This is a genomic window from Sporosarcina cyprini (assembly GCF_022048975.1).
GTDB classification, from domain to species: domain Bacteria; phylum Bacillota; class Bacilli; order Bacillales_A; family Planococcaceae; genus Sporosarcina; species Sporosarcina cyprini.
Map to the genome: position 1 here is coordinate 344,842 of NZ_JAKMHX010000030.1, position 56,718 is coordinate 401,559.

A 56,718-nucleotide genomic window follows, 5' to 3' on the forward strand; every position below is an offset into this window, starting at 1 on the left:
GCGGTCCGTGCCATCATAGTAAGCAGACTGAGCTGTCCCCGTCTTCCCTGCCACTGTGTAGTCCGCACCCGCAAATAAATTAGGCGCAGTTCCCCGAGGGCTATACGTATATTGCATTCCTTTTTTCACTTGTTCAATCTCTGCGTCTGTATTCGGAATTCTGTTGAGGACAGTTGTTCCGGATTCTTGAATTAATGGACCAAAAGTTTCTCCATCTGGAGACGGCTCACGTACCTCTTTCAACACTTTTGGTGCAACGCGGTATCCCCCATTGGCGACCGTGGATACATATTGGGCTAATTGCAAAGGCGTATATGTATCGAACTGGCCGATTGCAAAGTCGAGCAATTTACCCGAAATGGTCTCTGTGCCTGTAAAACCTGCATATTCACCTGGCAAGTCGACGCCTGTTTTCACGCCAAGCCCGAACGAAGCATACGACTGGCGAAGCCGATCGAATCCTTCTATGTTAATCGGAAGCCCTTTATGCGGACGGTAGACCGCATCCCCAAGAGCCATGGCAATTTTAAACATGTACACGTTGGAAGACTTTCCGAGTGCTTCGATGTCATTGATGGCCACTCTGCCGTTTTGGTTGAACAGGGAGCGTTTTACCTGAGAGCCAATATAGATAGGTTCGTCTATTTTGACTTCGCCAATTTTAAGTACGTTATGGCTATATCCTGTCAGAACGGTAGCCAGCTTGACAGTGGAACCGACCTCGTAAGCAGATGTGAATGTTCCAAATGCATAGTCCCGGACTTCCCATTTACCGGTTTGTTCATCTTGCACTAATTGCTTGCCAACAAGCGCAAGCACTTCCCCGTTATTCGGATCCATCATGACGACGAACGCACGATCCAGCAAGCCAGATGAACTCATTTTTTTCAAATTCAACAATTTGTCGGAGACAAGCTGTTCGAGTGCTTCTTGTAATTCACTGTCCATGGCAAGGACAAGATCTTTGCCGGGCTCTCCTTCTCGTACTGTCTTCGTTTCAACCACACGGCCTGTCCGGTCCTTGACGTTTTTTACAATCGTCTTTTGGCCTTTCAGCAGCTCTTCGTAATACTGCTCTAAATAACTGACTCCAACCCGATCATTCCGTGAGTAATCCCTCGCCAGGAAATAGTCCAGGCGGTTTCGAGGAATCCCCCGGATCGGTGTAGTGGTCGACCCAATAATCGTATTATCGGATAGTCGCACACGCTCCCAATCGGTCGTCGTATTGACGCCAGGCAGTTCACTAAGCCTTTCAGAAACCGATGCAAATTCTCGTTCCGTCACGTTGCCGCTTTTGATGATTTGTGGTGAGTATGCGTAACCCGACATCATTTCTCGATAGATAGCCAGCACTTCCAGTTCCTCTTTCGAGAAGGAATCCAATTCGTCATCGGTAATTCGATCGCGTGTCAATTGGTTAACGATTTTCTGAATCTCTTTATCCGTCATTTGTTCATTCTTTTTACGAATTTTAGCTATTTCTTTGGCGGGCACTTTCGCAGCCGCTTCTTCGGGATGGAGCAGAATCCAATAATCCCGCTTATCCCCGATGGTGACTCGCTTCGTATCCTGCTCAATCAGCTCGGCAAGTTTTTTGGCGATCTCAAGTATTTCTGCCGAAGTGGTGGACGTCGTCTTCGTATATGTAATGGCATTTTTCGGTTCATTATCAACGAGCACCTTGCCTGTCCTATCGTAAATCCGGCCACGCGGCACACTTGTATTGACCGCAATATCTTCCGTCCGTTCGAGCAACCGTTTATAATCCTCGCCTTTGACAATTTGTAAATATCCGAGACGGAGAATGAGTAAAGAAAACAGAATGAAAATAGAAAAAAACAAGAAGTTCATTCTGAACGCGATATGCTTGCGCTGCCGTATTTTCGCCTGATCCGTTTTGCGCATCGGCTTTTTCACCAGTCTCCCCCCAATCGTTCTTTTCATTAAAACCTATTGCATTATATCATTCAAAAAGAAAAAAGCATACATCTTGACGAACAAGATGTATGCCAGGTTGCTATAATCTATTACTTTTCGAAACGCTTCGCAACTTCATCCCAGTTGACAACGTTCCAGAACGCCGAGATATAGTCCGGACGTCTGTTTTGGTAGTTTAGGTAGTATGCATGCTCCCAAACGTCCAAGCCTAGTAGAGGCGTCTTGCCTTCCATTAATGGATTGTCTTGGTTTGGAGTCGAAACGACTTCAAGCTCGCCATTGTTAAGTACAAGCCATGCCCATCCTGAACCAAAGCGTGTAGTAGCTGCTTTTGCAAATTCTTCTTTGAACGCGTCAAAGCTGCCGAATTTCTTATCGATTGCTTCTGCTAGCGCTCCAGTTGGTTGACCGCCGCCGTTTGGCGAAAGGATTTGCCAGAAAAGAGAATGGTTTGCATGACCGCCGCCATTGTTGCGGACTGCAGTGCGAATATCCTCAGGAATTGCATCCATATCGGAAATTAGCTCTTCAACTGATTTGGAAGCCAAATCGTCATGTCCTTCCAATGCCTTATTCACATTCGTAATGTACGTATTATGGTGTTTTGTGTGGTGGATGTTCATCGTTTCTTTGTCGATGTGTGGTTCCAACGCATCGTATGCGTATGGCAGTTCTGGTAATTGGTAAGCCATTTGTCCATTCCTCCTCAATAGATTCAATAATTATCCTACGTATTTAACAGTATCAAAATTAAGAAATCCAATCAATTGAAATGAACTATTTGGCAACGAATAGAATAAATATGGCAATCATCACAATCATGATACCACCTTTTGCTAGAACAGAAGTCAAGAAACCGACAAGTGAACCGATACCCGTCATAAGCGATTGCTTTAATCCGGAACGCGATACTATTAACTCCGCTAGGACAGCTCCGATAAACGGACCGAGCAAGATCCCTGCAACCGGAATGACAAACGGACCGGCAAGCAGCCCGATTGTACTTCCCCACATACCAGCTTTGGATCCTCCAAACCTCTTGACACCGACCAGATTGGCCAATGTGTCCGCAGAGAAAAGAAGGACAACAAAGAGGATTTGGATGACCCAGAACAGCCAATTCATTTCTTCAAAGGAAACAATCCAGCCATACAGCAGAAATCCACCCACTATGAAGACAACAGACGGAATGATCGGATAGATCAATCCGGCGAACGCCACTAGAAAAAAGATGATCGCGACAATCCAGCCGATCCATTCCATACAAATCGCTCCTTTTTTATGCCCGCTTGCCTAGTACAGCTTCCGCTATATTCACCGCATGATCGCCAATCCGCTCCAAGTTGGATACGATATCAACAAAAACGATACCTGCCTGTGCAGAGCAATGACCCCCGTTCAAACGGACGATATGGTTTTTGCGGAACTTTCTTTCCATCTTATCGATCAAATCCTCTTGCTCTGCCACTGCCCGAGCAAGCTCCGTGTCATTCAAGTCGAGTGACTTTACGGCTTTGCCTACTGTTTCAATTGTCAAAGTGAACATCTCTGTCAAATCCTCCAAAGCATCCTCTGTCAGTTTGACGCGATTCATTTCCCTGAAATCGATCAGTTCAATAATATTTTCGAAGTGGTCTCCGATCCGTTCAATATCACGTACCGTATCCATCAGCATGACATGCCGTGCAGACTCAATAGGTGAAATATTAACCGCTGAAATCTCCACTAGATAGTCAGTGATCTTTCTGTCCAGATTGTTGATCGCATCTTCAATCTGATATGCGGTTTCGGCGTGCTTTTTATTGCTTGTCTTCAAATATTCAAACGTCTCTCCCAAGCCCTGTACTGCAAAATCGCCCATGCGAATAATTTCTTCCTTCGCTTGTCCGATTGCGACAGCGGGAGATTGCGTAATGAAATTCGGATCCAAGTGTTTCGGCTTATATTCGATCGTAACATCTTTTCCTGGGATAAGCTTTGTGACGAAATAAGCCCAAGCGCCGATCAAAGGAAACTGGAGAACCGTATTGGCAACGTTAAAAGAACCATGTGCAAATGCGATTTGCATTTTGCTTTCCAAATTCAATACACCGCTAATCCACTCGACATACATCGTGAATGGATACAGTAAAATCATGAAAACAATCGTTCCGACGACATTGAAAAGGACATGAGTGGCCGCTGCGCGCCGTGCCGCAACAGACGCACCAAGGGCTGCAAGAATGGCTGTAATGGTTGTACCGATGTTATCACCGAATAAAATAGGCAACGCCCCTCTTAAATCAACCAAATTCTCCGCATATAATCCTTGAAGAATACCGACAGTCGCACTTGAACTTTGGACGACGAGTGTAAAAACTGTTCCAGCAACGACACCTAGCAATGGATGATCACTCATGGATAACGTAATATCCGTAAATGCCTCCAATGAGCGGAGCGGCTTCATACCATTACTCATTAGTTCCAAGCCTAAAAAGAGTCCGCCAAAACCGAAGATGACTTCCCCTAAGCTTTTAACCGAACTTTTCTTAATGAAGAAAATGAGAAATGCACCGAATGCCATAATCGGAAGCGCATATGCCCCAACATCCAGACCGATGATGAATGCCGTCACGGTCGTTCCGATGTTGGCACCCATAATGACACCGATCGCCTGTCTCAGCGTCATGAATCCGGCGCTGACAAGCCCAACCGTAATAACGGTTGTTCCCGAGCTTGATTGGATTAGAACGGTGACGATAATTCCGCTCAGCACACCCATGAAAGGATTGGTCGTAAAGCGATCCAGAATGGAACGAAGCCTGTCCCCTGCGGCTTTTTGAAGCCCATCCCCCATATATTTAATAGCAAAAAGGAATATCCCCAGTCCACCAACGAATTGGAAGATCATTTCTTGCCAATTTACCTCCATTAACACGTCAACCTCCATCATCCTGAATATGTATCGACTCCATTATGTTGATAGTATTAACGAATTGTAAATAGAACGAGCATAATCTTTACATAGCCTTTACAATTCGTTCGACAAAAGACATCAATCTGTCGAATTTACTATCCATCATTTGACCCGCTTGCTTATGGTAGACTATCTATAGATAAAGGAGGAGCACAATTGAAATTCCATCAACTGTTTCTAGCCGCTTTAAAAGAACCAAAAAAACTTGCGGCTTTCAGGCTTTTGCCGATTGGCAAGGTCATTCAATATGTTTTTCTGTTCATTGGCATTTACACTGTAATTTCATTTACTAGATTCATTTTCGGTGATGCAAGTCTTTTCGAGGCTTCACCTGAACTGATGGAATACAGCCGAACGATCGGTTGGCTTCTTTATCCGATTGCATTTGTCCTCCAATTTGTCATTACGACATTTTATATTTTCGTCAGAATAAGCCTTTTCGGATTAGCCGGGCTGTTAATTGCCATGCTTATGCAGCGCAAAGCGGAGTATCGCCATATTTGGAGGACTGCGGCAATTTCTGTTACTGTTCCGCTTCTTGTGACACTGGTGCTGGATTCATTTCCGGCATGGCAGCTTAACGAACTTTACCTGGCTTCAATCGTCCACTTGTTATATATTGCGCTTGCCGTGAAATACTATCCAAAAGTAAGGAAGTGAATATTCTCTGGCTGCCGCGCATATATTTCCCGCAGGGGGGATATATGATGAGAACTTTATTTGCGGCCATTATCCTATTTCTTATTTTTCACATTCTTAAAGAGGACCTGACGGACGGCACGATTCCGCTTGCTTCTTTCTTTGCAGATGAAATACCTTGTGAAGAGGACAAGCAGGCTGTCATCCAGGTCAAGACGATTGATGGGGATACAATTGAATCACTGTTCGCCTTATATCCAGATCCAAACCTTTCATTTGTAGAGCGTTTATCCGTGTTCTATTCCCTCAATCCTTACTTGCAAAACCAGGAATTGATTGGCGGACTGTCCGTTAAGTTGCCGGTGTCGACGAATTCCGTCAATCTATGTGAATAAGGCAATCCCAAGTACTGTTCCTTTCTTTTTATCAGGTTGATTGATAAAATGGGTAGGTAGATACGAGTTTTTAAGGAGAGAACATAAATGAGTGAAATGATACACAGATCGAAAACACGTCCCGTCAAAGTCGGCAATCTGACAATCGGCGGAAGCAACGAGCTATTCATTCAAAGTATGGCGACAACAAAAACACATGATGTGGATGCAACAGTCGCGGAAATCCTGCGCCTCGAGGAAGCCGGATGCCAAGTTGTGCGGGTCGCTTGTCCTGATGAACGGGCTGCTTATGCAATCGGAGAAATTAAGAAACGTATCAACATCCCGTTAGTAGTAGATATCCATTTTGATTATAAATTAGCTTTGATTGCGATTGAACAAGGGGCAGATAAAATCCGGATCAATCCAGGAAATATCGGCCGCCAGGAAAAAGTGGAAGCAGTCGTTAAAGCTGCCAAAGAAAAAGGGATTCCGATCCGAATTGGAGTCAATGCTGGTTCCCTGGAAAAACACATTTTGAAAAAGTACGGCTATCCCACTGCCGATGGTATGGTGGAAAGCGCTCTGCACCATATCAAGATTTTAGAAGACCTTGATTTCCATGATATTATCGTTTCCCTGAAAGCGTCAGATGTCAATTTGGCGGTGGAAGCATATAAAAAAGCCGCTGCCGCTTTTGATTATCCATTGCATTTAGGCATCACGGAATCTGGAACTTTGTTCGCAGGTTCCATTAAGAGTGCTGCCGGTCTTGGAACATTGCTTTCAGCCGGTATCGGGAATACACTGCGCGTATCGCTTAGTGCGGATCCAGTACAAGAAGTAAAAGTGGCGCGGGAATTGCTGAAAGTGTTCGGCCTTTCATCCAACGCGGCAACTTTAATTTCCTGCCCGACATGCGGCCGTATTGAAATCGACTTGATTTCCATTGCCAATGAAGTGGAAGAATACATCTCAACAATTAAAGCCCCAATTAAAGTAGCAGTGCTTGGCTGCGCCGTTAACGGACCGGGTGAAGCTCGTGAGGCAGACATCGGCATAGCAGGCGCACGCGGCGAAGGACTCTTGTTCATGAAAGGGAAAACAGTCCGTAAAGTACCGGAAGAGACAATGGTCGAAGAATTGAAAATCGAAATTGATAAAATCGCAGCGGAATACTTTGAAAAGAAACGCCAAGAGGAATTACAGCTTCAAGGTGGATCCGTTGAATGAGGCGATTCCGTCTAGGCATCGACATCGATGGAACGGTCACCTGCCCGACATCGCTGCTGCCTCATATTAATGAACGGTTTGGGTGCAATCTGGAGCTCGATCAAATTAAAGAGTACGACCTGACAAAAGCGTTCGATGTCGAGGAAGCCGAGTTCTACGAGTGGTACCGGCAGGCGGAGGAACATATTTACCGAACCTCCCCTGCTCAACAATATGCAAAAGAAATCTTATCCGATTGGCAGGAGTCATTCGAACTGTTCTATATTTCTGCGCGCGGCGAAAATGTCATGGATTGTACAGTAGAATGGTTTCAGCGTGAAGAAATTCCGTATGACCATATCGAGCTGATTGGCAGCCATCATAAGATTGAGGCCGCCAAACAATTCGGCGTCCATTGTTTTTTTGAAGATAAGCATGATAACGCGGTCGCTCTTCATGAAGAGCTGAACATCCCTGTGTTTTTATTTGACACACCATATAACCGCTCCCCAATACCCGAAGGCGTCATTCGGGTCACCAACTGGAACGAAGCGGATCAATGGCTGAAACGCCTCTTTCCGATTGAACAAACAATATAAGAAAAAGGGCATGAATCCTCCAAAGTTAGGAGGGTTCATGCCCTTTATTCATTATGAAATGCAAATCGGACATTTGCCGTAGATTTCAAATTTATGACCTTCCACTTCATAGCCTGACAACTCGTCAGTTACGATTTCCATGGGACAATGAGATATGCTTCTCGTTTTTCCGCATTCCGTGCAAATGAAATGATGATGATGGTTCTTTGCATCACATTGCATTCTAAAATGCCGTTCTCCATTCAGTTCGGTCTCTTCCAAAATCTTAAGCTCGGAAAACGTCGCCAAATTACGGTAGATTGTATCATAACTGATTCCGGGATTGTCCTGAGCCATAAAATTTCGAACTTCCATGGCTGACATGTATTTATCATGTGCTGCAAAATATTCAAGCAGCGTCTCCCTGTTTTTTGTTCGTTTAAATTGATGTTCGGATAAGATTCTCCACGCTTCATCAAGTGTCATACCACATCCGCCTCCCCTTTTGTTCCGACCATTTTCCGCCACGTCTTTTTAAAGAATAACACGAGCAATAAAATGATGACTGATGTAATAACGATTGTACCCCCAGGCGCGATATCCAAATAATATGCGGCAACCAACCCAATCAGGACAGACAATTCACCTATGCCGATTGAATAGAGCATAGCCCCTTTAAAGCTCTTAGCCAATTGAATTGCTGCTGCAACCGGCAATGTCATCAAGGAGGATACGAGCAAGATTCCGACAATCCTCATGGACGCCCCAATGACAAGCGCCACGATAATCATAAAGACCGTTTGGATCAATTTCCCTTGAACCCCTGAAACTTTTGCATATTCTCGGTCGAACGACAGAGCAAACAATTCCTTGTAAAAGAAATAGACAAAGCCGATGACACAAAGCGCAATTATCGCGACAATCCCTAAGTCTTGCCGGCTTACTGCAGAGACTGAACCGAACAAATAGCCGACAAGATCCGTCCCAAACCCTTTCGCTAGGGAAATAAAGATTGCACCAAATCCGATACCTGCTGACAGGATGATCGGGATGGCCAGTTCCTCGAAATGACGATAAGCCCCCCGCAGACGCTCTATTAATAAGGAGCCGCCCACTGCTGCCGCCATTCCAAGATAAATAGGATTCAGCGCCGACAAGAACAACACCTGCTGGCTCAAATACAGGCTTCCCGCTATCCCGGCGAGGGCCACGTGGCTCAATGCATCCGCAATAAGCGCCAGGCGTCTGACGACAATAAACAAGCCGAGCAAAGGTGCGATGATACCAATGATAATGCCCGATAAAAATGCATTTTGAAGAAATTCATAATTAAAAATAGCCTCGATCATCTTTCTGCCTCCCGATCACTTTGATGGACTCTGCGCACCGGATGTCCATACCAGTTGGAGATGTCTCTATCGTCCATCTTCTGATAATCAGACTGTACTCCATGGAAATGGAACGTCCGATTCAGGCATGCGACATGCGAGGCCAGATCGGTGACAATATCAATCTCATGTGTCACGAGAAGGATGGCGATTCCATGTTCACGGTTGAGCGTTTGAAGCATAGAATAGAAAGACGCGATATTTTGCTGGTCGATCCCTACCGTCGGTTCATCCATAATAAGAAGATCTGGTTTACCGACGAGCGCTCTGGCAATGAAGACCCGTTGCTGCTGGCCGCCGGAAAGCTCACCGATCGGGCGGGAATGATAAGGATCCATCTTGACAATTTTCAGAGCTTCCATTACCTGTTGATCTTCCCTTTTTGTAAAACGTTTGAATAAGCCGGTCTTTCGAGTCAAACCGCTACGGACCACTTCTAAAACTGTGGCCGGAAAGCCCGAATTAAAAGCGTTCGACTTTTGGGAAACATATCCGATCCGCTCTCGCTGACGAAAGGATGACATATCTTCGCCGAACAGTTTGATCGAACCGCTGCTTGGTTTTATCAAACCTAAAATCAGCTTGATCAACGTCGACTTTCCCGAGCCATTCGGTCCAATTAAGGCCCAAAATTCCCCTTCCTTGACTTCCAATGATATATGTTCAAGGACTTCCGTATGGTCGTATGTAAAACTGACATCCTTGCATTCAATAATTGTATTCTTCATAGACAAATCCCTCTCTATCAAAACAGGCGGTATCGCGTGAACCAGCCATGAAACGATTCACAAATGAATAGTAACCGTTACGATTTGTTGCCTATGTAGTATAGCGGAATTTCGGTCTTCTGACAACATATTGAGAAGGAATGGTGTAATTTGGAGTTACTTCAGTTTATCAATCAATTGAAAACGTGCAGCGTGGAAGAAGCGCAACAATTAGCCAGTACGCACGGCATTGCACTGAATGCAGAGGAAATCCAAGCGTTGCGGCCCTTGTTGGATGAAATTTCGTTTCACTGGCTGTTTTCCGGCGTACCGGAAAGCTTCATCACGAAAGTAAAGCAAGCCGTCGGAGAGAAAAAAGGAGAAGAATTATTTAGAAGTTATTTGGATTTGATGTAACCGGCTTAGAGGAGTAGAGCAGAATCTTTTTTCGGATTCTCCTCTACTTCTTTCTAATGAATAATAACCGGTCATTTAGTTATGTTCGAGAGTTGCTTCAAACTGTTTGCAATTCACTTTGGAATGTTTTTGTACGGAGCATTTCAATCTCTTTTTCATATGGAGCCTTTTTGTTTTTGGCATCTGTCCCAATGAATGGAGTTTCCAATATCTTTGGAACCGATTGAAACTCCGGATGATGGACGATATAGCATAATGGCTCAAACCCGATATGGCCGAAGCCAATGTTCTCGTGGCGATCCTTCATAGCGCCGCACTCGTTTTTACTATCATTGACATGGATAACCGAGATCCGGTCCTTACCAATGATCCTGTCGAATTCATCCAGAACTCCATCGAAATCATGGACGATATCGTATCCCGCGTCGTGCACATGGCATGTGTCGAAGCAGACAGACAGACGCTCATTGTTTGAGACGCCGTCGATAATCCGGGCGAGCTCCTCAAAATTCCTGCCGCACTCGCTTCCTTTTCCAGCCATCGTTTCCAAGGCGATTCGCACCGTTGAATCATCGGACAATACTTCATTCAATCCCTCAATGATCTTGGCAATTCCAGCATCTGCTCCCGCCCCTACATGGGCACCTGGATGAAGTACAATCTGATCGACTCCAAGAGCCGCTGTCCGCTCAATTTCCATCTGAAGGAAATCGACTCCCAGACGAAAAGTTTCCGGCTTGGTCGTATTTCCAATATTGATAATATACGGCGCGTGGACGACGATATTCGACATTCCGTTTTCTTGCATATGGAGCTGACCCGCCTCAATATTTAATTCCTCAATCGGTTTTCTTCTCGTATTTTGCGGAGCACCTGTATATATCATAAACGTGCTCGCTCCATAACTTGCAGCTTCCTTGCTTGAACCGAGCAGCATCTCTTTGCCGCTCATCGATACGTGGGATCCTAACAGGATTGGTTGCTGTGTCATTTTTTACGTTTCAATCTCCTTTCCCTCTTTTTGAAGCTCTCCATCTCTCTAGCCATTTTCTTTTTATAGCCGGGCTTCACTTTATCCGGCTTTCTGACATAGGAAGCAGCTTTCCGATCAAGGTCGTCCGTTTCTTTGACACGTCGTTTTCTTGCATGGCGCTCCTTCACTTCTTGCCATTCGCCGTTCTTTATATCTTCATGGACAAATGGAATGCCCAATTTTTCAATTTGCACAATTTTATCATCTTCAGAAGGCTCGTATAACGTAATGGCGATCCCTTCCAATCCAGCACGCGCCGTCCGGCCTACCCGGTGAATGAAAAACTCCAGATCCTCCGGCAATTCATAGTTAATGACATGGCTGACGCCTGGAATATCAATTCCTCTGGCCGCCAAATCGGTCGCTACTATATACTGGAATTCCAAATCGCGCACTTGCTTCATCATGCGCGTTCTTTCACGCGGCGTAAGATCTCCATGGATACGGCCAGCTTTGATGCCATGTCCTGAGAGGTAATCAGCTATCTCATCTGCATGCTGCTTTGTATTCGTAAAAACAATAGCTAAATACGGATTGATCCCGTTCAAAACTTGCAGCAGCTTTTTCTTCCGGTCCATCGAACGAACCGGAACGAGCGAATAATGCATGCCTTCGGTTAATGGTTTCCGTTTGCCGATTTGAATATGGACAGGTGAATCCATATATTTCGCAAGGAATGGCTTTAGCTTTTCAGGAATTGTAGCTGAAAATACGTACATTTCCAGATTCGCTGGCATCCGTGCAGCAAACTGATCGATATCTTCAATGAAGCCCATGTCAAATGCCAAATCGGCTTCATCGATTACGAGAATGGAAGCCGTGTGGACTCCTAGTGCTCCGTTTTCAGCCATATCCCGAATCCGTCCTGGCGTTCCAACGATAACATGTGGAGCTGACTTCAATTTCCCAATTGTTCTTTGCTTGTCAGTTCCACCGATCAACAAGGCACTCCGTATTTCCGTTCCTTCTGTCAGTTTGTTCAACTCTGTGAACAACTGCGTCGCCAGCTCACGTGTAGGTGCCGTAATGACAGCTTGGAGCTGATCAGTATCTATCTCCATTCTCTCGACAATCGGAATGAGGAAGCTATGCGATTTTCCTGTTCCGGTATGTGCTTGGCCAATTGCCTTCGACCCTTTGAGAATGAGTGGTATCATCTCTTTTTGTATTGGTGTCGGTTCGGTAAAACCGAGACGGGAAATGGCATCCCGTAAAAATGGTTTAAATTGATAATCTGTATATTTAGACATTGTATGCCTCCTAACATACTCTTATTGTAGCATGATTCCGTTCCGCCGTAAGTGAATTTCGCATACTATATAGCGTGAAGGTCAAAACCAATGAAAAGAAAGGGGTTCATAATGAGATATCAATCCTTCTATCCATTCATGCGGCAACAGCAGTCATCCCCAATTGCCATGAGACCATCCGGGTTTGGCCCACAATTCCAGCCCGGAAACCAGCCAATGCCTCGACAGCCTTTCCCAGGCCCAGGCATGGGGAATCAATTTGGCGCTGCAGGTCAAGGAGCACCTGGTCAAAACTCATCAAAAATGGAGATGTACATGCAGACTGCAAATCGTTTCATGAATACGGCTCAACAATACGCTCCGCTGATCCAGCAATTTGCTCCCATGATTCAGAATTTGCCGGCGATGTGGAAATTATATAAAGGGTTCCAATCAATTCCATCAGCCGGCACTGCCGCGCAAGGCGCAGCAAACGCAGCAGCTGCAGCGGCACCAAGGGCAGCGGCCCGAGCTGCTGCCGGGGTTTCCACACCTCGTATTTTCCAGCCTCCAACGATATAAGTTTGAAACTCCGTTCAACTCCAACTATAATGGACATAGAGCCCATTAGAGGAGTGAGTTTCAATGAAAGTATTAAAGATTTCCCCGAGGGGCTATTGCTACGGGGTTGTCGATGCAATGGTAATTGCAAGAAATGCAGCGCTCGACAAAACATTACCAAGGCCCATTTATATCTTGGGCATGATTGTTCATAATAAACACGTTACTGATGCCTTCGAAGAGGATGGAATTATCACACTCGACGGCAAAGACCGCCTTGATATCCTGAACAAAGTGGAAACGGGCACCGTTATTTTCACTGCACACGGTGTCTCTCCCGAAGTTCGTGAACTGGCGCGCAGGAAAGGTCTTGTCTCGATTGATGCCACTTGTCCGGATGTCTCTGTCACTCATCATTTGATAGAAGAAAAAGTAGCAGAAGGATACGAGATCATTTATATCGGGAAAAAATATCATCCTGAACCAGAAGGTGCAATCGGAATTGCTCCGCATGCCGTTCATTTAATTGAAACGGTAGAAGATGTTGAGAAGATGACGATTGACAACAAGAAGCTGCTCGTGACAAATCAAACGACTATGAGTCAGTGGGACGTTGCCCATATTATGGAGGCTTTGAAGGAAAAGTATCCGCACATTGAAGTTCATAAAGAAATTTGCCTTGCGACTCAAGTAAGGCAAGAAGCTGTCGCTGAGCAAGCAGGAGAAGCAGATCTTCTAATTGTTGTGGGTGATCCAAAAAGCAATAACTCAAACCGCTTGACACAAGTGTCTGTAGAAATCGCCAACACACCGGCTTATCGTGTTTCTGATGTATCCGAAATCAATATTGATTGGTTACAGGGTGTCGAAACGGTGGCCGTTACTGCCGGGGCTTCCACCCCGACCATTGTAGTCCGCGAAGTGATCGCGTTTCTAGAGCAGTTCAATCCAGAAGATCCTTCGACACACAATCCGGAACGCAAATTCCAACTGGAAAAGATACTTCCGAAAATCAAAAATCCGTCTCCTGTGAATCGAATCGAGCCTTACGCAAAACTGTAATGCCGAACATTTGGAGAAGTTGAAAGCTGCCTTTCCTCATAAGAGGAGGCAGCTTTTTTTGCATTTCCATACTAACTTTTAAACGAATCGAAAAGGTTCCGTATCGATATCGGAAGGGATGAACGAGACATCAAAATTTTTCTCCGCACATACTTTTTGCATATAGTCTGCTACCCCGGTAATCATGACTTTTTCTACGTGATGACCTGGATCGACGATTGCCAAATCTATATTCTCTGCATCTTGGGCAGTATGGAAATCCATATCACCTGTTACGAAAACATCTGCGCCTCTCCGCTTCGCAGAATGGATATATTTTGGTCCGCTGCCGCCAAGAATGGCGACTTTCCGAATCGGCTTGTCCATATCCCCGACAATACGGACGGACGGGACATCGAGCGTCCGCTTCACATGGTCAGCGAATTGAGCGAGTGACATACTTTCCTGCAGTTCGCCCACTCTTCCTAATCCCAATTCATTTGTCCGTTGATCGAGCACAAAAAAGTCATATGCCGGTTCTTCATAAGGATGGACGGCCAGCATTGCCTTCAACACTTTTGTACGCAGAGTTCCGGGCATCACAACTTCTATCCGTTCTTCTGCCACTTCCTCCAGTTTTCCGATTTCCCCGATAAACGGATTCGCTCCTTCGGCAGGAATAAATCGTCCAGTTCCTGTCGTCGTGAAACTACATCCAGCATAATCGCCAATCGCCCCTGCGCCAGCCTTTGCGAATGCATCCCGGAGAAGATCCGCATGATCAACCGGACAAAACACAGCAAGCTTGTACAAAGGGTCGTGAATCGTTGGCTCCATAACAATCGTGTTTAACAATTCTAAGCGCTCCGCCAGCAAATCATTTACTCCGCCAGGCGCGACGTCCAAATTAGTGTGCGCCGCATACACAGCAATGTCGTTCTTTATGCATTTTTCTATCAACCGTCCCTGCGGCGTATCCGTCCACAAAAACTTCATCGGTTTGAAAATAGGTGGATGGTGGGCGATGATTAAATTAGCCCCCTTCTCAATTGCCTCTGACACGACTGCTTCATTTACATCCAGCGTCACTAAGACTTTTTCGACTGGCCTGTTCAACTGCCCGATATGCAAACCGACTGGATCCCAATCTTCCGCATACCGTTTTGGTGCCCATTGTTCAAAAAGGGTGATGATCTCATGACCGTTCGCTTTCTTCAATTCGACAACACCTTCCCTACCATTTCAATTTTCGCTTGTAATTGGGCCTTCTTATTTAAAGCTTCTTCCGAATGTCCTGCATTTTCGATTGCATGAAGAACCCGCTTCCACTCCTCCAGCTCCCTCGTCCACTTTTCAATAAACACCGGCGATTTTTCAGCCAGTAAAAATGGACCGACAAGCAGTTCCAGCTCAGAAAACGTCCCCTTTCCTCGTTCCAGCACAAGGATTTCATAGATCTTGTCGTCTTCTTTTAAAATGCGTTCATCTACGAGGGTCCAACCGTTATCCATACACCAAGAACGGATGGCAATGGCATGGATATTCGGCTGCGCGATAATGCGTTTGACGCCTTCTAGCCTTGCTTTTCCTTCCTCCAGAATTCCGGCAATCAACGTACCGCCCATTCCGGCTATAGTAATTGTCTCTACGGTGTCTTCAGTTCGCAAAGCAGCCAGGCCATTCGCAAGCCTAACTGTAATGGCATTCGAAAGCCCTTCCTTCGCTACATTCGCCACTGCTGATTCATACGGCCCTTTGGCCACTTCTCCTGCAACAGCACGCTCAATGGCACCCGTCTTAACAAGGTGGCACGGTAAATACGCATGATCGCTTCCAATATCAGCTAATACGCTTCCTTTTTCAATAAATGAAGCGACTGTTGCAAGTCGTTCCGATAATTTTAATGGATTCAAAGTACCTCCACCTTTCCTTTTCCATTGTATATGATGTCCTTTTCCGTTGCATCTCCTGCAATTAAAAAGAGCCACCGGATATGCTGCTGCACATCAGGTGACTCCTTTTCTCATTTAAGTGTTAAGATGTAGTCTGCCAACTGGTCAATTTGCTCATCGGAAATTTGTCCACCGAAAGCAGGCATGCCGCCTTGACCGTTCTTAATGATTTCGTGAATCTTTTCCTTTGATTCGGATAGACCATGAAGGCTAGGTCCCGCTCCGCCAGTCAAGTCTCCACCGTGGCAAGCGATACATTTTTGTTGAGTGAATCCTTCTGGATCAAACTCCTCAGCATTAGAAGCTGTTTCTTCCGTTTTTCCTTCTTCATCCGCCCCAGCGATTTCCTTCTTCTGATCGACCCCGTAAAGAGACATGAAGAAAATGAGTCCTAATCCAAGCGCGAATATCAGGATAAATGGTACTACAGGATTGTTTTTCAATGAATTACCCTCCTTCACCAGGATCTATTCTGTAAATTATACAGTGCACAACTATTATTGTACTGTATCCGGTGAAAAACTGAAAGAGTTATCCACGCAGAATTCGCTCTTTGTGACAATTTCGACAAACTTTCGACTGTTTTCTGGCCCGTCAGGAAATGACACCGATTTGGCGTGCTATGACCATCCGCTGAATTTCAGAAGTTCCTTCCCCGATTTCCAGAAGCTTGGCGTCCCTCATGTAACGCTCCACCTCATATTCCTTCATATAGCCGTAGCCGCCATGAATCTGTATTGCTTCGTCTGCCACTTCCATTGCAATCTCCGAAGCATACAGTTTGCACATGGCCGCTTCCTTTGTGAATGGCCTTCCTTGGTCCTTCAACCAGGCCGCTTTGTAGACCATATTGCGGGCAAGTTCAATTTTAAGCGCCATATCGGCAAGCTTGAATTGCGTCACCTGGAATTCCGCCAGCGCTTTGCCAAATTGCTTCCGCTCTTTCGCATATTTCAAGGCTTTGTCATAGGCAGCTTGCGCAATTCCTACTGCCATCGCACCAATGCCAATCCGGCCTCCATCCAACGTCACTAAAAATTGACGGAATCCCTCGCCTCTCTTGCCGAGAAGATTCTCCTTCGGCACCCGAACGTTTTCCAGTACAAGTTCCGTTGTATTTGAGGCATGAAGCCCCATCTTTTCATAGTTATCAATCACTTTAAATCCTTCTGCGTCGGTCGGGACGATAATAGCGCTAATCTCTTTCTTCCCATTTTCCATTCCGGTCACCGCCGTCAGCGCCAAATGCTTAGCATGACTTGCGTTTGTAATATACACTTTGGATCCATTAATAACGAAATCGTCCCCATCTTCCACTGCAGCCGTTTGCGTTCCCCCCGCATCCGATCCTGCATTGGGTTCGGTTAATCCGAATGCGCCGAATGACTCCCCAGTACAGATCGGCGTCAAGTATTTCTCTTTTTGTTCTTCCGTTCCGAATAAATGAAGCGGAGCCCCTCCAAGTGAAATATGGGCCGAGTATGTAATCCCCGTTGACGCACACGCCCGGCTTAATTCCTCTGTCACGATAGCAAAACTGATTGTATCCGCTCCCGCACCCCCATAGTCTTCTGGAAACGGCAATCCCATCATTCCCATTTCCCCCAGCTGCTTAAAAATTGCTAATGGAAACGCTTTCGTACGATCCCTTTCGATCGCACCAGGTGCGACCACTTCGTCTGCGAATTCCTTCATCGTCCGACGAATCATCAATTGCTCATCAGTCAAATCAAAATTCATCTGTTCCATCCCCCTTGTTGTGAACGCTTACATTCATAGTATAACGAATAGAATAACAACTTCACAACTAATCTGGCATTTTTTCATAGCCGCCAAACGAGAATGGGATCGATATGTTTAGATCGTTGTGGGTTTTTCTAGCGAGAAAGGAATAAAGCGATCGTCATCATATGTCAAATCGGACTGAAGACAAAATCGAGAAATCACAGAGTTTGCCAAAAAGCTTTTTTCTTTTACAATGGAAGTCGTAATTGAGAATGTTGATTTCTGCTATGGCTGGACGCTTTCTTATCTGAAGTCAAATTCTTTTCTAAAAAAACTTCAATACTTAAGGGGTGAATAAGCTGTTGCTTTCCGTTCCGGCTCTCGCTTTCCGCGGGCATGGCTTGAGCCTCCTCGTCCGCTTCGCTCCCTGCGGGGTCTCAAGGCTCATGCGATTCCCGCAGGAGTCGAGCGCCTCCACTCCAAGCAACAGGTGCGTAGAAAAAAGCCAGATGTGTGCACCAAACAGGCCAAACGAATAGATGTTTCGATTTCATTTTCTTAAACATGATCTAGGACTCAACATATTAAACTGATTCTAATGAGAGTGTGAAGTTAGTCGGTTTCCTTATATGGATACAAAGATCCCAGCGTCCAGCCGACTTGCCTTCACTTTTACTTATTGTAGTATGTTTCCGCAAGCACGGCTTCAGTCAATCGAGAATTGAAGGGTACGATTTTCCACATTTTTGGGCTTAACAGAAATTAAGGCTCCACTTATGATCCAAACGCTTTGCTTTTTGTGAGCTAAAGCGAATGCGTAGCGGGCAATGGATGAAGCCAAGCCCCTGGAAAGCGGGGTTGCTCTCCTTGCCGGCTTGATTATTCATTTCCATTCATATTGGAGTGACTATGTATAAAGTATAAATCGACAACATAATTCAAAGAGTTTAGTGAAAATCTACACCTTGGAACCAACGTGGGTTAGAAAGACAGAGGACAATATTTGGTATAAATCGTTAGCAGAAGAGTGAAACAGTGCAGTAACCATGCAGGGACAGGATCTTTTACAAATAGATATCTTGCAAGAGACATTTGAGGTTTTATCAGCTAACTCTTATGTCAACAAGGCATGCCGGCATCAGGAGAATCAACTGACGTATGAAATAATCGGCTTCCCACATATAACTACATGGAAAAGAACAGGAAGCCGATAATAAGGAGCAGCCCGACTGAACCGGAAATTGTGAAATAAAGTAGTTTCAACAATCTGCCGGCAAATAGCCAAAGCATGCAATTCAAAACTAGCAATCCAAGCAACAATAATGTTTCATCCTCAAAAAACAGCAGCCAAACTTTTAAAGACAAGCCGAGCAGCAAAAATGCAGAAAGTATGTATAAGAGCGATGACAGCCCTGTATTGGCGCCTGTTTTTGCAATTGAAAGGATTAAAAAAATAGATGCCAGTATCGCTGCTGCGGAGATAGAGACAATAGGAAAATCCCGGAGAATAAACATTCCACCGAAAGCTAGAACTGCCAAAAAGCACAGCGCCACTAATCTAATCCACTTCGTATTCTTTTCACGCTCCAAGATGCCTTTTGAGCTCTTTGTGTCTTCCTGTTCCTCGCCTTCTCCGCGCGCGTATAAGGTGATGAGAAAATCACAATAATGTTCGGGCAGCAATTTATTTTGCTTCCAATATTGTATTTCTGTTATGATAATACGCTTACGCTGAGCGTTCATTTCCAAATCCCCCTTCTATTACATTCCAAACAGGAACTTGCTTTCTATCTCTCTATAATATAATAAAAGACAAAAATCGCCAGAAAGGCCAAATGCGGCAGTCGTTTCCTGAGCATTTGACCGACAGGAGGGATCATTCCCTCCTTTCCTTCTCATGGTGCCGGCTAAAGCTGCCACTGCAAGCATGTCGCCTATTCTAGCGATTTTCATAATTCCGGGTTATGGAGAACCTTTACAAGCTCATCCTGCCGTCAAAGAACAATGTCCGGACAAGCCGTCATTATTCGAGGAAGTCTTTCAAGCGTTTGCTTCTGGAAGGATGGCGAAGCTTGCGCAACGCTTTCGCCTCAATTTGACGAATCCGTTCACGCGTTACTCCAAAGACTTTACCAACCTCTTCTAAAGTGCGGGTCCGTCCGTCATCTAATCCAAAACGCAGACGAAGTACATTTTCCTCTCTGTCTGTCAATGTATCCAGGACATCTTCCAACTGTTCCTTTAACAGCTCATATGCAGCGTGATCAGACGGAGATTGTGCTTCCGAATCTTCAATGAAGTCACCGAGGTGGGAATCATCCTCTTCCCCGATTGGTGTTTCAAGCGAAACAGGTTCTTGAGCGATTTTCAAGATTTCACGAACTTTGTCAGCAGATAAATCCATCTCTTCACCGATTTCCTCTGGAGATGGCTCCCGACCTAGGTCTTGCAACAGTTGACGCTGGACACGGATCAACTTGTTGATCGTTTCCACCATGTGAACAGGAATACGGATTGTACGCGCCTGATCGGCAATTGCCCGAGTAATCGCCTGACGAATCCACCATGTCGCATACGTACTGAATTTAAAGCCTTTTGTATGGTCAAATTTCTCAACAGCTTTAATAAGACCCATATTTCCTTCCTGAATCAAATCAAGGAACAGCATGCCGCGTCCAACATACCGTTTTGCAATACTGACGACGAGCCGCAAGTTGGCTTCCGCCAGTTTCTTTTTAGCGTTCTCACCTTTTTCAACGATTTCAAGGAGTTCTGCATCCGGCTGGTCCATGGAAGCAAGCTTTTCTTCAGCTTCAACACCTTCCTGAATAGCGACGGCCAATTTGACCTCTTCGTTTCCAGTTAGTAGATCGACACGGCCGATTTCTTTTAAATACATGCGGACCGGGTCATTAATTTTAACGCCAGGCGGCACACTTAGATCGTTCAGATCGAATTGTTCATCGTCCGCGACACCTTTTTCCACTTCTTCTTCCTCATCGTCTTTACGGTCCATTTCGATGCCTTGCGCTTCGATTTGATCAAGAAATTCTTCGAACTGATCTGGCTCCATTTCAAAGACGGATAATTTATCCGTCACTTCCTCCAACGTCAATTCACCATTCTTCTTACCTGTTTCCAATAAACTTGCTTTCACTTCATCCAACGTCATATCGTTTTCCATCTCTCCAGCTCGCTCTTTTTTTTCCATAATACCCGTTCCTCCTTAATACACCGGAATCTGGCCTACAATGCCGATAATGATTTCCGGAGCTGTATAATATCCCTGGCCAGCTCCAGCGCCCGGGTATGATCATTCATTTTTTCCGCTTCTTTTGATTGATGCAGCATTTCATCTATTTTTCGGATGACCCGTTGTTTTTCCAGATGTTGAATGCAATCTGTGACTTCCTGATCTGCATGGTCGGGATCGCGTTCCATCATTGCTGCTTCCATCACAATTTTACGCATTTCCCTGTCTTCCAATGATTCAGCGAACCGATTAAAATCCGGAGTGCTATATTGTTCATAAAAACCGGCCAGCCTCACGAATACGGCATTGTATTCATCACGGATGAATAGCTCGCTGCCTTCCGCTCGCAGCCGATCAAATATGACTCCGTCGTTTAGCAGGTGTGCTAGCAAAATCCGTTCTGCCCGATCAGCGCCTGACACTTTTTTGGACTTCAACATCGGCATCTGCTGCATACCGCCGGTAGATTGCTCCTGTTTTTCTTCCTTCGCCATTTTGCCGACTTTTTTCATCAGCTGCTCGTTCAATGCCTGTTCAGAAACACCCGTTTCTGTTGCCATTTGCCGGACGAGGAGATCTCTCTCGATCGGTGATACCTTGGCAGCCAGTTCGTCCAAAACTTCGTGGATATATTGCAAGACGTCATTTTCATGTGTCAGGTTCTTTCCACGTTTGGCATACGCTAAAATAAACGACATATACGTATGGGGACTTCCAAGGATCTTTTCACGGAACGCTTCGCCACCGTGTGTTGAAATATATTCATCCGGATCCATCTTCCCAGGAAGCAGTGCTATTTGGACGGAAAGCCCCTTCTGCGCAGCCAGGTTGGCAAACCGCTTGGCTGCCTCCCATCCTGCATTGTCTCCATCACAGCAAATCATCAGCTGGTTGGCAATGCGTTTCAGTTTCAGAAGATGCATTTCCGACAGAGACGTACCCATGACCGCGACACTGTTCATCACGCCGGCCCGTTCTGCAGCTATAGTATCCATGAAACCTTCAAATAGTATTACTTTACCCGTTTTCCGAACATTAAGACGAGCTCGATGAAAATTATATAGTAATTTGCTCTTTTCAAAGATAGGAGTTTCCGGACTGTTCAAGTATTTGGCCTCATCTTTTGAATTAGAGAGGATCCTGCCGGAAAAACCGACGACATTCCCATTATCGTCATGTAACGGGAACATAATACGTCCTCGAAACCTGTCAAAATAGCCTGTCCCATCATTTTTCATAATACAGAGGCCGGCTTGCTCCATTTCCTTCATATCAAATTTCTTACGGATGAGAAGATTCGTCAAAGTCTCCCTGTCTTCCAGCGACCACCCGATTCCATACTGTTCGATATGCTCCCGTGAAAATCCTCTTTCCTGCAAATATTGTAATGCTTTTTCCCCCTCTACAGTATTAAGTAGTATATGACTATAGAAGTTTGCTGCAAGTGCGAGGGCTTCCTTCATCGAATGATGCTCATTTTTTGAAGAGCTTGCAGCATGTACTGACGGGACATCTACTTCAATGCCTGCCCGGTCAGCCAGCTTGGATACTGCTTCGGTGAAAGAAGTGTTTTCAATGTCCATGACGAATGTGATTGCATTTCCGCTCGCTCCGCAGCCGAAACAATGAAACAGATTCTTGTCTTCGGAAACTGAGAATGAAGGGGTGCTCTCACCATGGAATGGACAAAGCCCGAACCAATTTCTCCCTCTCTTCGTCAGTTGGACGTACTCGCCGATCAAATCAACGATATCAGTCTTTGAGCGTACTTCCTCGATCGTTTCCTCTGGTATTTTAGTCATTTCCATCACCGTTTCCCTCTATCTACTTGATTTCGAGATAGATTTCAAAAATCCTGCTTATTCGACAAAAAAATATTATGTTTTCCATAGGTTTAGCCAAGTTTCTAAAAATCAAGTCCATCACAAACGGCTAATTTGCCGCCATGTTAAATGAGACCGGGGAAAACCGGCCTTCAGATGGATAACTATATCATTTTTGAAAGCTAGCCGCAAAACAATATTGTACACAATCCACAAAAGAAGAACCAACCATTTTGCCTAGGCGGTCCTTCTTTTTAGTATTCATTCAATTTACTCGACTTTATTCGCACAATCGTGCAAAATAACATTCGCTGTTTCTTCCACTGCACGGTTTGTTACATCAATGACCTTACAGCCGATTTTGGCTACTACTTTATTGAAATGATCGATTTCTCGTTTAATCCGTTCAATTTGTGCATAATTTGCATCATCTTTCAAACCAAGAGTAATCAGGCGTTCTTTTCGGATCGAATTCAATTTTTCCGGTGAAATGACGAGTCCGTAGCATTTAGATGGGTCGATCCGGTATAATTCTTCAGGCGGATCCACTTCAGGCACCAAAGGGACATTTGCCACTTTGAACGTCCTATGAGCCAAATATTGAGAGAGAGGGGTTTTGGATGTTCGCGATACGCCAACTAAAACGATATCCGCTTTCAAGATGCCCCGCGGATCTCTTCCATCGTCATATTTCACAGCAAATTCGATCGCCTCTATTTTTTTGAAGTAGTCCTCATCCAATTGACGGACGAGTCCAGGTTCTTCAAATGGCCTTTCGCTAAGCTCCTCCTCGATCTTGTCGACAATTGGACCAAGCAAGTCAATGCACTTCAAGCCATTTTCCCTGCACTCCTGCTTAAGCCGCTGCCTCATGCAGCTTTTCACCAATGTGTAAATGATAATGGCATTTTGTTTTTTGGCCAAATAGGCAATTTCGCGTAACTGCGATTCATCTTCCACGTGTGAAAACCGCTTCATCGATACCGTTTCAAGATCATGCCTGAACTGGCTTGCTGCCGCCTTGGCGACAAGATCTGCCGTCTCGCCGACCGAATCGGAAACGATGAACAAAGTTAGTTTACTCATTGGATCACTCCTAGTTCCCCATCATTATAAATCATGGTCGTCGGCCAAGGACAAGAAGGCGGCGGTAATATTTGTCTTCGTGATCCTTCCCACCACTTCAAGGCCCCGCTCTCTCTCCACAATGACAGGCAATGAATCTATTTGTTGTTCAATCATCTTTTTCGCCGCATAGAGCAGCGTGTCCTGCTTTTTGCAGTATGTAATGTTCGGCATTCTTGTCATAATGACATGCACCGGAATCTTATCTAATTCTTTATTTCCTAAGCTTGTGCGCAGCAAATCTTTCCGCGATAGAACACCAGATAAATGGGAATCTTTATCAATTACGAATAGCGTCCCGACATCCTCTAAAAACATTTGGCAGATGGCATCGTATACGGAAATGTTTTCGGCCACAACGACAGGCATTGATTGGAAATCGCCTACTTTCATGCCAATCATCCCATCGCCGACAGATTGGGCAGGCTTTTTGCCAGAATAGAAATAACCGACTCTCGGCCTTGCGTCCAAATATCCTGCCATTGTCAATATGGCAAGGTCCGGACGGATGGTTGCCCGTGCCAAGTTCAGTCTTTCTGCAATCTGCTCCCCGGTGATCGGTCCATCCGATTGGACGATCTCTAGTATCTCGTTCTGGCGCTTATTCAGTTCCAATATGAATCACCGCCCTACGCGTTCATTTGTATATACCTGACTAGTATAGCATTTCCCCAACAGAATTCCTATCACTCCGAGTGAAAACGGAGTGCGTGAAAGAAAAACGATGAAACGATTGCCTGTCTGCACAAACCGTGCTACACTTGTACTCATAATCCATAGGTGAAGAAAGGTCAATAAGTAATGCCACACGAAGCGAACGGGGATGGTGAAAGCCCGTAATCGGCATGAAACGGCAGCCTGGAGCCAAGAACGTGAACGAAAGAGGGCTTTTTTGAGCCAATCGGGGTGGAACCGCGGGTCTACGCACTCGTCCCCGGACAATTACTGTCCGGGGATGGGTGCGTTTTTTGCGTTTTACCAAACATCCCAATGGCATGAATACTTTTTTGTTCACAGGCTCCTGCCAGCCAGCCTTCCCATTCATAATCGCTGAATGGATTGAAGCGGGACGATGTAAGATGCACCGCAGGAGGTTGAAAGGCATAAATAAGAATTGGAGGGATTTGCAATGTTATCAATGGATCAAATTGTCAACTTAGCAAAACAGAGAGGATTCGTCTTCCCAGGGTCTGAAATTTATGGCGGTCTGGCGAATACATGGGATTACGGCCCGCTTGGGATTGAACTGAAAAACAATGTCAAGAAGGCATGGTGGCAAAAGTTTGTCCAAGAATCCAAATACAATGTTGGATTGGACGCGGCCATCCTGATGAATCCTAAAGTGTGGGAAGCGTCCGGCCATATCGGGAATTTCAATGACCCGATGATTGACTGCAAGAAATGTAAAACACGCCACCGTGCGGATAAGTTAATTGAAGACGCACTTGATGCAAAAGGCATTGAGATGGTTGTCGATGGCCTTCCATTTGAAAAGATGGAGGAGTTGATTGCGGAACATCATATCGTCTGCCCGACATGCGGTGAGATGGATTATACAGGCATCCGCCAATTCAACTTAATGTTCAAAACATCTCAAGGCGTGACGGATTCGTCTGCTAATGAAATCTTCCTCCGCCCGGAAACGGCGCAAGGGATTTTCGTCAACTTCAAAAACGTACAGCGGTCTATGCGTAAGAAAATGCCGTTCGGGATTGCCCAGATCGGTAAAAGTTTCCGTAATGAAATCACACCAGGCAACTTCACGTTCCGTACTCGTGAATTCGAACAAATGGAACTGGAATTCTTCTGCAAGCCTGGCGAAGATATGAACTGGTATGAATACTGGCGTGAATTCTGTAAGAATTGGCTGCTTGACCTCGGGCTAAGCGACGAAAACGTCAGACTGCGCGAGCATAGCGAAGATGAACTCTCCCACTACTCGAAAGGAACGGTAGATATTGAATTCAAGTTTCCGTTCGGCTGGGGTGAGCTATGGGGTATTGCGAACCGGACAGACTTCGATTTGAAGCGCCATATGGAGCATTCAGGCGAGGATTTCCATTATCAGGATCCCGTCACAAACGAAAAATTCGTGCCATATTGCATCGAACCTTCTGTTGGTGCAGATCGTGTGACACTTGCATTCCTTTGCAACGCTTACGATGAAGAACAGCTTGAGGGCGACGATGTGCGGACAGTGCTACGCTTCCATCCGGCTCTGGCACCTGTCAAAGCGGCAGTTCTCCCATTATCCAAAAAGCTCGCGGAAAGTGCGGAAGAAGTTTACGCAGAACTCAGCAAACATTTTGCAGTTCAATACGATGACTCCCAATCCATCGGAAGACGGTACCGCCGCCAAGATGAAATCGGTACACCATTCTGCATCACATACGATTTTGATTCGGAAGAAGATCGCCAAGTAACAGTGCGTCATCGTGATTCCATGGAACAAGTGCGTATGCCGATCAGCGATGTGAAGGATTATATCGAGGAACGCTTGAAATTCTAATCAAATACAATCAGCCTATGCGGTGATCGGTATTCATTAGAATCCAATCGCCGCTAGAAACTCTTAACAAAAACAACCGGAAACGGAAGGTTACTCACCCTCCGTCTCCGGTTGTTCTTTTTTTTCAGGCAGGACGCCCGGCATCCGCTCCAGCTGGTCCAAAAAATATCTCGACTTCAACCGGATGCCGACCTGCTCGTCATAGATCGTTCGTACAATCTTTTTCATAAACTGCTTCGTCGGCTTTTTCAATTTCAACGATCCGACCTGCTCAATCGGGACCGTGTAAAATGTGCGGATCAGACGCAGTTGCGTCGGAGAAAGCCGTACGATATACGGATCGATATGAAAACAGCGGTGGCAGAGAAATCCGATTTCCTGAAAGGAAAAAGCAAATTCCCCTTCCGTCGCCCCGCAATTGGCGCATTGATGTACGGTTGGATAGACACCTGCAACGGGCAGCATTTTCCACTCCACAAAAAGTGAAATCGCTTCTGGGTCATATTCCTCATTGATCGCATGCAGCGCTTCATACAGCAGGCCGTAGACATTACGCGTGGCCTCGCGGTCCTCTGTCAATTTATCGATAAGCTCCACGATATAACTGGCGTATGCAGTCGCTTCCAGATCCTCTCGGATGAACCGCATCGAATCGATCGTTTCCCCTTGCTCCAGCGAACCCATCCCTTTTCCGGTCCTAATTAGAAAAGAGCCATGCGTGAAATTCTGGGTAATGGCGGACAAACGGCTGGCAGGCTTTTTCGCACCGCGGGCCATGGCAGTCAATTTCCCCGCTTCCTTCGTAAAAATAGTCACGATTTTATTGGCCTCGCCATATGGAATGCTTTTCAGAATGATTCCTTCCCACTTGTTCAGCAAGGCCATCACTCCTTTATGGTTTAATACTCATCTTCCCGGAAACCGAATTCACGCAGTTGTCCCGGCTTATTCCGCCAATCCTTCTGCACTTTGACCCAAAGCTCCAAAAAGACTTTCGAGCCGAGCAGCATTTCAATGTCATGCCGCGCTTTCGTGCCAATTTCTTTAAGCAAAGCACCCTTTTTCCCGATGACGATCCCTTTTTGAGAATCCCGGTCGACGACAATGGTCGCCATTACATTGACCATGCCCTTGGCTTCGTCCCGTTCAATCTTTTCAATCGCAACCGCTACGGAATGAGGCACTTCCTCACGGGTCAGATGAAGCACTTTCTCGCGAATCAATTCAGAAATGATGAACCGCTCAGGGTGATCCGTCACTTGATCATCCGGATAATATTTCGGACCTTCTGGCAAATATTTTTCAAGTGTTTCCATAAGCCGTTCCACATTGTTTCCGTTTAACGCGGATAAAGGGACTATTTCTGCAAATTCGTATTCCGATGTGTACGTTGTAATAATTGTTAACAGTTCATCGGGATGAACTAAATCAATCTTATTGATAACGAGAAAAACCGGTGTTTTTGTTGTACGAAGCAGTTCAATGATAAACCGGTCTCCAGATCCAATCGGCTCATCCGCATTCACCATAAACATGATGATGTCGACTTCTTTCAGTGTGTTGCGAGCAGATTTCACCATGAAATCGCCTAGCTTGTGCTTCGGCTTATGGATTCCTGGCGTATCGATGAAAATCATTTGAGACGTATCCATCGTGACGACCCCTTGCACTTTGTTACGGGTCGTCTGTGGTTTATCGCTCATAATGGCAATCTTTTGTCCGACCACACGATTTAGAAAAGTGGATTTCCCGACATTTGGACGGCCGATGATTGAAATGAAACCGGACTTGAACGCTTTATCGGCTTGCGGCATATTCGAGATCCCCTTTCGAAAAAGCACCAGGCAATAGCTCGGCCACTGTTGTTTCAAGAACGTCACCGTTCATATTTGTCAAATAGACCGGCATATCAGGACCACAAAACTCCGCAATGACTTGGCGGCAAGCACCGCAAGGCGATACCGGGCCTTCTGTATCTCCGACCACAGCTAACGCCTTAAACGATTTGACTCCTTCTGAAACAGCCTTGAAAAATGCGGTCCGTTCCGCACAATTGGTCATGCTGTATGCCGAATTCTCAATATTGCAGCCATGATATACAGTGCCGTCTTCCGCCAGCAAAGCAGCCCCTACCGGGAATTTCGAATAAGGCACATACGCTTTGTCCCTCGCTCTTTTCGATTCTGCCATTAATTGTTCCTTGTCCATATTCCAACACCTCTGTCCTAATTATGAAAACCATTTCGGGATAAAAAGAATGCAACCTATAATGGCACTGGCCACAGCATAAACTAATACCGCGCCAGCCGCCAAGTCCTTCGCTTGTTTTGCCAGGGGATGGTACTCTTTCGTCACGAGATCGACGGTGCGCTCGATGGCAGTATTCATCAATTCAAGCGCCAGCATTCCGCCAATCAGCATAACGACAAGGATCCATTCTGTGCGTGATAATCCAGTAAAGAGACCGCAAATGACTACAGCCAAACCGGCCGCGACATGGAACTTCAAGTTGCGTTCTTTCCTAACACCTGTTATGACGCCTGTCCACGCATATTGGAACGACTTAACGATAGTTCCGAGCATGTCTGCTCACCGCTCTAAGCCGAAAGATGATAAAATCTCTTTTTGCCGGCCGAACATCACTTTTTCCTCTGCCTCATTCAGATGATCATACCCAAGCAGATGCAGGAATCCATGAAGCGCTAGAAATCCAATTTCACGTGTCTCGTCATGTCCGTACTCGGCCGCCTGCCTTTTAGCCGTTTCCACAGAAATGACAATATCACCTAATACAACTGGCATATCGTCTTGTGCGACAATCGCCACTTCTCCTTCGCCCATTTCCTCCAAAGCGAATGAAATCACATCTGTAGGCGTATCTTTGCCTCGGTATTCCGCATTCACCTCACGAATGCTCTCATCATCCATGAATGTGACCGATACTTCAGGATGACCTGACAGCTGTTCCATTTCCGCAGCATGATTCAATAAGTTTCGGATCAAGTCCTCAATATGTTGTCCAACGGTTCCTGTTTCATCTTCAAAATAAAATTCAAGCATAGTTTCGCCTTCCTTTATAATCATTCCGGATATTCGATCCGGCTATGAAAAATGCCATTCAACGTTTCACATATAACCGTTTCCACTTTCTTCAATTCCTTCACGGATAAGTCACATTCATCGAATTGGCCATCATTCAATTTGTCATTAATTATTGCTTTGACGAGTGCCGCTATCTTCTGCGGCGTCGGCTCTTTCATGGAACGAACGGCCGCTTCCACACTGTCAGCAATCGAGATGATCGCAATTTCCTTCGTCTGCGGTTTCGGTCCGGGATACCGGAATTCATCTTCCGAAGCCGTCTCATCCATCTCTTTTGCTTTGACATAAAAATATTTCAAGAAGCTCGTCCCATGGTGCTGGCGTGCAATATCCACAATCTCCTGCGGCATTTTATTCTTCTCTAAAATCTTCGCCCCGTCAACTGCATGGGAAATAATGATATCACGACTTTTTTCAGGGGGCAATGAATCATGCGGATTTTGGCCGCCATGCTGATTTTCGATGAAAAAACCAGGTCGAACCGTTTTCCCAATATCGTGATAGTAACTCCCAACCCTGGCTAGCAATCCATGAGCCCCTACTGACTCACAGGCAGCATCCGCAAGATTAGCGACCATGACACTGTGATGGTACGTTCCCGGCGTTTCGGTCAGTACCTTTTTAAGCAGCGGGTGGTTCGGATTGGAGAGTTCAATTAGCCGCATATCAGACAGCAGACCGAACGCAGTTTCAAAGAACGGCATTAACCCGATCGTCAATGCGCCGGAAAGAATTCCCGATGCCACCGCTGCAATGAAATAGAAAAGCCACTCGGATAGATTATAGGTGGACTGGGTCATCATTAGATAAAAGCCGATAAAGGCCATATTGGTTATAGAAACCCCTAGACTTGTCCGTAAAATGCTAGACCTTCTTCCGTCCTTGCCGAGGAAATAAAGGCTGATCAAGCCGCTCAGAAGTATGTAGAGCGCTATTTCCATCTGCATGATGGCAGCGAATCCTTCTTGGAGCATAATCCCTGCTGTCGCTGCTGTAATAACCGTGACCATTAAAGCAAGCCGCTCATTGGTCAGCAGCTTCACGAGCATTGGAGCAAGCGCTGTTGGGAATAGAAAGGCGATTTGTACATCAAATTCCTTGTCGATCATCCCGATTAACTTCATCAAGAGCACGAGAAAAAGATAAATGGAGTAAATGATCAAAAGCGACTTCTTCTTTACATTGTTTTTCCCATTCCACGTATAAAAATGCAAATAGATGATCGAGGAAACAAAGATGACAAATAAAGCTAAGCCGATTAATGGCTTAGTCGAAGATTGATTGGTCAGTAGACCCGTCAATTCCAGCTGGCGATAAATTTCCTGATCGATGAATTGGCCTTCCCTGACGATAACTTGTCCCTGCAGAATCCGGGTCGGCTCGACTGCACTCATTTCCTGTTCCCGCCGTTTTTCCGTCAGCTCTTCATTCACTTTCTCCGTCTCTGTCACGAGAGAACGAGCTAATGTAATCATCGTTTGCAGCTCTCCGGGCGGAATGGCGTCTGATAGCCTGATTTTTCTCTCCACTTCATATCTGATTGTGGCGAGGTCAGTCGTGCGGATTGGTTTCTCCAATTCTCCACCGATAATGCCAACGATCGCCTTCTGCATGCTGCGAAGTGTGCTGACGTCCTGCTTCAGCAAGCTGAGTAGCGCTTCATCTGTTAAACGCAGGCTCGGTTCCTCTTCTTCCAGCTTCTGCAATTTGCTTCGGATTTCTTTTAGCCTGTCCTTTTGGCTGATGATCGGCTTGTCCTCATGATCGACCGATAAATTTTCGGCTTCCTTCACTTGGATGAGAAAATCAAACAATTGACCGGCGATTGCCTGCCTTGTTTTTGCCACTTCATCAGAAAATTGATAGACAGGTGTCACTTCTTTTGCAATCCGTTGTCTCTCCTGCTCCGTCTTTTCCGCGTCCTCCACAGTCTTCAGCGATCGAAGGGTCTTCGGAGAAACCTGGAAGGCGGATAACTCGTACGTTTCCTGCTTCACTTCCCCAAACATGAAAGCGAAAAGAAGTAGCGCAGATAACGATACGACAAGGATAGAAAAATATTTAAATTTCAGAGAGTTGAACATCTTCCCGATTGACCGGAACACAGAATCCTCTCCTCCCTTCTCTCTATCTATCAATTGATTTGGTTAGATAAAAAGCAGTCATCTGGATGACTGCTCTCATAACGGAGATATACTTTTTCATTTACAGCGCAGCCGGCAAGCGGCCGGTACCTGACTAGAAGTTTGATAATAAAACCTGTTGTATAGGCAAGTACAGGCCGCCAATCCAGACTGTGCTGATTATTCGTTTTCGTATGCTTCGATAATCTTCGCGACAATCGGATGCCGCACAATGTCGCCTTGTTCTAAGAACTGAAAATGAATTTCAGGTACCTTTTTCAAAATGGTTTCCGCAGCGATCAAGCCTGATTCAGCGCCTCTTGGCAAGTCGATCTGCGTTTTGTCGCCTGTAATTACCATTTTAGACCCAAATCCGAGCCGAGTCAAAAACATTTTCATTTGAGCTTTCGTCGTATTCTGAGCTTCGTCTAAGATGACAAACGCATCGTCTAACGTTCGGCCCCTCATGTAAGCCAGCGGTGCGACTTCGATAACGCCGCGTTCAATGAACCGTTCCGTCTGCTCTGCACCTAATACATCGTGCAGGGCATCGTATAGAGGGCGGAGATAAGGATCTACTTTTTCCTTTAAGTCACCCGGAAGGAACCCGAGGCTCTCGCCCGCCTCGACAGCAGGACGCGTTAATATGATCCTTTTTACAGAACCGTTTTTTAATGCCTGCACTGCAAGGACCACCGCCAGATAGGTTTTACCTGTACCAGCCGGCCCGATGCAAAAGACGAGGTCCCTCTTGCGGATCGCCTGTACATATTCACGTTGGCCGATCGTTTTAACCCGGATTGCTTTGCCTTTTGCGCTGCGGGAAATTTCTTCATCATATAACTCTGCAAAATATTCAATCGTTCCGTTTTTCGCCATCTCGATGGCAGAGGATACGTCGCGTAAATTTATATTGATACCTTTCCGGATCACTTTCAAAAGCTGTTCAAGCAAGTATTTGCCTTGAAGGATTTTTTCTTCATCACCTGAAAGGGAGATCGTATCTCCTCTCGTCAGGATGGAAACATCCATATTTTCTTCAATCAGTTTCATATTCTGGTCAGAAATACCGAGCAGCATAATGACATCGTTCGGTTCTTCGACATGAAGTTGAATCAGTTGTTCGCTCAATTTTTCAGTCTCCTTGGGATATCGGTCTTTTTACAGCGATATTGTCGTTTACTAAAAACAATATAGTCCCACTAACTTTATCATCTTGGAACGATACATGTAAAATATTTTCATCTTTTATTGTCAGACTGGGAAATGATTCTGACAGTATTTTATGTTTCAGCAATGGCAATAGGATGGTTTCTTCCATTCCTTCTTCAAGTTCTAGCTGAAAAGCCATATCAGCACGCTGTCGATCGGTTTTCAAAACGGATTGAAAGGAGTACTTGTTGTCCTCAATTTTAACCGGCCAGCGCCATTTGAATTCCACTGTTTCCTCTCCGAGCATTTGGAGGTCAATCTGCCTTGGAATAGTGAACGTGTATTCCGACCAGTAGTCTGCAAATACGAAGCCGTCTGCGCCGACAAGCGATCTTTTATCCCCTTGTTCCAGTATCCCTGTTGCCAGAATGTCACCTTTTTTCACAGTTTGATGGATATGGGCAGCTCTCTCACCGCGGTTTAATTGAAAATTAGTGATGACACCGCCTGTACGAGCAACGAGATCGGCAGGAGGACCTTCCTCCACTGCCCTCTCATCCGTTCTGGGGGATAGCATAGGGATGACTGTCAACCTCGTTCCCGACCGGCTGAAACGAACCCAGGAGAGCTCAGGATCGTCCGCCATCAGCAACTGTCTGATTTCCCCCTCATCCGGCAAGCGGGAGAGCGGCTTCATCGTGACGATCGAGGATGCAAGCAGTTTCGATTCAATCCGTTCTGCCACTTCCGGCCGATCTGATTCAACATCAATGCTCCATAAAAACAAGGAAGCAACCAGGGGAATGACACATGCGACGAGAAAGCGATACGAAGAAAACAATCTACTCTCCACGGTTTCATTGCCGATCGGAATAAATTTCGCTTTCACCCCGAACCGGCGGCGATTTTTACGTATGAAGCTTATCCCTTTCGGATCCGTAATGAAGTGAACGGCTGCCCCTTCATGGGAAATAGACATAATCTTAATTCCCGAAGCAGCCAGTTTCCCAAGGAATTTGGAATAGTCCGTTTTCCCCTTCAAAGTGACCGCATACCGTTTACGAATCATACGCGTCATCCTTGCCTTTCCCCGGCTGGATCATCATTTTTTCCAGTGTTTCAAATGTGATGACAGCCACTTCTTCGGCCAGTGTTTCAATGACAATTTCTTGTCCCGTCATGTCGATAACAAAGTTTTCGCTGCGTATCGTACATGCGGTTCCGCTTAATTTCACCAGATCATACGGTCCGGTAATGCGGATGGAAGAGTAGTTATCGATCAGGACAGATGTATCCATCTTGAATAGTTTTCGCATACACAAAACCCCCTATCCTAATCGTATGTTCAGGATAGAGGGCTGATGATTACCGTTTTGCTTTGGGCGGACCTAAAATTTCAGAAAATATGATTCCTTTTAAAAGATCCTGTTCACTCTTCGGAATCATATGCTCCGGTTCCACGACAGAAAGTTCCTGTGACTTACGGCCGCCATGCGCGGACAACCTTCCAGTTCGCTCCTCGCGTTTCGGCGTTTTTTTCAGTTCCGAAAACGCTGCTGGCTGAGCTGGCTTGGCCATAGGTTGTGGTTGGGCTGCTGTAGGTTGTGCCGCTGGCCTCCTAGTCTCCATACGAGTCTGTGGAGATTCCACTGTCGTCTGTCGGCTAGGCGGCTCGTCCGGCGGATTTTGGAATTCCCGCTGTAGATCTTGATACATCTCCTGGGACATTTCTTTCAATTTCTTGAAAGGATCCGAACCTGTCGTTTGCGCCGTAAAAGGTTTCGCTTTATTCGGCTCCCGTTTTTCCGGCTTAGCATTCGTACTGTCCGGCTTCTTTCCTTTTAGAAGCATGCTGATCAAAGCAAAAATGATTAAAGGAATTAGACCTTCCAACGTCTGCACATCCCCTTTCCGCGAGATGACATGTCATCCATTACTCTTTCGGCGCATTCGGGTTTTGCTGGTCTCCGCCAATTTTGCTGATGGAATCGCGCATGCCAGTATCCGCTTGGATGTTCTTATAGTTCATATAGTCCATAATTCCGATATTTCCAGTACGAAGTGCTTCCGCCATTGCAAGCGGAACTTCCGCTTCGGCGCCGACCACTTTCGCACGCATCTCTTGGACTTTCGCTTTCATTTCCTGTTCGTTCGCTACAGCCATCGCACGTCTTTCTTCCGCTTTCGCTTGTGCGATGTTCTTATCTGCCATCGCTTGTTCCGTTTGGAGCTCCGCCCCGATGTTCTTGCCGATATCAACGTCCGCGATATCGATCGAGAGGATTTCAAAAGCTGTACCAGAGTCTAGTCCTTTCGCCAATACGGTTTGGGAAATCAAATCAGGGTTCTCCAGCACTTTCGCGTGATCGATTGATGAACCGATTGTCGAAACGATACCTTCACCAACACGGGCAACTACCGTATCTTCTCCGGCACCACCGACGAGTCGATCAATATTCGCACGCACCGTAATACGGGCTTTCGCTTTTACTTCAATACCGTTCATCGCAACACCGGCAATGAATGGTGTTTCAATTACTTTCGGGTTAACTGACATTTGAACCGCTTCCAATACATCACGGCCCGCCAAATCGATCGCCGCTGCACGTTCGAACGTCAATTCAATATTCGCACGGTGCGCTGCAATTAACGCATTCACGACACGGTCCACGTTACCGCCTGCCAAGTAATGGCTTTCCAGCTGGTTAATGCTAACATTTAAACCTGCTTTATGTGCCTTGATCAACGGGTTGACGACACGGCTCGGAATAACCCGGCGCAAACGCATCCCGATTAACGTGAAAATACTTACCCGTACACCAGCCGCCATTGCGGAAATCCACAATGCGACAGGAACCATCGTAAAGAATATTGAGAGTACAATGATTGCTACTACGACTATAGCGATGGTTACAAACATACCTCCGCCAGCTAATAAACCTGCCATAATTAATTATCCCCCTTTTTTTGGTATTCCCTGACAACGATGCGGGAACCTTCCACCTTCACTATCATAACATCTTTCCCTTTCTCGATGTAGCTTCCTTCCGACACGACATCAATCCGCTCACCATCCAGGTTGACCGTTCCTGATGGACGGAGAGGGGTAATTGCCAGCGCAATCTTTCCGATTAGTTCGGTGCGATTGACGTTGGAGACATAACCGCTCTCTGTGTCTGTCGCATCCATCAAGACCATCTTATTAAGCAGATGGAGCTTCCTGCCAAAAAACTTCATAATGATCACCATCCCTATGACTGCAATAGCAATCGCGATCAACAAGGAGATCGCCATATACATCGGATTGCCACCCGCCAAAATGATACTTACGACTACTGCGACCGCCCCGAGGACACCCGCGATGCCACCTGCTAGGAAGAACTCCGCTATGATGAGCCCCACCCCGATAATAAACAGGATAAGCGCTTCATAACCGGCAAGACCCGCTACGAGATGCCCGAAGAAGAACAAGCCAAGCGAAACGAGAGCCATCGTGCCCGGCACGCCAAATCCAGGTGAGTACAGTTCCAGCACAAGACCGAGTCCTGCGATCGACAAAAGGATCGGTACAACAACCGGATTGGTAATAATGCGGGCAACCGATTCGGCAAATGTGACATCCGTGGAAACGACCTCAGCATTTTCTAGGCCCAACTCACGCAAAAGCGCGTCAAACGAACTGACTGTCCCCTCACTATAGCCGACTTCCTTTGCTTGGGAAGCGGTCAAAGTAAGCAGCTTGCCTTTTGCCGCATTATACTCAGGGACATTGACATCGGGATCAGCCATCGCTTGTGCGTAAATCGGTTCGCGGCGGGACGACTCTGCAGCACTGGTCATCTCAGCAAACCAATAACTATGCGATTTAGCATCTGCCGCGTTACCGGCGGTGCCCTGCACAGCTTGGGCAGCTCCCATTTTCCCTGTAGGAGACATATAGATTTTGTCTGCATGCAAGGCGATATATGCTCCTGCCGAGATGGCCCTATCATTGATATACGCAATGACTTCCGTATCTTTACGCTGGTCATCAATGAGTTTGCCGATTTGTCCAGCTGCATCGATGAAGCCGCCAAGTGTATCAATTTCTAGAATGACCGTCTTGGCACCTGCTTCATCCGCTTCTTTAAATGAACGTTTCAAAAACGCGTGCAAGCCTTTCTCCACATCATTTGTAATCGGCACTTTGTATACTTTCACGGCATTTGCATCCGATTGACCAAGCGGGATGGAAATGGCCGAAAGAAATAAAACGAGCAGAAGTAGAGCCCTTACACTTTTCCTCAACTCTCCTCACTCCTTTCACTACTTCCATTATACCTCTTCTACGTCACAACATGACCGGAAGTTTCATTTCAATAAAATAAATTATGAGAAAAGACACAAATAAACCGGAACATCCAAAAGGACATTCCGGTTTACGTATAGATTCAAAGTTTCAATAGTAAGTCAAGGTAGTATTAGTATTTACGCTTACGAGCAGCTTCGGACTTTTTCTTCCGCTTTACGCTTGGTTTCTCGTAATATTCACGCTTTCTTACCTCTTGTATAGTTCCACTTTTGGATACCGTACGTTTGAAGCGGCGAAGAGCATCTTCAAGCGATTCATTTTTACGAACGACAGTTTTCGTCATATCTCTTGTCCCTCCCTCCGAGCACACTTCGACACAAGGCAGTTGTCCTTGTACTAAAAAAGTATATCGCACAATTAGTATCTGGTCAATAAAAAACTTTCCATTTCCTTCGGCAAAATTTAAAAGATTTTAAGTAAGAAAACGCGGAAAGCTTGAAGACTTATCTACGTCCTTATTTTCACTCATAAATTGGTCAGTTGAATGCGATAGAATTCATAAAATGTTGAGCCTGTTCAGTAATCGCTGTCAGATTTCAAGCCATTCATAATTTGCACGCCTGAGCTCGCACCGATCCTTGTAGCCCCTGCATCGATCATCTGTTTCATATCTTCGAAGCTGCGGACTCCTCCAGAAGCCTTCACACCCATCTCAGGACCAACGACACCGCGCATTAGCTTAACATCCTCTGCTGTCGCTCCGCCTGTTGAAAAGCCTGTCGATGTTTTGACAAAGTCGGCACCAGCCGCGACGGATAGCTCGCACGCTTTCCGTTTTTCATTGTCTGTCAGAAGAGAAGTCTCGATAATGACTTTGACGATTGCCTTCCCCTTTGCCGCTTCCACGACAGCCTCGATATCTTGGCGGACCTGTCCGTCATCACCGCTTTTTAAAGCACCGATATTAATAACCATGTCAATTTCCTGAGCGCCTTTTTGGATGGCGTCTTTCGTTTCAAACGCTTTCACTTCGGAAGTGCTCGCTCCAAGCGGGAAACCGATGACCGTACAGACTTTGACATCCGAGCCCTTTAATAATCCGGCTGCTGTTTCGACCCATGTTGGATTAACACATACCGAAGCAAATGAATATTGTTTTGCTTCTTCACATAGCGTAGCAACTTGATCCTTCGTTGCGTCAGCCTTTAATAATGTGTGATCTATATAAGCAGCATAATTTGTCGTATTCAAATTGAATACCTCCCTTAAGTAATGCATAGCCCTTTCACTATAGCAAACAACGCATCCGCTTGCACGTGAAAAACTGTTTAATCCCACTGCGGGTAAACGGTCAAGAGCACGGAAAACAGTATATGAATTCGTGTTCATGTTACTTAATTAGTGATTTGTGATAAGTTGATTTCCATTCCGAACGGACGCTTTCCGCGGGCACGGCTTAGACCCCCAAAAAAATCTTATGTAAAACAACAATATTTGAAGGTTAGATAAGGTTACGTGTTAAAATAGAGACTAAGTTGGTAAATTATTCAAAAACGAAGGTTAGAAGGACAAAGAAAGTATGCCTACTACTATGGGTGGAAAGGTGCGTTAAATGCTTAAGATCAATATTTTGTTAATTTTAACACTAGTTATTAGTTCCGTGTTCACAAAATTCATAAGGAACAAATACAACATTATTGACCCGCAAAGGATTAGATATGTGAGCAATACCCACCAGTGGGTGGAAATACCATTAGTGGTGTTAGGGGTCATTTTCATTGTTCTTTTTTGGATATTTGAAATTTCGGTATTGTTGTATTTAGCAATTGCTATTTTTGCTGTTGTACCTTTATTCCGTTCTTTTGTAGAATATAAATACGAACGAGAAGAAAAAGAATATATTATTACTCTTATAGATTTTGGAATCTGGAGCATATTCATGGGTGTTTTACTGGTTTATTATATCAGTATACTCAACTAACAGTGCTGATTGAAGAGTGAAAGATATTCGAGTTCTAATAAGAAAATATGGCAAGTAAAAAAACGCACAATGAACTGTGCGTTTTTATATTGTATTATCTGTTATTAATTGTTGGTATCAGATGCTCATTAAGTTGCATTTATTCGTTTTCTCGCCATCAAGTGCTATCAAACAAGAGCTTCTTCTGTGTCGATGACCCGGATGAATTGCCCGTCGTTGTATGGATAGCCTGCTTTCACAATTTTCACTTTGACGATTTTTCCAACCATCGATTCATCTGCCGGGAAGACAACCTTTAAATAGTTATCCGTATACCCTTCGTATAAACCGCTGGCCGGGTCAAGTTTATAAATTTCTTCCGGAATGACTTCCAGTACTTCGCCTTCGAATTCAGAAGCATATTCCTTCGCCAATTGATCGTTCAGCTCGATGAGGCGATGAACTCGCTCATTCTTTACCTCTTCATCAATTTGATCTTCCATCCGGGCAGCTGGAGTGCCTGTCCGTTTGGAATAAGGAAAGACATGCAATTCAGAGAATCGATGTTCCCGGATAAAATTGTACGTCTCCATGAATTCTTCTTCCGTTTCGCCAGGGAAGCCGACGATGACGTCCGATGTGATTGCCAAATGCGGCAGTGCCTCGCGCAGACGATCTAGCCGCTCTGCGAAGAACTCCATCGTATATTTCCGTCTCATCCGCTTCAATACCGTATTGGAACCGGATTGAATCGGGATATGAAGGTGACGGACGATGATAGAAGATTCTTTTAAGACTTGAATGACTTCATCTGTCAACTGGCTCGCTTCGATTGAGCTGATCCGGAGGCGTTTCAAGCCTTTAACTTGTGTCTCCAAATCACGCAGCAGCCGGGCCAGATTGTAATCCTTCAGATCCTCTCCGTAGCCGCCTGTGTGGATGCCTGTCAAAACGATTTCCAAATATCCTGCATCCACCAATTGTTGCGCCTGGCGGATGACTTCTTCCGGATCTCTGGATCTCATGAGACCACGAGCCCAAGGAATGATACAGAATGTGCAAAAGTTATTGCAGCCTTCCTGTATTTTCAATGAGGCGCGGGTCCGGTCTGTGAAAGCCGGTACATCCAGTTCTTCGTATACCCGGTTTTTCATGATATTGCGAACTGCATTGATCGGCTGGCGTTCAACTCGGAATTCATCGATTAACCCCAAGAGCTTTGTGCGATCCTGCGTCCCGACGACAATATCAACGCCAGGGATGGCCATGATCTCAGCCGGAGATGTTTGGGCATAGCAGCCTGTTACACAGATGACTGCATCCGGGTTTTTCCGGATCGCGCGCCGGATGACTTGCCGGCTCTTTTTATCCCCTGTATTTGTTACTGTACAAGTATTAATGACATATACATCAGCATTTTTTTCGAAATCGGTTCTTTCGTATCCAGCTTCTTTGAACAGTTGCCAGATTGCTTCCGTTTCGTAATGATTGACTTTGCAACCTAATGTATACATAGCTACGGTTTTCTGACGCTCGTAACTCATTTTATATTTCATCCTTTCACTTAACGCATTATCACAATTCACATAGGCTAAATAAAATATTCACGAGTCTTATGATAGCATAATTAAATATGGTGAGCCTAATTTTTTCGTTTTGAGCAATTTGTGATTTAATATGAAGTACATTTTTCAATGAAAAAGTAAAAGAGGAAGCATTCGCCCCCTCTTTTTTTAGTCCACTGACTGGACTGATATGATATCATCAATGGATATTTTAAAATCCCCGAATGGATCAGCAAGAATGATTGCTTGTTTATGTAGATCAATTTTTTCCACGATTCCGCGATGAGGAATTATTCGGCCGTCATTCCACGTTTGAATACGCGCCTGACATTTTCGTTTGAATGCCAGCTCAAGTTCTTCCTGCAGGGCAACCAAGTCCCATTCGGTTAATTCTGGCCGTTCAACATGATCGTCTTCCGCTTGCCAGTCACGCAATTGAGCAATATGTTCTGGTAACATTAATGAAGTCCACTTGATCGCACCCCGCTCTTTCATTGAACCGTGTTGTTTCAAATCATTATTCATTAAATCACCTTGCTTTCCTTCTTGATTACAGGAACCAGTGCTAGAACACTCTCTATCGAAAATGTTCGCTTAGATTTCCTCAAATAACAATATGCTCGAAAGGACACCTCACCTACTTGCAGAACTTTTATGCGGCGTCTGCTTATCTCCCCGTCTGCTGCCAAATACATCATATCCAGTTCTTCGCCATATCTTATCGATTTATCCAATACTTTACGCACATTTGTTCCCTCCTTACGAACAGTATAGAGAATGAACGTTCGTGTGTAAATGGTAAAAGTGCCCATCGGTTGTTTCTATAAATAAAAAACGCCCCATCCAATTTAAGGACAGGGCGTTTCACAGTCATCTTTCGATGTTTGGTTATCTTATCACTTATAATGCAGCATGTACAGTCCAAGGATGTCATGTTTTCCTAGCTGCTTCTTTTCGAATTTGTCGCTCCAGACAGTCCCGAACGATCCTGCTTTTATGCCATCCTCAATCAACTTCTTCTGCTTTGCCGGGGAGTTTAGTAAATCGTCTACTGTGTTACGAAGTGTTCCACTTGTAAATTCCAACTCGTCTTCCTCCTTTTTGACAGGTTGCTTAGAAGCGCCAGCTTTCTTTTTCAACTTGAAGTAAATCGCCAGACCTTCTGCGATTGCTTCACCTTGGGCTTTCAGCTTGGTATCATCTCGCATAGCCGTAATATCAATTGTCGAATCCATGAAACCTCCCTCAGTCAGAATGGCTGGCATTTTGGATTCACGTGTCATGTGTAGGTTCTTTGATTTAACTCCCCTGTTCCTCAATCCCATAGCAGCTACAATGCGTGGCTGGATAATAGCTGCAATGTCTTTGGATGCTTGTGATGCTGTTCTTTCTTGCACGTAAGTTTCTACACCTCCGTGAATCCCCCACCTGCCTTTATCGGCATTGTGATGGAAAGAAACGAGTGCATCAGCACCCCACATATTAGCGTTGTCAGTGCGTGTTTTGAGAGGGATATCCGTTTTTCCTGTTGGATCGTCAAGCCGAAGTATTTGCACACCCTCGTATTGTTTTAGTGCTGCCGCACAAGCCAGAAGAACTTTGTTGTTAAAGGACCATTCCCGCTCGTCTGCCGGCGACTGTTTGCCTGGGGTATTGATGCCATGCCCGGCATCCAACGCAATTTTAACCACGTTATCGACCTCCTTGTCATATTTGGTCAACTCGTATTTCTCAACTTGTTCTATTAATTTTGTCGCATATTTTACATCCGTTGCATATCCAGCTGCTTTGAGGGCCGCGATTGCTAACTTGTAATCAGTCTGACCAAGTACACCAGCATAACGGTTGAAATCCTCCCAACCGGTGCCGTGTGTGTATTTATGGACCAGATCAATGACACAACCTGCATAGGATGGATACTTCCGAAAAGCAGCATCGATGTGAGTAACATTGCCATCCTTGTCCTGCTCCGCTGTTAGCTTGGTGTGTGTTTCCCCCGTCCAGCCAGAACCGGCCTTGATTCCAAATAGGTTGTTCGCATTGCATGCCAGTTCTGATGTACCGGAATCCGATTCCAGAATTCCCTGAGCGATAATCAATGAAGGAAGAACGCCGTTTGCTAGTCCGTGCTGGATAGCCAACGGCGCCAATTTTTCAACAAAGTTCATGACTTTTCCTTCTCTTTCAATTCATCATCAACTTTGGTTCCCACCAACTCTTCTTTGACTTCTTGGCTGAATGTGCTTTTATCCGATTCGATCACTTTTAGCTTTTCAGCTAAGTTGGCCGGAACCAAAACCTCCAGTTCGGCCATGTTTTCTATAATAGAAAGAACCTCATTGGCGATATAGAAAATCACTGTAGCATAGACCAGTGTTCCCTCCAGGTTAAGAATTTGGTCCATAATGTTGGCTACAACAATTACGATTAACACTAGCAACTTTCTCGCATAGCCGAATAAACTTTTCCGACTCCATAAATTTTGATTCTTAGCCGCTTTAAAAATTCCGGTAATGATATCCAGCAGCATAAGAATCAAAAGAAAATGAAGAAATTTAACTCCCCCGAATAAATACATATGTGCTATCTCTAAATTTGTCAAAGTAACGCCTCCCATGTGATTCACTCCTTATGAGCAAATTAAAAAGAACGCCCATATGGACGTTCCGAATCCCAACTATGCTGCTTCTGAATATTTAACTTCGATTAACTCAATCAATTCCGTGTATTCTTCTGGATCTAACTGACCCACTGCAAACACGGTATTCACACGCAAGGAAGCAACATCTTTCGTGTAAACTTTAGCAGCAATCATTTTCCTCCATAAATCAACCGGTCTCATATTACATCGCTCCCATCATATTCATTTCAAGTAGTGCAGTTTGGTATTGGTTTTCAGCTAAAATTTGTTCCTCGATCGAAGGATCGGGGATAATGGAATCATCATAAACCGGTTTAGTGAATATGCCCGTTTTGGCGTCATAGTCATATCCTTCTTGGACAACAGGATAGTTAGTGATATCTACCAATATAATATTGGTGGCAAATTCAGGTTTCTCTTCTGCTTCAAAGATCCAGTGTGCTTTATTGTGTAAAACCTGTGCGAATTTCTTCATTTAGTTTTCCACCCCTCTTTTATTCGAACCATTTGATAATCATAATTCCGTCTCCTCCGGCTCCAACACCTGCACCACCGTTGGCGATTGTGACCGTTACGGCTGAAGTGGTCACATCGATTTCATAATCGATAACGTAGTCGGCACCGCCACCCGAACCCCATCCTGGAGAAGCAGCTCCTCCCCCAGCTCCATATCCACCTTTCGTTTTCATGCCACCGCCTTGACCGTAACTTGAACCCCCACTTCCGGCACCATATGCACCTATCACAGATCCCCCTGATCCTGCACCGACACCCGCTCCACCTACTCCATTACTGCCCCCACTGCCGCCACTAAGGGTTAGAAAGTTACCAAAAGAGGTTACTCCACCAGCCAAACCGTTACCTACACCTGCAGCGCCGCCACCTCCGCCGCCTCCTGCAGCGGTAATCAGTACCTTTTTAACGCCTGATGGTTTAGACCATGTAAATACTCCAGGTGTACGAAACGTTTGTGTACGCATAATTCTTCCGACCCCGTTGGTTAGGATCGTAGAGGTATCATTCTTAATCTCCTGAACCTGTTGCTTTGTAGGCAAATGAATTTCTGGCATTACACAATCACCTCATTGAACACAAAAATAAGACCATCATTAGTAGCATTGGTCTTAAATCCGTATTCATATTTTTTATTGTCTGCACCAATAAATTGATTTGGTGTAGGATCTTCCAAATGTTTTGTAAGTGCTGTTTTCACTTCATTTATTGCCCCGGCCAGTGTTTTATTAGCTGTTTGCAATTCAGGGATAACGGTGGTCCCTTCTTTCAATTCTCCAACGGCACCATCTAAAATATCCATATTCTCGTTCAGATCTGCAATAGTTACGTATTCCGTCAATTCGGGTTTATTCAATCCCAATTTGGGTGTCTTCTGCAAATCAACTCACCTCTTCCCAATTTCGTAAATCATTCCATGTCATGCTGGCTACCTCTCCCCACGTCATCCGACTAACATCTTGCCACGTTGCAAATGTATAATTAAACACCCATCCCAAATGTGCAGGAAAGATGATATCAAGTGCTTTTTCCAATCCGGCCATATTATTGGGAATGCCCCTGGTACCAGTAAACTTAATTTCATACACGCCGGCCAGTTCCGACTTATTTATTTCCACTTCACCGTTAGAATAGGCAGCAGCCACACTTTTGATCGTTTCCTCTGTGGTCTGGTCAAACGCTGCCCGATAACGGGAGGATATTTGCTCCCGTCGTTGATCGTACCGTAACGTATTCACTGTACCGATTCCTAAATCTCGTTCAAAGATCGGCAAAGATTCAATGGCCGTATCCAGAAATAGATTCCGTTTCGTCAAAGTCAAACGTTGTTCGGTATTGCGGAATTCACGATCATAAGAATTCAATATTTCATTGAATACAGTGGATTTCCGTTCGTATAGGGGAAGGTATTTTATCATTTCTGATTTATAATCCCGTTCCGCAACGACAATACTGACTATCATTTCTGACCGCGTCCGCATAACTGCAGATGACTGAACAACCTTTACACCTCGACCTTCAACATCAGTCAAGGTTGTGGCCGTTGTGTAAGAATGCTCAACTGCTACTCCTGTAGAAGCCAGTTCCGTTTCTGTTTCCATTAAAGCAATACGGAAATCGATCCATTGATGTTGTGCTAGTTCCCCCCAAGTGAAAACACTTACTTGACCCCATTCCGCTTCTTTAATTACGTGCATGTAATCACCTCAATCGCACGATCAGATAATTTCTCGGAATTTTATATTGGCTGGATATATCAATATTTTTCACAAATTCAGCAGGGGACTTGAACAATAAATTTCCTGCTGCAGAAGAATCGTAAATCCCGATATGTGTAATTTCGCCCCAGGCTTCCCCAGCGATTGGAAAGAGGATGTCCGCATTATTAGATGTCTGCCCTTCTGACGGCTCCACAAAAGTTGCCTGTTGGCGTTTATAACTTGGCTGACCCACTTCTACATCTCCGTTAAATAACGCTACATATACGCCTAGTAGATTGTCCCTTAGAACCTTATTCTTTAGATAAACACTCATATGGTTCATCCTTCATTCACCCCTCCCATGATTGCCACTTGTTCATCACCGATTGGAATGTTAGCAATGCCCCCATTGACCATTAAATTTTGGTAGTCAAGCACGCCTTCACTGTCGATGATTTCACTACCGATTTTTGCATAGCTGATAAACGGCGATTTAAATGCCAGGCTCTGCAGATATCTTGTTATGTTCTTTTTAATGTTCTCAATTGCCAACTCTTCTGTGTAGCCTTCTACAAGGGAAAGGGTGGCCGTAATGTTGATCGGCACGCCTGCAGCTCCTACTACCGTCACATCCGCACCAAATGGTCGCTCCGATTCGATGTGAGTGAATACGTCCTCTACAAGTTCTTCACTTGCTGGCTGCTTATTCGAATCGATCACGATAACTTTGACGGTCAATGGTCCGTTCCACCTCGGAACTACACGGGCATCTCCAACGCCGACAACTTCTTTCGCCCATTCCAAGTAGTGATATTTGTTGCCAGCCTTTCCCGGTCGTTGTAACTTATCGTAGTAACGCTGTCTCAAATCTTCGTCCGGTTCAGCTTCATATCCATTTGTGACCGGTTCGGGATTATAGACATTGACTAATCCGCTGATCGTTACAGGGAAACGATTAATGACGCCGGAAGGAACGTTCCCGATTGCACCAAACAACACACTAGATGCCAATACAGATACTTGGCCGGAATCGGGGATCACTGCGTCTTCCAGAATTTCAAAATCTACTGTCTCTGTCGAAATTAAATCGCCCTTTGTGATTACGGAACCGGCTGCCCCCGATATAATAACCGTTGTAACGGATCGAGTCGCCGGCTTTCGGGTAATCCCCGTCCGCTGATACACAAACCTAGCAAGATCGTCGCCTTCCAAATTTTCGACATCCATCAAGCCCTCTACATATTCGATTTCCTCTTGCATCGTGGAAAACTCAACTGCTCCCGCCATATTCGCGTCCCATATAAGTCCGCCTGGTGACTTGTCATGTTCATCATCCGTGTTATACATCATTCGTTCATGGATCTGTTGTTCCGTTTCTGTTTCCACTTATCTACTCACCTCCATATCAATCGTGTTGTACATGGGTGAAATGACTGTGAACCTAATGCGCATCCACTTCCCGTCACGTTCAAACTGCCACCCTTCCAACCGCTCAATATATGGACTTTCTAGCAATGATTCAGTAACTTCTCTTTCAATCTCGGATTCAATGTAAGCTCTAGGCAAATTCGAACCGATTAATGATTCAATGCTTGTTCCGTAAGTTTCGTCCTCATAGATTCTGAAACGGAAACTTTCGGTTTTCAGGACTTTCAATATCCATTGTTTTATGGAATCCACTCCATACAATTCGATTAGCTTTCCATCCCGCATGACGAAATCTCCTTTATCAAAGTCATAAAGATATGTCTTGCCGATGGGTTCCAATTCTTCTTCAAATTCCACTTCTCTCAATTCCAACTGCGTTATTTCTGGAAGGTTCATTCGAATTTCACCGCCTTGTCGATCACGTAATACATTTGGCCGTCCGCAACGGGTACTACAATTACCTCGTCACCGATTTTGAGTGTATCGGTCCACTGCATTAGAGTATCGATGTTGAGTGTAGCAATGTCATGATTGTGATTGCTGTTCGTAGTAGTCGTTCCGCAATTTGAATCGGTAAATTTGATATGCCGCTCATAACCCGCTATTAGATTAGATGCAAATATCAATTGCGACTTATCCGGTGCGATTTTCTCACTTAATCGAATGACTGGTTCAGGGGGTAACGACTCGACAATTCCGGTTGTGATGGAAGGTACATCTTTCGGGTCACGATCTTTAAACAGCTTCGCAAATTCCGTCAATCCGTCTTTATCAGCCATTGTACACCTCCAGTCCTAATGACATAGTGTGGATGCCATTTTTGATACTGTGTGAAACGTCATTGATCAAGTACGTCCCCTTAATGCCAGTGATAGGTTCAACCACTTCAAAAAGACGACCAGCGCGAACGCGGTCATCTCCAAGTAATTCAATGCTGACTTCTTCCACAATCTTTGAAAGCTGCTTCAGTTCATTCTGCGCAACTTCTTTTGCAGATTTCTTTTCCTTTTGATCAAGTTTAATGACTTTCGAGATTTTGCCATACTTTTTAATCATGGTATCGTCATCCTTGATTAGCACAAGTTTGTCGTTGTTTCCGACTACCTGGATGGAATTGACCATGTCAGAAATGCTTCGCTTCCTGCTTGGGTTCGCAATTGCGTCGGCCGCATCATATTTCTTTCCGGCCAGAGCAAACGACGCCTTGACTGTCAAACCTTTTTGTTTCTCGATAAACAACTTACCTTGCCGCATCTCCATCAGATACTTGATGCCTAGCTTTTGTTCGGTATTTTCAATGATTTCCTTTATGATGTCGCTTACTTTGACGTCATTAAAAATCTTACTGATAGGTACAGGCATGGAAGCGATATTGCCAACAGGAACGCCGAATTCACTAAGAATTTTTCTTATACACTGATCAGCAGACATCTTGTTGAACTGATAAACCGCATTCGATTTGTTGAGATAAAAAGCAAAGTCGAAAGCAGTATAGGAGACCGGTTTCCGGCCACTCTTCTGCTCATCCACAATAATTGCCCTGGTGATCTCGATGCCATCATTCTTCAACATGACCATATCGCCAATATCGCATGGATTATCAGGGAAAAAATTTGTATCATTAAATGCAATATCAAAGGATATTTCGTCCCCTAATTCGTCAATGTTACTGCGCCATGAAATCGTACCGACGAGAGGTGTAATATTCGTCATGGTAGTACCTTTTACAAGCCACAATTCATGAGCCATTACTTCACCTTCTTTTCCGGTTTCTTTCTAACTGCCTTTTTCTTGACCGCTTTCTTTTTGGTCCCTTTTTTCTTTACAGGGCTGCCAGTGTTTAAATTGGATTTTTTGATAGTCGGTTTACTTTCCGGCGTGATAGCCTTTTTCTGCAATTTGATGTCCTTGAATTCTTCTAAGGATAATGAGTAATAGATATCTCCCGATCCGTCTTGTGGACCAAACACAAAATCGTCTATCGCAAAAACCATATTAATTGGAGTACCGGTGGCTACAAGGCGCACGCGTAGCTTACGCTCTTTCCAACTTTCGATGATCTTGACATACTCCCATCCCTTGTATTGATTGGATCGGGCAAACGGATAATCCTTGCTAGGAAAAAACGCATCGATGACAATAGCCTTTAATCCGCTTTCGCCAAAAAGTTTAATATCCCCCTGATTGATAGTGGTGAACGTTTCGTTATTAACAGGACTCTTAATCTTAAATTCAGATGGAACAATAGGAAGCTGGATGATTTCAGCTCTATTGTTTACCGATAAGAAAATATCCATCATCCAACCTCCTACATGTTTGCCATGCGTAATTTTAATAATGGTATCAACTCGTTAATAATTTCCTCTATTGATTTGTTGCCGTCAATAAAGACCTTTACATCACCTTTAGGCATATTGTTAATGGCTACTATAAGTTGAGCGATCATCGCTATTAAGCCATCAAGATTTTTTGATGATGAATTACCTCCACTGAGCATAACGCTTTTTTGTGGCCGGGCTTTGTCAATATTATCAATAGTAACTCCTTGTCGACGTAAGTTCCGCGACTGAACTGCAGGAATAATCATTTCATCCTTATGGATTTTCGCCACTTGATCGTGCGTTACACGGTTCGTTCCAATATCATAAGATGCCATAGTCGATGTTCCAGCCGCTCTGGTTTGTGTTGATGCCGATTCAACACCGCTCCAATCAACCTTTGGTATGATCGGTATATTAACGCCGGGTATTTTGTTAATTTTTTCAATCAAACTATTGATTTTATTTATTACAAAGTTGATTGCTGTTCCTACTGCAGTCTTCACTCCATTAAAAGCAACAGTAAAAGCAGACTTAATACCTGCCCCAACCAATTTTGTTTTATCCCACAACGATTGGGCTTTCTCTTTGACAGTATCCCAGTTCTTCCACAATAGGATGCCTGCAGTGACAACGGCACCAATTGCAATGGCGACCCATCCTAGAGGGGAAATGGCTAGAGTGCCGTTTAATAGAGCTGTAGCGATCTGAAGGCCAGAAGTGACTACCTTCCATGTTGCTTGTGCTGCAGTCACCGCTACTACACCAACACGAAATGCCGCAACTCCTGCAGCAACACCAACCACGACCGGTCCGATTAATGACCAGTTATTGGCGACAAAGTTATACATGTCTGTGAATTTGTCTACGGCAAAACCAACCGCTTCACTTACGCCAGGGAATGCGACATCCTTCAGCCAGTTGAGCGCTGGTTGTGAAGCAGTATAGGCTTCCACAATTTTGTCTTTAACTCCAGGTATAGCAGTATCTTTTATCCAGCCAAGACCCGGTTTGGATTTTTGATACAGACTGATGAGAGCATTACCCACAGGCTCGACCGCTCCTGCAGCCTTCCCTAAGACACCCTCAAACTTGCTACCAAAATTTGCGACCATCTCACGCATGCTTGGTAGGCCATTGTTGTTGAGCATCTCGTCAGTCTTCTCAATAATGCCTGTAACCCCACGAGTAACTGCTGCCCTCATGTTTCCAAATGTGCCACTCCATGATGCCCCAGCATTCTTTGCCGCACCTTCAAGGGCAGGGAATTTCTTGGTGCCGTTCGCAAGTGCTTCATCAAGGACATCCATAAATGACTTGGCGTCAATTTTACCCTTGGAAATCTCTGTTGCAACTTGTGCCGTGCTTTTCCCAACAGCTTCCGCATAAATATCGACAGCAGGTATCCCGGCTTCAACAACGCGCCCTAACTGCTCCATATTGACTGTGCCCTTTGTAGACATTTTGATGAAGGCGTCCGTAACTGTGCCTAACTCATCATTAGTACCCTTTGTGTAAAATGCAACAGCGTCCGTCAACGAGCCCATAACTCGTGTGGCGTCCTCTACTTCCATACCGCCAGTTACGAATCCCTGCACGGCTCCTGCAGCCACATCCAGACCGAACGCCGTGCCCTTCACGATGTCGCGCGTTGCTTCTAACGTGGCGTTTGCCTTCTCAGCGCTGCCGGTCATTACTTCAAGAACGTTTTTAAATTGCTCCATTGTGTCGATACGGTCGAAAGCTCCAGCTAGTGATGACTTGACCATGCCGACTGCGGAAGAAAACATTTTCGTGATTCCAATAGCGCCGGCCAAACCGGCTGCACTGGTTGCAATTGATTTGAAACTGGATGTAGCCGAGCGCCCAAATTGAGTAACTGTATTATTGGCGTGCCTTACTTTGCGTTCCATATCCTTGGTTGAGGTTCCGGCCTTCTTTGCATTAGCCGAGAAATCCTTATCTCGCAACGTCAACACTGCGGATATGACGCGATTACCTGCCATGTATTCTCACCGCCTTCATAACAAAAAAGAGAAAGCTAGACGGTTTCCCATCTTGCCTTCTCTTCTTCAAATGACAGATTCATGCTTGCTTTCAAAAACTCTTTTTCGGCAAAGGGAAGATTGAGTAAGTAATCTAATTCCTTGCCTTTTTGAGCATAGTGATGAAGAAAATAAAAATCATCATCACTTTTTATTAGTTTTTTAAATCTTTCATCCTGCTTACAGAATCACCATAGCCAGCCAAGTCCAATGCAACTTGAGCGATGCTGACAATTTCACCTGCTTCAAAAATTTTCGAAACAATGTCAGTCGGTTCTTTGCATCCAAAAGCCTTTTGCAAATCTTTATCCTTCAAGTCTGGTGCAACGACTGCGTTATATACAAGGAACACATCGCCATCTTCATCGTTTCGCCCCATCTGTACGGATTCAATGCAAAGCGACCGTTCTGGCTTCTGAATGGTAATGCTTGCATCAATACGAGGAATAAAAAGTTCCTCTTTCACATCCTCCTTTACCTCATATTTTTCTTTTTCTTGAAATAAGTCTTGCAATGTAAGTTTTTTCTTAGTCATTTGATAGTCTCCTTTTTATGCAGCTGGAGCTGCAGCCTCGATTTGTTCAATAATGTCGCATTCACTAAAGTTAAATGGTAATTCCTCTGTCATAAGAGTTTTTTGTTCAAATGACATAGGAGAGAATTCATTAAACGTTACTCCTTCAAATGATGCGCGTTCAGTACCATATGAATCTGGATCATCTAGCTTTGTTACAATCTTTATGTCGGGGACTATTCCTGTTTTAGTAATATCCGCCATCAATTTAGCACCACGCGAATATACTTTTTTCACTTCAATAGTTCCCTCACCTTTCCAACCAATGAGTTTTTTATGCGTTGCCAAATCCTCTGCCATGTTTACATCTTCATAATCAAAGGTAATTTTGGACTCAAACTTATTGATGTCGAACCATTTTTCATTATTGACCCAAACGGAACCAAACGTACCGTTGACTTGTTTATTACTACGAATTTTCGCCATAGGGCTACCTCCCTTAAATTGCGATATCGAATGAAAGGTCTTCCATCGCATCGACAATTTTAATTTTTGCGGCAAGGAATACATTCCGTTTGAATGACATTTTCCTTACCTTATCGTCATCCCACTCTGAGGTATCAGTACCAATACCTTTCCAAGCGAGCCGTTGAGCAGCTACGTTAATGAGAGATTTGTTATCAAACGATGGATCAAGAATTTCATTTCCTGCAAGGTCTTTGAAATACGAATTTACCGATGTAATAAATAGCACTTGATTGTCGTAAATATTGTTCGCTTTTCCGACATAGTGCTTATTAAATGTTTCGCGAATATCGTCTTTGATTAAATCCATCACCTCAACAATACGGATAGACTTAAAATCTTCCGTCTTTTTCATGGTAGTGGTTGTAAGACTATTCACTCCACGGCCAATTTTGATGTTCTCCCCATCATTGATGAGAATGAGCTCACCGTTGTCAACGGCAGCATCAGGATCTTCAATTTCGTTAATGGAATCAATTTCAGGAAACTCATAATAGGTGAATGAACGGGTAAAAGGTAAACCCGCAACAGCTCCAGCAATTCGAGCTGTGTATTCGGCCGTCGTATATTCCTTATCCCCAACTTTAATTCCCTCAGTGGTAAAATTTATAATTCCTTCATGGTCGCCTTTGACGTTTGGCAAAACTGCCTTAAACGTCTTTTTTTCGTTGTCACGCTTTGTTTTTATCCACGTTACAATGACATCCTTTGCAACTCCCCCTATTTGAGGGATTGCCAGGTAGTTGAACCGTTTGTTATTTAATCGCTTTAATGCAACGTTATAGTCCTCAGCTAAAGTTGGTAGCCGCTCAACAATAACCTTGCTCGGTGTTCCTCTGAATGTTTTCTCGATGTAATCATAGTTTTCAGGGGACCAATCTGCCAAATCTACTTCTTCAATACTTTTATATACAACTGTATCCTCGGTTAGCAGATCGTCCTTTAGAATGAGAGTAACGATTCCAAGCTGACTACGCTTGATGGCCGTGACTGCACGCCCGAAAAATTCAATGTTAATCTGAGGTAAACCCAAAATGCTCACTCCTTTGCTTTTTCAATCTCTAAATGCTCCATCTTTTCAATCGGCACCGGTTTCATATCCCCGTCGAGAATCGGATTTCCTATCTCATCCACTGGAACCTCAACAGGTGTTCCATTGCCTTCGGTCAGATTTCCGTCCCCATCTACCTCTGCTATGACAACGCCATACTTCCTATCCCGCGCATCGTAGAATGCAAGGTCAAACGAAGCATTTAACACGCCGTCCACTAGATCGGTTCTTACCTCATCCACATTAAAGTGACGGTCTTTGACTATTAGCTTAAGGTCAAAAAGTTCTTCCAGTGTTTCCTGCATTTCCATTACTTCAATAGAATATTTTGATCGATCTGACGGAAAGTAATAGATATAGACTGTCAACGATTTATGGACTTCATGCTGATCAGCCGAACGAACACTATTATCGAAGTGAACAAAAAAAGAAGGCCGTTTAAAGCCTTCTTGCACATCCCTGCTATTGATTTCAATTCCGGTTTTCGTAAGCTGGGCGTTTATTGCAAGCCGAACATCCTTATACGTAATCATAGCCCCGCCTCTTCCAGCATTCGATCAAGCTCCTTGGAAATGATTTTTTCAAAGTCGCCGCTTGACTCAAAATTCTTAGCACCTGTATCCATTACTTTTTTGCCCGGGGTGAAACCGACTTCGATCTCCACTCCAGCTGTTTTAATTACTTGCCGATGCCCGTGTTCAATTAAGTGGGCATGCGGCGCGCTATTGATGACGCGGACTACCCACTTGCCTTCGCCATCTTTAAAGACTTTTCCACGCTTGAACCGCTTATAATAAGTACCTGTTTTGGATTTAACTTTCGCACGGGCGACACGCTTGATGTGGGTGTTAGCCCGGTTTCCAACTTTCCGCATCATTTTGATGGTTTCTCTCGGCAACTTTACCTGAGCAATCTCCAGTAAGTCCTTTTGAAAATCTGACAAACCTTCAAATTCTAAACCACTCATTCAAGCACCTCCTGGCAGAAGATTTCAAGCGTTTCATTTTTGAAATAAGGATTGAGAATATACTTAATCTCAAACCGATGATTTCTAAATTGAATTTGCATATCTTTTGTAATATCCTTGCCTGCCGAATAACGAACAATGATCTTATGAGTAACATTCGTCAAGATTGTTTCCGCTTGTTGTCTTTGCAATGAACCGGTTTGAGGGACAATTTCAGCAGACAAAGTTTTAATCTTGGTGAATTCATATGACGTTTCGTTGAGTTCATTTAGCACCTTCGTATTGCCATAAACATCAATTTTATGTTTAAGTCGATTCGTTTGCCGTTTCGCCATCTGAATAAACCTCCTGAACAAAGAAAGGTGTCATTGCGTCAAGTGCTTCACTTAATTCTTTTTCCGAGACGCGATATTCATAATAGATACCAGCAACCATAATCACTAGATACTCAGTCTGTTTTCCTGTAGCAGCTTGAACGTATTTTTTCGCCTGCTCCAGATAAAAAGGGAACATGGAATCATCCATGTCCTCTTCAGAATGGATATGTTTTTTTAATTTATCAATGAGCGTATCCATATCACGGTCCTACTGGTCCAGCTGCTCCAATTTCATAACGATAAACAGCAGGCTCGAAAGGTGAATAAACAAGCTTCCCGTCAAGTAGGTTGTAAATTTGGAATCCGATCCGGTTTGTGTCGGCATATTTTTCAAGTAGCTTCTGCAACTGCAGCGCACCAATTACGTCTTGGATTTTAAATGCCTTGAAATCACCGAAGTACAAAACAGGTACATCTGGATCAGCACCGTCTGCAGCATCCGTCCAGTCAACTGGATAACCAACTAAGGTGTGACCGATACCACCTTCTGCCTGTGTAAATGGACGAAGCAATGGGAAGCCGTCCGCTGTTTTCATTTTTTCAATGGCCGTTAGAGCTGCACGATTGATAATGAAGCGACCTTTTTTCATGATCTCTGTTACTGGTGTGTTTTTCAATTCGATCAATGCATCGTATAGCTTTTGTCCAGCATCTGCAGCAGTTAAATTAACAACAATTGAAGGAGTAAACGCCACAGCTTTTTTTGCCAAAGCCCCTGGGTTCTCATTACCTACATCGTCACCATTAAACATGTAATTAATTTCTTTTCGGACATATGCCTTTTTCAATTCTTCGATGACAACATCTTCAACATTTACGCCTGTCATATTTATTAGCTTCTTGGTGACTGTTGCCAATGCATCGAATTCGGCTGGGTCCAAGTAAATCTCATCGAATTCAATATCTGTTTCAGGAATTGGATTGTTTTTCGCACGTTCCTTCTTGTTTACATTGGCAGTCGCCTTTTTCACCAAGACTGGATACTTTACATTGCCTTTTGTTCTAACCGTCGTACCATACTTGCGTAGCAAATTTTCTTCTTCTGCATATGTGATGATTTCTGATGCGACAACATCAGGAATAACGACTCCGCCGTTCCCTGCTTCAATTCCTAGCGAACGGGCTTCGGATTCGGAAATACGGCCAACAACAAAATTTGCAAAGGCTTGGCGAATTTCCTTCTCTTTGTTTTTTGTGGACTTATGCCCGCGTGTTGAGAGTCCTTTGCCAATTGCAGTTAGAATGCCATCACGCTGTTCAGGTGTAATGCCTTTCTCACGTTTATTTTCGTCCTGATCCTCTTCTGGGTCATCCTCTGCATCCCCATTTTCAGGATCGGTCGAATCTTTATCATTATTATCTGGATCTTCTTCAGGGAGGTTTTCAAGTGCATCCGCAATTTCTTGCGCCTCTTCTGAAAGTTCATCAACTTCTGATTGGACTGCTTCAAGATCTTCCTCTCGAACTTCATTATTTTTCAACTTGCTTCGAAGTTCTTCCAATCGTTTTTTGTTACGTTTTTGCATAGCCAAGAGCAATTTTCTATTCATTTGAGCACCTCATTAATTTTATTTAATATTTTAATCCGTCTTTCAACGGACTTATCAATTTCCTTACTGCGGACCAATGCGGCTTCAGTATCTTCATAAGCAGGTAGGGTGACTACACTAATTTCATATAGCTCAATTTCATTCAGTGTCCGAAGTGCAGGCTCCACCGTGTAGTCCCATGATTCTTTCCCTTCATCGACGTAAAAGCCGAAAGAGCATTGATTAATATCACCGCGTTCCATACTTTCGGCAAGATCGCGACCAAGTGTAGTGTTAGGTAATTCAAGCTCGAATTTTAGCCCTCGATCATCCTCTGAAAGTTTCAGGGTACCTGCTTTTGTCCTTCCAAGTACGCTATCCCAGTTGTGGTTAAATAAAGCGCGAATATCGCTTTCACCTGAAATAGTTTTTGTGAATGCTCCTGGAGCAATAA

Annotated in this window: 67 protein-coding genes (2 of these 67 cut by a window edge); 9 read left to right on the forward strand and 58 right to left on the reverse strand. The window is 44.7% G+C overall.

Annotated features, from left to right (window positions below):
- The 4 genes from L7D49_RS14255 to L7D49_RS14270 all read right to left on the reverse strand — a co-directional run.
- Positions 1-1,908: the 5' portion of a peptidoglycan D,D-transpeptidase FtsI family protein gene (locus tag L7D49_RS14255; RefSeq protein ID WP_269136020.1), read on the reverse strand. The gene continues 273 nt to the left of window position 1, outside the view; the window shows 1,908 of its 2,181 coding nt (coding positions 1-1,908); it begins with the start codon at positions 1,906-1,908; the stop codon falls past the left edge of the window.
- Positions 1,909-2,030: 122 nt separating this feature from the next.
- Positions 2,031-2,633: a superoxide dismutase gene (gene sodA / locus L7D49_RS14260; RefSeq protein WP_238081975.1), complete on the reverse strand. Its 603-nt coding sequence runs from the start codon at positions 2,631-2,633 to the stop codon at positions 2,031-2,033.
- 85 nt (positions 2,634-2,718) lie between these two features.
- Positions 2,719-3,204, reverse strand: a complete 486-nt coding sequence (locus L7D49_RS14265; protein WP_238081978.1) for a DUF456 domain-containing protein — start codon at positions 3,202-3,204, stop codon at positions 2,719-2,721.
- Between the two features lie 16 nt (positions 3,205-3,220).
- Positions 3,221-4,852: a Na/Pi cotransporter family protein gene (locus L7D49_RS14270; protein ID WP_238081980.1), complete on the reverse strand. Its 1,632-nt coding sequence runs from the start codon at positions 4,850-4,852 to the stop codon at positions 3,221-3,223.
- A gap of 201 nt (positions 4,853-5,053) precedes the next feature.
- Here L7D49_RS14270 and L7D49_RS14275 point away from each other — a divergent pair, with 201 nt between their 5' ends.
- The 4 genes from L7D49_RS14275 to L7D49_RS14290 all read left to right on the forward strand — a co-directional run bounded on the left by L7D49_RS14275 (position 5,054) and on the right by L7D49_RS14290 (position 7,721).
- On the forward strand, positions 5,054-5,557 hold the full coding sequence (locus L7D49_RS14275; protein WP_238081982.1) for a DUF1189 family protein: 504 nt from the start codon (positions 5,054-5,056) through the stop codon (positions 5,555-5,557).
- Positions 5,558-5,604: 47 nt separating this feature from the next.
- Complete coding sequence (locus L7D49_RS14280; protein WP_238081984.1) at positions 5,605-5,931, forward strand: hypothetical protein; 327 nt, start codon at positions 5,605-5,607, stop codon at positions 5,929-5,931.
- A 96-nt stretch (positions 5,932-6,027) separates the two neighbouring features.
- Positions 6,028-7,143, forward strand: a complete 1,116-nt coding sequence (gene ispG / locus L7D49_RS14285; protein WP_238082774.1) for a flavodoxin-dependent (E)-4-hydroxy-3-methylbut-2-enyl-diphosphate synthase — start codon at positions 6,028-6,030, stop codon at positions 7,141-7,143.
- Positions 7,140-7,721 carry a 5' nucleotidase, NT5C type gene (locus L7D49_RS14290; protein WP_238081986.1) on the forward strand — a complete coding sequence of 194 codons (582 nt, stop codon included), beginning with the start codon at positions 7,140-7,142 and terminating at the stop codon, positions 7,719-7,721. The genes ispG and L7D49_RS14290 overlap by 4 nt, the downstream gene beginning before the upstream one ends.
- A gap of 51 nt (positions 7,722-7,772) precedes the next feature.
- On the opposite strand, the gene L7D49_RS14295 is transcribed toward L7D49_RS14290, so the two are convergent.
- From L7D49_RS14295 to L7D49_RS14305, 3 genes are read right to left on the reverse strand one after another with little or no spacing between them, the layout of a single operon-like run.
- Complete coding sequence (locus L7D49_RS14295; RefSeq protein WP_238081987.1) at positions 7,773-8,186, reverse strand: Fur family transcriptional regulator; 414 nt, start codon at positions 8,184-8,186, stop codon at positions 7,773-7,775.
- Positions 8,183-9,049, reverse strand: coding sequence for a metal ABC transporter permease (locus L7D49_RS14300; protein WP_238081989.1), 867 nt, complete (start codon positions 9,047-9,049; stop codon positions 8,183-8,185). The genes L7D49_RS14295 and L7D49_RS14300 overlap by 4 nt, the downstream gene beginning before the upstream one ends.
- Positions 9,046-9,816, reverse strand: coding sequence for a metal ABC transporter ATP-binding protein (locus L7D49_RS14305; protein ID WP_238081990.1), 771 nt, complete (start codon positions 9,814-9,816; stop codon positions 9,046-9,048). The genes L7D49_RS14300 and L7D49_RS14305 overlap by 4 nt, the downstream gene beginning before the upstream one ends.
- 150 nt (positions 9,817-9,966) lie before the next feature.
- On the opposite strand from L7D49_RS14305, the gene L7D49_RS14310 reads away from it, so the two are divergent.
- Complete coding sequence (locus L7D49_RS14310) at positions 9,967-10,212, forward strand: hypothetical protein (RefSeq protein WP_238081991.1); 246 nt, start codon at positions 9,967-9,969, stop codon at positions 10,210-10,212.
- Positions 10,213-10,309: 97 nt separating this feature from the next.
- Here L7D49_RS14310 and L7D49_RS14315 read toward each other — a convergent pair whose 3' ends face one another.
- Together L7D49_RS14315 and L7D49_RS14320 are read right to left on the reverse strand one after the other, a co-directional pair.
- Positions 10,310-11,188, reverse strand: a complete 879-nt coding sequence (locus tag L7D49_RS14315) for a deoxyribonuclease IV (RefSeq protein ID WP_238082776.1) — start codon at positions 11,186-11,188, stop codon at positions 10,310-10,312.
- Positions 11,189-11,199: 11 nt separating this feature from the next.
- Complete coding sequence (locus tag L7D49_RS14320; RefSeq protein WP_238081993.1) at positions 11,200-12,495, reverse strand: DEAD/DEAH box helicase; 1,296 nt, start codon at positions 12,493-12,495, stop codon at positions 11,200-11,202.
- Between the two features lie 111 nt (positions 12,496-12,606).
- Between L7D49_RS14320 and L7D49_RS14325 the strand changes: the two genes are divergently transcribed.
- A complete protein-coding gene (locus L7D49_RS14325; RefSeq protein WP_238081994.1) occupies positions 12,607-13,056 on the forward strand; it encodes a YqfQ family protein in 450 nt (149 codons plus the stop codon).
- 63 nt (positions 13,057-13,119) lie between these two features.
- Positions 13,120-14,097: a 4-hydroxy-3-methylbut-2-enyl diphosphate reductase gene (locus tag L7D49_RS14330; RefSeq protein ID WP_238081996.1), complete on the forward strand. Its 978-nt coding sequence runs from the start codon at positions 13,120-13,122 to the stop codon at positions 14,095-14,097.
- A 78-nt stretch (positions 14,098-14,175) separates the two neighbouring features.
- On the opposite strand, the gene L7D49_RS14335 is transcribed toward L7D49_RS14330, so the two are convergent.
- From L7D49_RS14335 to L7D49_RS14375, 9 genes are all read right to left on the reverse strand, one after another.
- A complete protein-coding gene (locus L7D49_RS14335) occupies positions 14,176-15,294 on the reverse strand; it encodes a Nif3-like dinuclear metal center hexameric protein (protein WP_238081998.1) in 1,119 nt (372 codons plus the stop codon).
- Positions 15,291-15,989, reverse strand: a complete 699-nt coding sequence (locus L7D49_RS14340) for a tRNA (adenine(22)-N(1))-methyltransferase (RefSeq protein WP_238082009.1) — start codon at positions 15,987-15,989, stop codon at positions 15,291-15,293. The genes L7D49_RS14335 and L7D49_RS14340 overlap by 4 nt, the downstream gene beginning before the upstream one ends.
- Before the next feature lie 110 nt (positions 15,990-16,099).
- Positions 16,100-16,471, reverse strand: a complete 372-nt coding sequence (gene cccA, locus L7D49_RS14345; protein ID WP_238082011.1) for a cytochrome c550 — start codon at positions 16,469-16,471, stop codon at positions 16,100-16,102.
- A 151-nt stretch (positions 16,472-16,622) separates the two neighbouring features.
- Positions 16,623-17,768 (reverse strand): acyl-CoA dehydrogenase family protein, encoded by a 1,146-nt coding sequence (locus L7D49_RS14350; protein ID WP_238082013.1) that lies wholly within the window; start codon positions 17,766-17,768, stop codon positions 16,623-16,625.
- Between the two features lie 1,170 nt (positions 17,769-18,938).
- Positions 18,939-19,496 (reverse strand): hypothetical protein, encoded by a 558-nt coding sequence (locus L7D49_RS14355; RefSeq protein WP_238082015.1) that lies wholly within the window; start codon positions 19,494-19,496, stop codon positions 18,939-18,941.
- Between the two features lie 280 nt (positions 19,497-19,776).
- Positions 19,777-20,964 (reverse strand): RNA polymerase sigma factor RpoD, encoded by a 1,188-nt coding sequence (rpoD, locus tag L7D49_RS14360; RefSeq protein ID WP_269135997.1) that lies wholly within the window; start codon positions 20,962-20,964, stop codon positions 19,777-19,779.
- Positions 20,965-20,999: 35 nt separating this feature from the next.
- Positions 21,000-22,808: a DNA primase gene (dnaG, locus tag L7D49_RS14365; protein ID WP_238082780.1), complete on the reverse strand. Its 1,809-nt coding sequence runs from the start codon at positions 22,806-22,808 to the stop codon at positions 21,000-21,002.
- Between the two features lie 291 nt (positions 22,809-23,099).
- Positions 23,100-23,915: a pyruvate, water dikinase regulatory protein gene (locus L7D49_RS14370; RefSeq protein WP_238082017.1), complete on the reverse strand. Its 816-nt coding sequence runs from the start codon at positions 23,913-23,915 to the stop codon at positions 23,100-23,102.
- Between the two features lie 24 nt (positions 23,916-23,939).
- Positions 23,940-24,569, reverse strand: coding sequence for a helix-turn-helix transcriptional regulator (locus tag L7D49_RS14375; protein WP_238082019.1), 630 nt, complete (start codon positions 24,567-24,569; stop codon positions 23,940-23,942).
- A gap of 514 nt (positions 24,570-25,083) precedes the next feature.
- Here L7D49_RS14375 and L7D49_RS14380 point away from each other — a divergent pair.
- Entirely contained in the window at positions 25,084-26,463 is a 1,380-nt protein-coding gene (locus L7D49_RS14380) for a glycine--tRNA ligase (protein ID WP_238082021.1), read from the forward strand.
- Positions 26,464-26,553: 90 nt separating this feature from the next.
- Here L7D49_RS14380 and recO read toward each other — a convergent pair whose 3' ends face one another.
- The 14 genes from recO to deoC form a co-directional block, all read right to left on the reverse strand.
- Positions 26,554-27,342: a DNA repair protein RecO gene (gene recO / locus L7D49_RS14385; RefSeq protein WP_238082025.1), complete on the reverse strand. Its 789-nt coding sequence runs from the start codon at positions 27,340-27,342 to the stop codon at positions 26,554-26,556.
- Positions 27,343-27,362: 20 nt separating this feature from the next.
- Positions 27,363-28,277, reverse strand: a complete 915-nt coding sequence (era, locus tag L7D49_RS14390; protein WP_238082026.1) for a GTPase Era — start codon at positions 28,275-28,277, stop codon at positions 27,363-27,365.
- The gene (locus L7D49_RS14395; RefSeq protein WP_238082028.1) at positions 28,261-28,671 is read right to left on the reverse strand and encodes a cytidine deaminase; all 411 of its coding nucleotides are present in this window, start codon (positions 28,669-28,671) and stop codon (positions 28,261-28,263) included. The genes era and L7D49_RS14395 overlap by 17 nt, the downstream gene beginning before the upstream one ends.
- A gap of 21 nt (positions 28,672-28,692) precedes the next feature.
- On the reverse strand, positions 28,693-29,046 hold the full coding sequence (locus tag L7D49_RS14400; RefSeq protein WP_238082030.1) for a diacylglycerol kinase family protein: 354 nt from the start codon (positions 29,044-29,046) through the stop codon (positions 28,693-28,695).
- 6 nt (positions 29,047-29,052) lie between these two features.
- Positions 29,053-29,523 carry an rRNA maturation RNase YbeY gene (gene ybeY, locus L7D49_RS14405; RefSeq protein WP_238082032.1) on the reverse strand — a complete coding sequence of 157 codons (471 nt, stop codon included), beginning with the start codon at positions 29,521-29,523 and terminating at the stop codon, positions 29,053-29,055.
- 20 nt (positions 29,524-29,543) lie between these two features.
- Entirely contained in the window at positions 29,544-31,670 is a 2,127-nt protein-coding gene (locus L7D49_RS14410; protein ID WP_336246396.1) for an HD family phosphohydrolase, read from the reverse strand.
- Between the two features lie 198 nt (positions 31,671-31,868).
- Positions 31,869-32,819, reverse strand: coding sequence for a PhoH family protein (locus tag L7D49_RS14415; protein WP_238082034.1), 951 nt, complete (start codon positions 32,817-32,819; stop codon positions 31,869-31,871).
- 4 nt (positions 32,820-32,823) lie between these two features.
- Positions 32,824-33,909 (reverse strand): sporulation protein YqfD, encoded by a 1,086-nt coding sequence (locus tag L7D49_RS14420; RefSeq protein WP_238082036.1) that lies wholly within the window; start codon positions 33,907-33,909, stop codon positions 32,824-32,826.
- The gene (locus L7D49_RS14425; protein WP_238082038.1) at positions 33,899-34,156 is read right to left on the reverse strand and encodes a hypothetical protein; all 258 of its coding nucleotides are present in this window, start codon (positions 34,154-34,156) and stop codon (positions 33,899-33,901) included. Before L7D49_RS14425 ends, L7D49_RS14420 begins: the two co-directional genes overlap by 11 nt.
- A gap of 49 nt (positions 34,157-34,205) precedes the next feature.
- The gene (locus L7D49_RS14430; RefSeq protein WP_238082040.1) at positions 34,206-34,733 is read right to left on the reverse strand and encodes a hypothetical protein; all 528 of its coding nucleotides are present in this window, start codon (positions 34,731-34,733) and stop codon (positions 34,206-34,208) included.
- Between the two features lie 40 nt (positions 34,734-34,773).
- Positions 34,774-35,760 (reverse strand): flotillin-like protein FloA, encoded by a 987-nt coding sequence (gene floA / locus L7D49_RS14435; protein WP_238082785.1) that lies wholly within the window; start codon positions 35,758-35,760, stop codon positions 34,774-34,776.
- Between the two features lie 29 nt (positions 35,761-35,789).
- Positions 35,790-37,127 carry an NfeD family protein gene (locus L7D49_RS14440; protein ID WP_238082042.1) on the reverse strand — a complete coding sequence of 446 codons (1,338 nt, stop codon included), beginning with the start codon at positions 37,125-37,127 and terminating at the stop codon, positions 35,790-35,792.
- Between the two features lie 173 nt (positions 37,128-37,300).
- Positions 37,301-37,474, reverse strand: coding sequence for a 30S ribosomal protein S21 (gene rpsU, locus L7D49_RS14445; protein WP_076757758.1), 174 nt, complete (start codon positions 37,472-37,474; stop codon positions 37,301-37,303).
- 233 nt (positions 37,475-37,707) lie between these two features.
- Positions 37,708-38,382, reverse strand: a complete 675-nt coding sequence (deoC, locus tag L7D49_RS14450; RefSeq protein ID WP_238082043.1) for a deoxyribose-phosphate aldolase — start codon at positions 38,380-38,382, stop codon at positions 37,708-37,710.
- Positions 38,383-38,743: 361 nt separating this feature from the next.
- On the opposite strand from deoC, the gene L7D49_RS20450 reads away from it, so the two are divergent.
- Complete coding sequence (locus L7D49_RS20450) at positions 38,744-39,112, forward strand: DUF4181 domain-containing protein (protein WP_418895885.1); 369 nt, start codon at positions 38,744-38,746, stop codon at positions 39,110-39,112.
- 167 nt (positions 39,113-39,279) lie between these two features.
- Here L7D49_RS20450 and mtaB read toward each other — a convergent pair whose 3' ends face one another.
- The 26 genes from mtaB to L7D49_RS14580 all read right to left on the reverse strand — a co-directional run.
- Positions 39,280-40,635, reverse strand: a complete 1,356-nt coding sequence (mtaB, locus tag L7D49_RS14455) for a tRNA (N(6)-L-threonylcarbamoyladenosine(37)-C(2))-methylthiotransferase MtaB (RefSeq protein WP_238082045.1) — start codon at positions 40,633-40,635, stop codon at positions 39,280-39,282.
- A gap of 189 nt (positions 40,636-40,824) precedes the next feature.
- On the reverse strand, positions 40,825-41,181 hold the full coding sequence (locus tag L7D49_RS14460) for a YolD-like family protein (RefSeq protein ID WP_238082047.1): 357 nt from the start codon (positions 41,179-41,181) through the stop codon (positions 40,825-40,827).
- Positions 41,181-41,402 carry a transcriptional regulator gene (locus tag L7D49_RS14465; RefSeq protein ID WP_238082049.1) on the reverse strand — a complete coding sequence of 74 codons (222 nt, stop codon included), beginning with the start codon at positions 41,400-41,402 and terminating at the stop codon, positions 41,181-41,183. The genes L7D49_RS14460 and L7D49_RS14465 overlap by 1 nt, the downstream gene beginning before the upstream one ends.
- 150 nt (positions 41,403-41,552) lie before the next feature.
- Positions 41,553-42,824: an N-acetylmuramoyl-L-alanine amidase gene (locus tag L7D49_RS14470; RefSeq protein ID WP_238082051.1), complete on the reverse strand. Its 1,272-nt coding sequence runs from the start codon at positions 42,822-42,824 to the stop codon at positions 41,553-41,555.
- Entirely contained in the window at positions 42,821-43,273 is a 453-nt protein-coding gene (locus tag L7D49_RS14475) for a phage holin family protein (protein WP_238082052.1), read from the reverse strand. Before L7D49_RS14475 ends, L7D49_RS14470 begins: the two co-directional genes overlap by 4 nt.
- A 60-nt stretch (positions 43,274-43,333) precedes the next feature.
- Entirely contained in the window at positions 43,334-43,498 is a 165-nt protein-coding gene (locus L7D49_RS14480) for a hypothetical protein (RefSeq protein WP_238082054.1), read from the reverse strand.
- A 1-nt stretch (position 43,499) separates the two neighbouring features.
- Positions 43,500-43,772, reverse strand: coding sequence for a hypothetical protein (locus L7D49_RS14485; RefSeq protein ID WP_238082056.1), 273 nt, complete (start codon positions 43,770-43,772; stop codon positions 43,500-43,502).
- 19 nt (positions 43,773-43,791) lie between these two features.
- Positions 43,792-44,367: a hypothetical protein gene (locus tag L7D49_RS14490; RefSeq protein WP_238082058.1), complete on the reverse strand. Its 576-nt coding sequence runs from the start codon at positions 44,365-44,367 to the stop codon at positions 43,792-43,794.
- Complete coding sequence (locus tag L7D49_RS14495; protein ID WP_238082060.1) at positions 44,367-44,690, reverse strand: hypothetical protein; 324 nt, start codon at positions 44,688-44,690, stop codon at positions 44,367-44,369. The genes L7D49_RS14490 and L7D49_RS14495 overlap by 1 nt, the downstream gene beginning before the upstream one ends.
- Position 44,691: 1 nt before the next feature.
- Positions 44,692-45,507 carry a putative phage tail protein gene (locus L7D49_RS14500; RefSeq protein ID WP_238082062.1) on the reverse strand — a complete coding sequence of 272 codons (816 nt, stop codon included), beginning with the start codon at positions 45,505-45,507 and terminating at the stop codon, positions 44,692-44,694.
- A 4-nt stretch (positions 45,508-45,511) separates the two neighbouring features.
- The gene (locus tag L7D49_RS14505; RefSeq protein ID WP_238082063.1) at positions 45,512-45,844 is read right to left on the reverse strand and encodes a phage tail fiber protein; all 333 of its coding nucleotides are present in this window, start codon (positions 45,842-45,844) and stop codon (positions 45,512-45,514) included.
- A 5-nt stretch (positions 45,845-45,849) separates the two neighbouring features.
- Positions 45,850-46,896, reverse strand: a complete 1,047-nt coding sequence (locus L7D49_RS14510; protein ID WP_238082065.1) for a baseplate J/gp47 family protein — start codon at positions 46,894-46,896, stop codon at positions 45,850-45,852.
- The gene (locus L7D49_RS14515) at positions 46,897-47,334 is read right to left on the reverse strand and encodes a DUF2634 domain-containing protein (RefSeq protein ID WP_238082067.1); all 438 of its coding nucleotides are present in this window, start codon (positions 47,332-47,334) and stop codon (positions 46,897-46,899) included.
- A complete protein-coding gene (locus tag L7D49_RS14520) occupies positions 47,331-47,717 on the reverse strand; it encodes a DUF2577 family protein (protein WP_238082069.1) in 387 nt (128 codons plus the stop codon). The genes L7D49_RS14515 and L7D49_RS14520 overlap by 4 nt, the downstream gene beginning before the upstream one ends.
- On the reverse strand, positions 47,710-48,687 hold the full coding sequence (locus tag L7D49_RS14525; protein ID WP_238082071.1) for an XkdQ/YqbQ family protein: 978 nt from the start codon (positions 48,685-48,687) through the stop codon (positions 47,710-47,712). Before L7D49_RS14525 ends, L7D49_RS14520 begins: the two co-directional genes overlap by 8 nt.
- Positions 48,687-49,235 (reverse strand): hypothetical protein, encoded by a 549-nt coding sequence (locus L7D49_RS14530; protein WP_238082073.1) that lies wholly within the window; start codon positions 49,233-49,235, stop codon positions 48,687-48,689. Before L7D49_RS14530 ends, L7D49_RS14525 begins: the two co-directional genes overlap by 1 nt.
- An 11-nt stretch (positions 49,236-49,246) precedes the next feature.
- Positions 49,247-51,262, reverse strand: a complete 2,016-nt coding sequence (locus L7D49_RS14535) for a tape measure protein (protein WP_238082075.1) — start codon at positions 51,260-51,262, stop codon at positions 49,247-49,249.
- Positions 51,263-51,455: 193 nt separating this feature from the next.
- Entirely contained in the window at positions 51,456-51,836 is a 381-nt protein-coding gene (locus L7D49_RS14540; RefSeq protein WP_238082077.1) for a phage tail assembly chaperone, read from the reverse strand.
- 15 nt (positions 51,837-51,851) lie between these two features.
- Complete coding sequence (locus L7D49_RS14545) at positions 51,852-52,301, reverse strand: phage tail tube protein (RefSeq protein ID WP_238082079.1); 450 nt, start codon at positions 52,299-52,301, stop codon at positions 51,852-51,854.
- Between the two features lie 13 nt (positions 52,302-52,314).
- Positions 52,315-53,382: a phage tail sheath C-terminal domain-containing protein gene (locus tag L7D49_RS14550; protein WP_238082081.1), complete on the reverse strand. Its 1,068-nt coding sequence runs from the start codon at positions 53,380-53,382 to the stop codon at positions 52,315-52,317.
- On the reverse strand, positions 53,379-53,924 hold the full coding sequence (locus tag L7D49_RS14555) for a phage tail terminator family protein (RefSeq protein ID WP_238082083.1): 546 nt from the start codon (positions 53,922-53,924) through the stop codon (positions 53,379-53,381). The genes L7D49_RS14550 and L7D49_RS14555 overlap by 4 nt, the downstream gene beginning before the upstream one ends.
- Positions 53,921-54,358, reverse strand: coding sequence for an HK97 gp10 family phage protein (locus L7D49_RS14560; protein WP_238082085.1), 438 nt, complete (start codon positions 54,356-54,358; stop codon positions 53,921-53,923). Before L7D49_RS14560 ends, L7D49_RS14555 begins: the two co-directional genes overlap by 4 nt.
- The gene (locus L7D49_RS14565) at positions 54,355-54,693 is read right to left on the reverse strand and encodes a phage head closure protein (protein ID WP_238082086.1); all 339 of its coding nucleotides are present in this window, start codon (positions 54,691-54,693) and stop codon (positions 54,355-54,357) included. Before L7D49_RS14565 ends, L7D49_RS14560 begins: the two co-directional genes overlap by 4 nt.
- Entirely contained in the window at positions 54,665-54,934 is a 270-nt protein-coding gene (locus L7D49_RS14570) for a head-tail connector protein (RefSeq protein ID WP_238082089.1), read from the reverse strand. Before L7D49_RS14570 ends, L7D49_RS14565 begins: the two co-directional genes overlap by 29 nt.
- A gap of 1 nt (position 54,935) precedes the next feature.
- Positions 54,936-56,285 carry a phage major capsid protein gene (locus L7D49_RS14575; protein WP_238082091.1) on the reverse strand — a complete coding sequence of 450 codons (1,350 nt, stop codon included), beginning with the start codon at positions 56,283-56,285 and terminating at the stop codon, positions 54,936-54,938.
- A protein-coding gene (locus L7D49_RS14580; RefSeq protein WP_238082093.1) for an HK97 family phage prohead protease crosses the window boundary here: on the reverse strand, positions 56,282-56,718 show its 3' portion. 139 nt of this gene lie beyond the right edge of the window; 437 of the gene's 576 nt are visible here — the last part of the coding sequence; its start codon lies beyond the right edge, outside the window; its stop codon occupies positions 56,282-56,284. Before L7D49_RS14580 ends, L7D49_RS14575 begins: the two co-directional genes overlap by 4 nt.

What these genes read in the sequence shown, in the direction of transcription:
- sodA (WP_238081975.1), bottom strand. Translation starts at nt 2,633, where the DNA reads ATGGCTTACCAATTACCAGAACTGCCATACGCATACGATGCGTTGGAA.
- L7D49_RS14265 (WP_238081978.1), bottom strand. Translation starts at nt 3,204, where the DNA reads ATGGAATGGATCGGCTGGATTGTCGCGATCATCTTTTTTCTAGTGGCG.
- L7D49_RS14270 (WP_238081980.1), bottom strand. Translation starts at nt 4,852, where the DNA reads ATGGAGGTAAATTGGCAAGAAATGATCTTCCAATTCGTTGGTGGACTG.
- L7D49_RS14280 (WP_238081984.1), top strand. Translation starts at nt 5,605, where the DNA reads ATGAGAACTTTATTTGCGGCCATTATCCTATTTCTTATTTTTCACATT.
- ispG (WP_238082774.1), top strand. Translation starts at nt 6,028, where the DNA reads ATGATACACAGATCGAAAACACGTCCCGTCAAAGTCGGCAATCTGACA.
- L7D49_RS14290 (WP_238081986.1), top strand. Translation starts at nt 7,140, where the DNA reads ATGAGGCGATTCCGTCTAGGCATCGACATCGATGGAACGGTCACCTGC.
- L7D49_RS14295 (WP_238081987.1), bottom strand. Translation starts at nt 8,186, where the DNA reads ATGACACTTGATGAAGCGTGGAGAATCTTATCCGAACATCAATTTAAA.
- L7D49_RS14300 (WP_238081989.1), bottom strand. Translation starts at nt 9,049, where the DNA reads ATGATCGAGGCTATTTTTAATTATGAATTTCTTCAAAATGCATTTTTA.
- L7D49_RS14305 (WP_238081990.1), bottom strand. Translation starts at nt 9,816, where the DNA reads ATGAAGAATACAATTATTGAATGCAAGGATGTCAGTTTTACATACGAC.
- L7D49_RS14320 (WP_238081993.1), bottom strand. Translation starts at nt 12,495, where the DNA reads ATGTCTAAATATACAGATTATCAATTTAAACCATTTTTACGGGATGCC.
- L7D49_RS14325 (WP_238081994.1), top strand. Translation starts at nt 12,607, where the DNA reads ATGAGATATCAATCCTTCTATCCATTCATGCGGCAACAGCAGTCATCC.
- L7D49_RS14330 (WP_238081996.1), top strand. Translation starts at nt 13,120, where the DNA reads ATGAAAGTATTAAAGATTTCCCCGAGGGGCTATTGCTACGGGGTTGTC.
- L7D49_RS14350 (WP_238082013.1), bottom strand. Translation starts at nt 17,768, where the DNA reads ATGAATTTTGATTTGACTGATGAGCAATTGATGATTCGTCGGACGATG.
- L7D49_RS14355 (WP_238082015.1), bottom strand. Translation starts at nt 19,496, where the DNA reads ATGAACGCTCAGCGTAAGCGTATTATCATAACAGAAATACAATATTGG.
- rpoD (WP_269135997.1), bottom strand. Translation starts at nt 20,964, where the DNA reads ATGGAAAAAAAAGAGCGAGCTGGAGAGATGGAAAACGATATGACGTTG.
- dnaG (WP_238082780.1), bottom strand. Translation starts at nt 22,808, where the DNA reads ATGACTAAAATACCAGAGGAAACGATCGAGGAAGTACGCTCAAAGACT.
- L7D49_RS14370 (WP_238082017.1), bottom strand. Translation starts at nt 23,915, where the DNA reads ATGAGTAAACTAACTTTGTTCATCGTTTCCGATTCGGTCGGCGAGACG.
- L7D49_RS14380 (WP_238082021.1), top strand. Translation starts at nt 25,084, where the DNA reads ATGTTATCAATGGATCAAATTGTCAACTTAGCAAAACAGAGAGGATTC.
- era (WP_238082026.1), bottom strand. Translation starts at nt 28,277, where the DNA reads ATGCCGCAAGCCGATAAAGCGTTCAAGTCCGGTTTCATTTCAATCATC.
- L7D49_RS14395 (WP_238082028.1), bottom strand. Translation starts at nt 28,671, where the DNA reads ATGGACAAGGAACAATTAATGGCAGAATCGAAAAGAGCGAGGGACAAA.
- L7D49_RS14400 (WP_238082030.1), bottom strand. Translation starts at nt 29,046, where the DNA reads ATGCTCGGAACTATCGTTAAGTCGTTCCAATATGCGTGGACAGGCGTC.
- ybeY (WP_238082032.1), bottom strand. Translation starts at nt 29,523, where the DNA reads ATGCTTGAATTTTATTTTGAAGATGAAACAGGAACCGTTGGACAACAT.
- L7D49_RS14420 (WP_238082036.1), bottom strand. Translation starts at nt 33,909, where the DNA reads ATGATTCGTAAACGGTATGCGGTCACTTTGAAGGGGAAAACGGACTAT.
- L7D49_RS14425 (WP_238082038.1), bottom strand. Translation starts at nt 34,156, where the DNA reads ATGCGAAAACTATTCAAGATGGATACATCTGTCCTGATCGATAACTAC.
- floA (WP_238082785.1), bottom strand. Translation starts at nt 35,760, where the DNA reads ATGTTTGTAACCATCGCTATAGTCGTAGTAGCAATCATTGTACTCTCA.
- rpsU (WP_076757758.1), bottom strand. Translation starts at nt 37,474, where the DNA reads ATGACGAAAACTGTCGTTCGTAAAAATGAATCGCTTGAAGATGCTCTT.
- L7D49_RS20450 (WP_418895885.1), top strand. Translation starts at nt 38,744, where the DNA reads ATGCTTAAGATCAATATTTTGTTAATTTTAACACTAGTTATTAGTTCC.
- mtaB (WP_238082045.1), bottom strand. Translation starts at nt 40,635, where the DNA reads ATGAGTTACGAGCGTCAGAAAACCGTAGCTATGTATACATTAGGTTGC.
- L7D49_RS14460 (WP_238082047.1), bottom strand. Translation starts at nt 41,181, where the DNA reads ATGAATAATGATTTGAAACAACACGGTTCAATGAAAGAGCGGGGTGCG.
- L7D49_RS14470 (WP_238082051.1), bottom strand. Translation starts at nt 42,824, where the DNA reads ATGAACTTTGTTGAAAAATTGGCGCCGTTGGCTATCCAGCACGGACTA.
- L7D49_RS14475 (WP_238082052.1), bottom strand. Translation starts at nt 43,273, where the DNA reads ATGGGAGGCGTTACTTTGACAAATTTAGAGATAGCACATATGTATTTA.
- L7D49_RS14480 (WP_238082054.1), bottom strand. Translation starts at nt 43,498, where the DNA reads ATGAGACCGGTTGATTTATGGAGGAAAATGATTGCTGCTAAAGTTTAC.
- L7D49_RS14485 (WP_238082056.1), bottom strand. Translation starts at nt 43,772, where the DNA reads ATGAAGAAATTCGCACAGGTTTTACACAATAAAGCACACTGGATCTTT.
- L7D49_RS14490 (WP_238082058.1), bottom strand. Translation starts at nt 44,367, where the DNA reads ATGCCAGAAATTCATTTGCCTACAAAGCAACAGGTTCAGGAGATTAAG.
- L7D49_RS14500 (WP_238082062.1), bottom strand. Translation starts at nt 45,507, where the DNA reads ATGCACGTAATTAAAGAAGCGGAATGGGGTCAAGTAAGTGTTTTCACT.
- L7D49_RS14505 (WP_238082063.1), bottom strand. Translation starts at nt 45,844, where the DNA reads ATGAGTGTTTATCTAAAGAATAAGGTTCTAAGGGACAATCTACTAGGC.
- L7D49_RS14515 (WP_238082067.1), bottom strand. Translation starts at nt 47,334, where the DNA reads ATGAACCTTCCAGAAATAACGCAGTTGGAATTGAGAGAAGTGGAATTT.
- L7D49_RS14520 (WP_238082069.1), bottom strand. Translation starts at nt 47,717, where the DNA reads ATGGCTGATAAAGACGGATTGACGGAATTTGCGAAGCTGTTTAAAGAT.
- L7D49_RS14525 (WP_238082071.1), bottom strand. Translation starts at nt 48,687, where the DNA reads ATGGCTCATGAATTGTGGCTTGTAAAAGGTACTACCATGACGAATATT.
- L7D49_RS14530 (WP_238082073.1), bottom strand. Translation starts at nt 49,235, where the DNA reads ATGGATATTTTCTTATCGGTAAACAATAGAGCTGAAATCATCCAGCTT.
- L7D49_RS14535 (WP_238082075.1), bottom strand. Translation starts at nt 51,262, where the DNA reads ATGGCAGGTAATCGCGTCATATCCGCAGTGTTGACGTTGCGAGATAAG.
- L7D49_RS14540 (WP_238082077.1), bottom strand. Translation starts at nt 51,836, where the DNA reads ATGACTAAGAAAAAACTTACATTGCAAGACTTATTTCAAGAAAAAGAA.
- L7D49_RS14545 (WP_238082079.1), bottom strand. Translation starts at nt 52,301, where the DNA reads ATGGCGAAAATTCGTAGTAATAAACAAGTCAACGGTACGTTTGGTTCC.
- L7D49_RS14555 (WP_238082083.1), bottom strand. Translation starts at nt 53,924, where the DNA reads ATGATTACGTATAAGGATGTTCGGCTTGCAATAAACGCCCAGCTTACG.
- L7D49_RS14560 (WP_238082085.1), bottom strand. Translation starts at nt 54,358, where the DNA reads ATGAGTGGTTTAGAATTTGAAGGTTTGTCAGATTTTCAAAAGGACTTA.
- L7D49_RS14565 (WP_238082086.1), bottom strand. Translation starts at nt 54,693, where the DNA reads ATGGCGAAACGGCAAACGAATCGACTTAAACATAAAATTGATGTTTAT.
- L7D49_RS14570 (WP_238082089.1), bottom strand. Translation starts at nt 54,934, where the DNA reads ATGGATACGCTCATTGATAAATTAAAAAAACATATCCATTCTGAAGAG.
- L7D49_RS14575 (WP_238082091.1), bottom strand. Translation starts at nt 56,285, where the DNA reads ATGAATAGAAAATTGCTCTTGGCTATGCAAAAACGTAACAAAAAACGA.